The organism is Treponema brennaborense DSM 12168, from assembly GCF_000212415.1.
GTDB classification, from domain to species: Bacteria; Spirochaetota; Spirochaetia; order Treponematales; family Treponemataceae; genus Treponema_F; species Treponema_F brennaborense.
In genome coordinates, this window is record NC_015500.1 from 2,018,506 (window position 1) to 2,076,176 (window position 57,671).

Consider the following 57,671-nt stretch of genomic DNA (forward strand, 5'->3'; position numbering starts at 1 on the left):
AAAAAACCGTAAGATCCTGCAAGGGAGCTTACGGTTTTCTTTATATATGAGACAACTTAGTAGCGATAATCGTTGTAACCGCCGCCGTGGTTGCTGTTACGATCGCCGTAACCGCCGCCGTTGCTGCGTCCGCCGAAATCTCCGCGGGGACGTGACGTACGGGGTTTGTCTTCTGCAATGTTTACACGAACGCGGCGTCCGTCTACTTCTTTACCGTTCATGTCAGCGATCGCCGCATCAGCCGCTGCGTCGTCAGCCATTTCGATAAATCCGAAACCTTTTGACTGTTCTGTAAATTTGTCTTTGATTACGACGGCAGAAACGATTTCGCCATACTGTGAAAAAGCACTGCTCAGAGTGTCTTCCGTTGTCCTGTAGTTCAGATTTCCTACATAAATTTTCTTGGACATTTTAATTCCTTTCGCCGCTTACCGCGGCAGCATAATATACCTCCCGACCGCCGTAAAAGACGGGCGGGTTTAACTCCGTTTTCATACTGAATCTGAACAGGAAACACACAAACCGGCAGGAAATCGCAAGAACAATATTCGACAGGATGGGTTCATTCAGGAACCATGTAAGATAACGTAATTAAATTCAGAATACAATGAAAACAGATTGATGTCAAGCAAAAAAAGCAGTATATTTTACATATGATACAAAATTCTATTGCGGACGCGGATCTCATCCGGCATCTGGACACGCTGGAACACGACGGTATGTCCGTATTCGTCATGGCGGACGGTAAATTCCGCGGGGCGTTTTTTAACGGCACCCGATTCATCAACCAAATGCGGGCAAATCATAAACTGGGTATACTGGAAACCATGATTCTGGGCCAAGCCTACCTTTGCACGGCGCTGATGATTCCGACGATGAAAGGCAGGGGCCGGCTGACGTTCCGCTACGATACGAACGGTCCTGCGGCCGGATTCAGCGTTGAGGCAGACAGCCGGGGCGCGGTTCGCGGTTACTTGCTTCAAAATACGATTCCGGTAGACAAACCGCTTGAAAGCTGGGATCTTTCACCGTTTTTCGGTCCGGGAACACTGAGCGTTACCAGATACAATGAAAACGACCGTGCGCCGCAGACGGGCAGCGTTGAAATCAAATACCGCAACATAGCGAAAGATCTGACGTGGTATTTCGCCCAATCCGAACAAATACGCACAGCGTTCAACACCGGCATCCAATTCGACAAACAGGGACGCGTCGTGGGAGCCGGCGGCATGTTTCTGCAGGCGATGCCGCCGCAAGGCGGATTTATGCAAAAAGAGGCGGAATCGGATGCACAAGCTTACGACGATCTGCTCGGCGCCGTTGAACACGCGTTTCAGGCCGCCCCTTCTTACGGCCAGTGGTTTGCGGAAAAAGGCACCAGAGACGACATTATTTACGGTTTATTCCGCGATTTCAGCCCGACGACCGTACTTGAACGCGATATCGTTTTCGACTGCACTTGTTCGCAGGAAAAATACCGGAACGCAATTCTTTCACTCGGGGCGGAAGAGCTTGCCGATATACAGGCGAATGATCCGGATCCGCTTGAAGTTATCTGTCATAACTGCGGAAGCATATACCGGATTCCCAAAAGTTCACTCGTCAAAGCGTGACACTGCCGTCAAAGCAGTAATACTGCCGGCGATTGCTCAGCCGCCGTGCGGTACAGTCTCCGCAAACCTACTAATTCTTGCTTATCATAATATATCCGAGCGGAAGCACCTGGCTGTATACGGGCGACAGTTCCGTATTCATACCGGTAGAAACGGCGTACGCCGCCACGTACCACGTATCCGCGCTTGTCGGACTCGCGGAATACGATACGTCGGAATCTCCCTGTGCCGGAACCGGAGCTGCATCGTTTTCAGGATAAAAGGAAAAGCCTTTCATCAGCGGCGTTCGCAGCGGAATACCGTAATCGGTGCCCCCTATCGTAACGGTGGCCGAATAGTCGTTTTCCGAAAACAAACGGATCCGGACGGACGTACTGCCGAACGATTTTAAGATCAGTACTTCATCCCCGATTTGCCCGGAAGCGAGCGGCGAATATTTCAAAGACCGCAGCCGGTTCATCGCCGCATCCGAGTACTGAAGGTTCACGCTGCTGACGGACGCCATGTCGCTTTTTACGAGCGATTCGTTGTTGTAGATTTTGTAATAGACCGCCGTTCCCAAAAAAACGTCGGCGTTGCCGGTATTCTGAACCGTATAAAAAGAAAAAATTCTGTTTTCCGGATCGACAGGTTTTTCGACATACGAACCGATGATCGGCGGTTCAAGATAATAATACGTATCAAGACCGCACGACCACAAGAAAAAACAAACCGGAAGCATTATTACAAAACAAAAAACATAATATACAGTCCGGTTTGTTTGAACAAACATTATAAAATCCGTCGTATTATTGGATTTTGCCTTCCGCACGCAGTTCTATCAGGCGGCTTTCGGCCAGAGACGTCCACAAATCGGAAGGATACGTATCATGCAGTTTTTCGTACTGCACCGCCGCGCCGGCAAAATCGTTCAAGGATTCTTTAATCCGGCCGATGCTGAAAAGCGTATGCGTCGTAAAATAAAAATCGTTTCCGGTCAGCGCCTTTTCGTAATACGAAACCGCATCGGAAAGATTTCCCAATTCTTCTTCACAAACCGCGGCGTTATAATACGCAAGCGGAGCGGTATACGATTTTTCACCGGCGCGGGCTGCGGCAAGCCAAGCTTCGGAAGCAGCTTCCCATTCGGAATCGTTGTAATACAATTCGGCAATAACCATATACGCACGCACGCCGGCAACGTTGCGTTTGTTTTTTTCGGCAAGCGACTGCAGCGCAGCCAGAGAATCCGCACGAACGGAATCTCCGCTGTCGGCGGAAGCTTGAGTTAATTTATACACGATGGCGTCGACTTCCGTCAAAGCCTTTTTATGAAAGGACTGCGTTACTGAAACGGAAATTCCGGCAGCAATCGCAATGACGATCAGCCCCACAATAATGCCAAGCAGCAGAACCCGGTATTTCGTAACGACGGCGCTGAACGTATCGGCAAAACTCTTTTTCTCTTCCTTATTTTTTTCAGCCATACATAACTCCTCTTAAAAAGCGGTTCCGCAATATACGCCGGTTTTCTTACCGAATATGCAATTCGTTCAATAACCGCGACACGTACGTCCGCTGGATTCCCAAAATTCTACCGGCTTCCGTCTGATTCCACGATGTCTCAGTCAAAATCCGGGTAACATACGCTTTCTTAAAACGGTTGACCGCCGCTTTCAGCGTCCGGTCGCCGTCTTCGCATTCCGGCATCATATCAGGCGTTACGGACGGATTCCCGCAGCCCGAAGGCGAAACGTTCAGACGCAAATCCGAAACCTGCACGAACGGCGGGTTACCCAGCACGCACGCACGTTCTATCGTATTTTCCAATTCACGGATATTTCCGGGCCAATAGTACGCGTACAGCGCCTTGAGTGCTTCACCGGAAAATCCCACAAAATTTTTCTTCGTTTCTCCGCCGAATTTTCTGCAAAAAAACAGAGCGAGCGGTTCTATGTCTTCTTTTCTGTCCCGCAGCGCGGGTACGTACAACGGCAGTACGTTCAGCCGGTAATACAAGTCGCTTCTGAACGTACCGTTTTTTACCATTGCTTCAAGATCCCGATTCGTCGCGGCCACAATCCGTACGTCGACGGAAATGGTTGCGCTCGAACCGACTTTTTCAAACGTTTTGGACTGAATAACACGCAGGAGCTTCGCCTGTAAATCAAGCGGAAGCTCCCCGATTTCATCCAAAAACAGCGTACCGCCGTCGGCCATCTCAAATCGGCCGACGCGGTCGGATACGGCGTCCGTAAAAGCGCCTTTTACGTGACCGAACAATTCGCTTTCCAGCAGAGACGGAGAAAGAGCCGCACAATTCACACGCACAAACGGGTTCATGGATCTTGCGCTTTTCAAATGCAGCTGTTCGGCAAACAATTCTTTACCGACTCCGCTTTCTCCTAAAATCAATACCGACGAATTCGTTTTAGCCACTTCATCGATCACTTTCAGCAAATCAAGCATGACCGGACTTTTCGCTATAAACGTATGATAATCCGATCCGGACGTTATCGTATTCTGTAAAACGTGAATTTCGTCCTGAGCGGTTCTGAACCAATCGGCATTCTGGTAGGCGACGCTCGCCTGAATGCTCAGCAGTTCAAGAATTTCAAGATCGCTCTGCGTGAACTTCTGTCCGTTCGTTCGGTTCAGCAACTCGATAACGCCGATGCACGTATTACGCACACGCATCGGAATCGCTATCATCGTTTTATTCGCGTAACCGGTTTTTTCCTGCACTGCGGAATAAAACCGCGAATCGTTCTGAACGTCGTTTACGACGAGACTTTGGTTATTCCGAAACACCCAGCCGGCGATACTTGCGTTCATATCGACCGGAATATTCTGTATTTCGGCACCGACCGGTCCCAACGCAACGACAAACCGAAGCGTGGAACCGCTCTTGTCCGCAAGCAGCAGCGACGATGATTCACACTCGACGAGACGCATTGCCGATTCCAAAATATACACCAGCAACGCATTCACGTCCGAATAGCTCGAATTTATCAGCGTATTAATTTCGATGAGCGTTTTCAGTCTATCTATTTCTAACGCGCTAGACGGCATGTATCACTCACCGAAATCATTTCAGCTGTTCTTGTTCTTCAGCAAATCACCGAGCGTGAACGCTCCGTCATCGTCGTCGTTGGAAGACGACATATACTGAGAAATTTCTTCACGCTGCTGCTTTTTCTTGAATTCCTTCACGGAAAACGCAACCTTCTGTTTCTCAGGATTAACATCGACAACGTATACGTTCACTTTATCGCCGACCGCATATTTTTTAACGGCTTCTTCATACGGTTCGTCGCGGTTGTCGCTCAGATTGGCTTTATTGACCAACCCTTCGATTCCGCCGGGAGCACGCACGAAAAGACCGAAATCGGTAATGGAAACGATTTCACCTTCAAGCGTTGAACCGGGTTTATACGCCAGACAGAACTGCTGCCACGGATCGTCCGAAAGCTGCTTTACGCCCAGCCGGATGCGGTGAGATTCGGGGTCGCTTTCGATAACGACCGTTTCAATCTCCTGTCCGACGGACAGTTCGCTTCCCGGATGCTTGACTTTTTTAGTCCACGACAGATCGTCCGCATGAAGGAAACCGTCGATACCTTCTTCCAATTCGATAAAAGCGCCGACGTTGGTAACTTTTACCACTTTCCGAGTCAAACGCGTACCGACCGGATATTTCTCCGCAACGGCGTCCCACGGATTGTTGGTAACCTGCTTCAAACCGAGCGAAACGCGACCGGCCTGAATATCGTATCCGAGCACCATGCATTCGACTTCGTCGCCGATTTTGACCATATCGGAAGCTTTATTGATCTTCTTGACCCAAGAAAACTCGCTGATATGCGCAAGACCTTCGATTCCCTCTTCCAATTCGATAAACGCGCCGAAATCGGTAAGTTTGGTTACGCGGCCTTTTACGACGTCGTTGACGTGATATTTGTCTTCAAAGTGCAGCCAAGGATCTTCACTGAAATGTTTTAACGACAAATTAATGCGTTTTTCAGCAGGATCCAGACGAATGACTTTGAGTTCGATTTCCTGACCTTTTTTGACGAAATCTTTCGGACGGGTAACGTGTCCCCAGCTCATATCGTTGATATGAAGCAATCCGTCGAATCCGCCCAAATCGATGAACGCACCGAAACTGGTAAAACTCTTTACGGCACCCTTAACGGTGTCGCCGATAGATATCGTTTCAAAGAATTTTTCACGATTCGTTTCCATCGATTCTTCCAAATACTTGCGGCGGTTGACGACGACGTTCGCTTTGTTGTCCGAATAGAGACGTTCGATATAAAATTGACTCTTAACGCCCAGAAGTTTTTCCGATTTTTCAACTTTCTGACTGTCGGATTGGCTGATGGGGAGGAACGCATGTATTCCGCTGCCCAAATTGACGTCAAAACCACCCTTCACAACCTTTTCGATTGTTCCTTCGATAGGAGTTTTATCGGTAAAAGCCTGGCGAAGATTTTTCCACAACTGTTTTACGTCTGCTTTTTGCTTAGAGACGATTACTTCTCCGTGCTTGTTCTCTTTGGTTACGAGAACAACAGAAACGACATCGCCTACGCTCGGCAGTTCAACAAATTCCGAAACCGGAATTTTACCTTCTGATTTATAACCGACATCGATAAAAACCTGTTCAGGAGTTACCTGAATAACAGTTCCGTCTACAAGCTGACCTTCTTCAAGTGATTCAAGACTTTTAAGATACTCTTCCTGTAATTGTGTCTGAATGTTTCCCTTAGTATTGAGAGATTCATCCTTTTCCACTTCCATCTGATCCATATTAAACCCTTATATGTGAATTTTACTAATTATTATCTCACAAACCTGTTCAATGGTCAAGTCCGAAGTATCAATATACACGGCGTCGGCGGCGATTTTTAACGAACCTTCCGCCTTGTTTTTATCAATTTCATCCCTTTTTTTTATGCTTTCCCTGATTTCTTCCAATGAAAGGCTGCTTACCCCTTGTTTAAATCGACGTTCCGCCTGTACGTCGATAGACGCATCCAGATAAAACTTATAGTCGGCGTCCGGAAACACGACGGTAGTCATGTCGCGACCTTCGCACACGACGCTCAGCGACCGCGTTATCTGCCGGATCTTATCGTTTACGATATGCCTGAGCGCGACGATCGCCGATATCTGCGCGGCGTGCGCGTCGACCGCGTCGCTGTGCAGCAGATCTTCCACGTCCTCGCCGTTTATCACCAGCCGGGAGCGGACGTAATCGATGTCGAGCGAACGGGCGAGCGCCAAAATCCGTTCATTATCGGATAAATCCGTTCCGGCGCGCAGCAGCGACAGCGTAATGCCGCGATAAAAACTGCCGGAATTCAAAAACGTAATACCGAGTTTATCGGCGATAAGGCGCGCGATCGTACTTTTACCGGATCCGGCGGGACCGTCTATGGCAACTACCATTCTATACTCCTATCCTCTGCATAATGCCAAAATATCAGCGACTTCCGCCGCCGTCAGATCCCTGAACTCACCGGGCCCGAGACCCTGTATGTTCAGGTTGCCGATTCTGATACGGACGAGCTGCTTTACGCCTATGTTAAACGCTTCAAACACACGGCGTATTTCACGGTTTTTTCCTTCTATCAAGACGATCCGCATTCTGCGGGAATTCAGCCGCTCAGCCGACTTGCATCGGTAAAAAACGTTGTCAACGCGGATACCTTTTACGAATTTCTCCGCAAGAGCCGGCGGTACCGGCAAACTGGTGTCGACGACGTATTCTTTTTCCATTTCAGAAGACGGATGTGATACCCGCGCGGCGAATTCGCCGTCGTTCGTAAACAGAACCAATCCGGCAGAAAACATATCCAGCCGTCCCACGTTGTACAGACGCTCCGAATAATGCGGTTCCAGCAGACTCGCGGCGGTTTGTCTTCCTTTTTCATCGGAAAGAGAACACACGAAACCGGCCGGTTTATTCAGCAGGACGTACCGCTTCGTTTCTTCGAGTGTAACGCGTTTTCCGTCGACGCAAACGGTATCGTCGGGCAGCACCTTCGTACCGGGAACCGTCACGACCGTTCCGTTGACCGAAACGCGGCCGTCGGCTATGTACGTTTCGCACGAACGGCGGCTGGCAACGCCGCAATGCGCCAAATATACCTGCAATCGCAGCGATTCAGGCTGCGATTGATCCGCAGAAGAATTAACGGGCAAGTTCAAACCTCTCGCTTTCAGTTTCATCGAGCCGCGGCAAATCGGCGATGCTGTTCAATCTGAAGAATTTCAGAAACTCTTTCGTCGTTCCGAATTGTACGGGTTTTCCCGGAATATCTTTTTTGCCGACTTCCTTTATCAGGTTCCGTTCTGTCAAAATACGTATCATGTTGTCGGCCGAAACGCCGCGGATCGCTTCGATTTCGGCACGCGTAATAGGTTGGGAATACGCGATGATGGAAAGCGTTTCCATCGCCGCACGGGACAGCCGACTTTCGTTCTTTTTGCCGTACCGTTCTTTCAAAAATCCCCACATTTCTTTTTTAGGCGACAACACCCAGCCGCCGGAAATACGCGAAAGTTCTATCCCCGAATCCTCGGCCGCATAGCGCGCTTTCAGCCGTTCCAAAACCTCGTCCACGACGTCTTTCGACATTTCGGAAATACGGGCGAGCGAATTTTCATCCTGAGGTTCCGACTCGAGAAACAATATCGCCTCTATCAATGCCGTTTCTTTTTCCAATTGAATCTCCATGTGATCGTTACTACCTCCCGCACCGCACGCAGTCTCGGCAGAAGGCGGAATTTGCGCAATCACCGCCTGAGCGCCGCCGCAGACTACGCCGCTTTGTACGGACAAATTTTTATATCTCCGAACATTCTGTTCTGATAAATACACGCCATTTTAAATTTCACCGCTTCAAGTACGGCCATAAAAGCGCATACGACGTCCATGATATTTCCCTTACGGACGATCAGATCCGTAAAAAAACATTCGCCTTTATTTTCAAATATTTCATTCATCAGCGTAATCTTTTCATTTACGGAAATTTCTTCATACATATCGAGAATCTTTTCCGACGAATACGCTGAAACCATATTTTTAAAGATTTTCTGCATATCCTGAAGCAGATCCCAGGTGTCGACACGTTCCCACAAACTGTCTTCTTCAAACGGCAGCACCCGCTGGATTTTTTTGCGTTCAAAACTCCATTCGGACTCGTCTTCCTTTTCTTCCATAAGCGCGGACAGTTTTTTGAACTTCTGGTATTCAATCAGCTTGTCAACGAGTTCCTGCCGCGGATCTTCCATTTCATCTTCTCCGAACGTTACTTCAACCGGCAGCAGCATACGCGATTTGATATACAGCAAATCAGCCGCCATAGAATAAAAGTCCGTCAGATTATCAAGATCGGGAGTTACCGCATAATCCAGATACTCCAGGAACTGCTCCGTTATCTGGGCAACGGGAATATCGTAAATATTCACTTCGTTTTTCTTTATCAGAAAAAGAAGCAAATCGAGCGGACCTTCAAAATCGCCCAATACGAAATTCCTGACTTCACGCGCCTGTTCGTCTATCGTCATTCCGTTTGCTGCCGTTACGTTCATATCTGCCTCCAAATCTGCGGAATTGATTTCCGGCCGGCGGCAGAACGAAGTGATAACGCGTATCGCTCGGAACTATATGCCGCCGCTCAGCCGGACTCCCTGATCGGGAAGTTTCCGCAGACACGCCGCGTAAAACTCCGTATCTATACTTTCGGCAGATTCCGCCAAAATCTCAAGCATCGGAATTAAAACAAACGCGCGTTCGGTAAGGCGCGGATGCGGCAGCTGCAAGTCGGGTTCGTTGAGGCGAACGCTGCCGAACAGTTCGATATCCACGTCGAGCGGCCGCGGGCCGTTTCTGAATTCAGCGGTGCGGTTGCGGCCGAAACGGGCTTCCACTTGATGAATGAAATCGAGCAGTTCGTACGGCGTGCCGTCGAAAAACCCCGCGACCGCCATATTGTAAAAATCGTCCTGTGCCGTATAATACATGGCCCGCGTCCGGTATACGGACGACCGCCGCAAAGACGATATTCGCCCGGAAAGCTGCGCACACGCGTCGCGAAGAATTTCGGCTGAAGATAACAGCCCGAAGCTCCGGTTTGAGCCGAGACCGAGCACGACGAACGTCGGTGCCGCGCGATTCGGCGAAAAACCGCTCGGCGAATCGGCGGCGACGACGCCGGAGAAACCGTCGCCGCCGGGACGATCACCGTTAAAGCCGGCGCGACAGCCGTCATCGGAAACGCCGCCGCCGGAGCTGCCGCTGCCGGAAGCGTTTCCGATCCGCGTGAAATCAAAACAGTTCATCGGGAATTACCGGCGAGGAATCGGACTTAGCCGCTTCCGCTTTTTTCAAAGCGGTTTCGCTCGGCGTTACGTCGGTTCCGGCAGATATTCCCGCAGGTTTCGCCGCGCTTTTTTTACCGCTTTCCTTGTCCTTATTTTTCAGCATCTGGCCGGGGAACATTTTTTCCCGCAGTTTCTGCTCAATGTCGCGCGTAAAATCGGTATTCTGTTCCAAAAACGCAATCGCATTTTCACGGCCCTGACCGACTTTTTCCGTTTCGGTCGTAAACCACGCGCCTTTTTTATCGATAAAGCCGTATTTTACCGCCGCGTCGAGCAAGCTGGCCGTAGCCGAAACACCCTTTCCGAAATAAATGTCAAGTTCGACTTTACGGAACGGCGGCGCAACCTTGTTCTTTACGATTTTCACGCGGACGCGGTTACCGACCGCGTCTTCGGCACCTTTGGCGTCAATCGACTCGATACGGCGGATCTCCAGCCGTATCGACGAATAAAATTTGAGCGCGTTGCCGCCGGTGGTCGTCTCGGGATTTCCGAACATAACGCCGATCTTCATACGGATCTGGTTGATGAACACCAGAATGCATTTCGATTTACCGATCGTCGCGGTCAGTTTACGGAGCGCCTGGCTCATCAGCCGGGCCTGTAGTCCCATATGGGAATCGCCCATATCGCCTTCGATTTCGGCCTGCGGCGTGAGCGCGGCAACGGAGTCCACGACGATAATATCGACGGCGCCTGAACGCACGAGACTTTCCGCAATTTCCAAAGCCTGTTCACCGGTATCGGGCTGAGACACCCACAGTTCGTCAATGTTTACGCCCAGATTTTTGGCATAGATAGGATCGAGCGCGTGTTCGGCATCGATAAAGGCCGCGATACCGCCGAGTTTCTGCGCTTCGGCAATCGCATGGAGCGCGAGCGTCGTTTTACCGGAAGATTCGGGACCGTACATTTCGATTATACGGCCGCGCGGATATCCGCCGATGCCCAGCGCCTCGTCCAGCAAAATGGAACCGGACGGAATTACGTCGAGCCCCGAAACGTCGGCGCTCGTTCCCAGTTTCATCAATGAACCGGTGCCGAATTGTTTTTCAATTTGAAGTCTCGCAGCTTCCAGTGCTTTGAGCTTTTCCGACATGTCCGCCGGCGGATTCGTATCAGTCGTCATTTTAGCCACCCTTTTCCTCCCACATACTTATTATAGGTGCAGACAAAACGTTTTTTACATTTTTATCCGATAAAATAAAAAATTATTTAAACGCGCGTTACCGAACAGCCGCACGCCTCAAAACCGGTACGCACTACCGGGAAAACGAGCGTCTTCAAACGGCCGCGCGTTACCTTACAATTTGTTTCCGTCCACCGGCTGATAGACCGATTTTCCGTCCATCGTCAGCTTGCCGTCGCGCAGGCGGATCCGCCCTAAAACCCTGAGCGGTCTCGCGGCGTCTATATCCATCGGCTCCGCAAAGACGAGCGGAACGATGCCGTCCACCCGTTTCTGGTTTTCATACCCGACGAGCAGATCGCACTGATAGGACGTATCGGTTGCATACACGTTCGTCACGCGGCCCGACCATACCACCCAGCAATCGGCGTACAGATACGGATCGGAAGCGACCTGCCCGTACGGATAATTATCCGAAACGGTGTCGAAGCCCGGTTCGCGCAGATACGACTTGAGCATCTGCGCGTTCTGCCGAACGAGCGCCGACGCGTTCGAGTTCAGGATACGATTGATTTCAACCTGCGCGGCGTTGTCGCGGTAATCCTGAAAATAAAGCCGCACCGAGTCGTATGATTCGGCAATCTGCTTCGGTGTCAGAATGTACCGATAGACGCCGCCGGATAAATCGTCTTCCAGTATATGAGCGCGGTCTTCGACGGTCAGCGCGAACGCGGATAAATCCGCGCGCGCCGGCGGTTTTAAAGCTTCCCGCCGAACGTATACGGCGACGGCGGCGGCCGCACACAATACGCACACGGCGCAGACGGTCAACCAAGCTGAAACGGCGGGCGGCACGCCCAGCGGCGGATAAAACCGCTTTATTTTCCCGGAAGAAACCCATTCCGAAATGGTGTCGGGATCTCCGTGCTTTCTGATAAAATCAAGCGCTTTCGGCGCGATTTTATTCGCCGGCTCGTTATCAAGCACTTCAAGATAATATTCAACCGCCCGCCCCGTATCGCCGCGGCGCAAAAACAGCGCGGCCTGAGCAACCAGCAGACGGGTGTCGAGCAGCTTTATTTTACGGGCAGCCTGCAGATACGTTCCGGCACCGCCGGTATCGCCGACATACATGCACGCGATCGCGAGTATGTAATAATATTCAAAAGAATCCCGATATTCAAGCTCGCACCCTTTCAGCAATTTGATGACATCCGAAAACTGACGTCTTTTCAGTAACGTGCGGGCGCGATGCAGAACGCCGTGCGATGCCATTTACTGCAGCCGCCTTATTTTTTCCAAAATGGCGTCGAGTTCCGCGTTCAGCCGGAGAATTTCGATCTGCTCGGCGCTTTCGGGATCCGATTCAAGCCGGCGGATACGCAGCAGCAAATCTTCAATATAAGCGGGATCGAGCTGTTCGTCGGTCAGCGCGCCGACGGTATACGTCGTGCCGTGCTCGTCCCGGTAGACGACTTCATCGTTTTCATTCAAATGCGAATCGGTCGATTCGGCCTCGCCCAGAAAACGGGAATCGGCGGGAACCTCTCCGGCGGCCGCCAATGAAATATAAAACCGTACCGAACTGCGCGTCATCGGCGTCAGCGATATGGGATTCCAGAAAATACCGGCAGCCGAATTATTGTATGAAAAAACGGAATTGAAACTTCTGCCGGTTTTAATAACCGGCTTCCACACCGTATCGCTCAGCACGTCCTTATTTGCAACCGAAACCGACAGCGGCACCGTAATTTCCGTGCCGTACACCAAAAACTGAACGGCATACTTTTCGTTCGCCGAGCGGAGCCATTTATCGGAAGCGAGCGTTTCCATATCGAGCTCCGCGTTCACCGCAGAGCGGCGTGCGGTTGAAAAATGGGTTCCCGTACTTTCTCCCAAAACGGTATCGAAGATACCTTTTACGGACACGAACTGCGCTTTTGAAGAAATATTGCCGACCGTAACGTCGACTTTTACGACGCTCCGCGAAATACCGTCGAATTCAGGACAGAACGAAAAATCGATCGCGATTTCGGCCTTTCCTTTCACTGTATACGTAAAACGCACGCCTCCTTCGGTTTCTTCGGCAATGCACGGCACCGAGGAATCGCGGTTCAATTTGTAAACGGTATTGTCGATTTTGACGGCAAAAAAGGAGGAAAGGCCGTTTTCATTAGCCGATAAAAACGACACCGGCTTTCCCGTACCGCTGTCGTAGCGCAGCGCGAAACTTCCTGCCGACTCTATCAATCGGACGACGAAATTTCCCTGCCGCTTTTCAACGTCGGCAAAAACCGCCGCAGCGAGTGTCAGCGCGCACACGGCGCCTAAAATCATCCGTTTATATAAAAATCGTACTTCCATACCTATTCTCCGTTTGAATTCTTATCCAAAAGCCGCTGCAGTTCGGCGGCTTTCCGCTTCAGCGCATCAATTTCCGGATACTGTTTTTGCACAGCAGCCGGAACCGTACCGAGCGCCGGATCTGCAGCGGAACCGACAGCCTGAGTCGCCGCCGCGTAACCGTCCGCATAACCGGCGGCGTAACCGTCCGTAAAGCCGCCCGCAGAAACCGCCGGCGAAACGACCGTTCCGGCTTCGGTCCGGGAACGGGCGGCCGCTTCCTGCACAGCGGTTACCGTTTCAACCGCGAGTTTTTTCGCTTCATCAGTGGAAGCCTGCAGGATTTCATTGATACGCTCGAGTTCCGCAACGCGCAGCTGCCCGTCGGCCGTTTTGCGCTGTTCTTCGGCAAGAGCGTCTTTGAGCTGCTCGTTTTCCGCCATAACGGTGCGCAGTTGCTCGCGCAATCCGATTTTATCTTCCGTCCGATACTGTTTCAGTTCTTTTTCATACGATTCTTTTGCAGCCAGATATTCTTCACCGACCACTTTCAGCAAATACAGCAATTTTTCTTCACGTTCGTACTGACTGATCGAGCGCAGCCGATTCTGCGATTCGACGGCTTTCGCATCCCGCGGAAAATCCGAAACGAGCCGCTCGTACAGCACTTTTGCCGCCGAATAATTATATTCAAAGAAAAACGACTCGGCAATCCAAAACAGCGCGGACGGATACATTTCGTGTGCGGGATACAAATGACAGAACTCGGTAAGCTGCGCGACCGCTTCGTCGTACGAGCCCTGATAATACAGCGCCCTACCGCGCTGATACAGCACGAGCGGATAGTAGGTTCCGCCGGGAAACAGCGTGACGAACCAGTCGCAGTCGCCGAGCGCGCCGCCGTAATCTTCCGCGAACATTTCCGATAAAATCAGCATGTACAGCGATTCTTCCTGCGGAGCGGCGACGTTTACCGCTTTCCGAAAAAAGAACAGGGCGGACACCCAGTCTTCAGCGCGGAACGCTTCGTATCCCTGCAGCAGCAGCGCGCTGCCGGCCGATTTGTCCTCCGGCACGCACAATCCCGCGGCGGATACGCACAAAACAAGCGCGCATACGAAAGTTTTTACCGTTCGTTTCATTTTATAACTCCCATCCGAGCGTACCGCTGAAAAACGCGGAACCGGACACGACGACGTCCGTTCCGGCATCCAGCACGGCTGCAAGCGTCTGCCCGTTTATTCCGCCGTCCGCGGAAATCAGAAACCCGTATCCCCGTTCGGCTTTGATACGCCGCAGTTCCGTTATTTTACGCGCACAGCCGGGTATGAACGCCTGTCCGCCGAATCCGGGATTGACCGTCATGACCAAAACCAAGTCGAGATACGGAAGGATTTCTTCCAAAACGGCGATCGGAGTAGACGGCACGACGGCAATGCCGGCTTTTTTTCCCGCGTCGTGGATGCGGCCGATAATCCGGTGATGATGCACCGTATTTTCCCAATGAAAGGTCAGGTAATCGGCTCCCGCCCGTATGAACGAATCTATATGATTTTCCGGCTGTTCGATCATCAAATGCACGTCGAACGGCAGTTCGGTATGCGGACGCAGCGCCGAAACGACCGGCTGTCCGTACGAAATTTGCGGCACGAACCGGCCGTCCATAACGTCGATGTGCACAAAAGAAGCGCCGCCTTGTTCGATACGTTTCAGCGCGGAATCAAGGTGCAAAAAATCAGCGGATAATAATGACGGAGCAAGCAACGGTGTTTTCATTAATATCTATAGTAACAAATGATACCGAAGTTGTAAATATCATTTTATTGAAAACACTTGCACGAAAAGCGCGCGCACGTTTTTTTTGATGAAAAAAAGATAAAAAAACGATAAAAAAAGACGGAAGTATCTTGACTAAACAACGTGAAACATACTATAAAATTACCCCGCTTTTCAAAAAAAATAAGACAGAACAATTGACTAAAGCCCGTTTATCAGTATAATAATTACAGGTAGTTATGAGTATCCAATCAGACCGCGGACTGCTGCAGGCATATGAATTTTTAAAAACCGGCGATCCTGCGCGCGCGAAACCGTTGCTGGAAGACGCGCTCGCCGACGATCTCGAGAACGGAGAAATTTTATTCACCGTCCGCTGCGTCAATTACTGGACGGACCGGATTGCTGATCTTGCAACGATGGATACGCCGTTTGAACGGGGTGAAAGTCTGATTCTGCATTGGAAACAGTTTATTACTATCGTGGGAAAAGACAGCCCCGCGTACGAACGCAGCATGTACGCCGTCCGTAAAGGGATTTTCTCACTGGCACTGGAAAATTATCAGGCACTGTGCAACGAACACAATCCGTCGCAAAAAGCCGAAATATTCAGAAAAACGGGGCTCTGTTATAAAAAATTGGGAGAATATGAAACGGCGCTTTCATATTTAGGCGAAGCGAATACGCTCGTATCCGGTTCGCCGCTCGTTCTGGCGGAAATGGCCGACTGCTACGCGTTATGCGGTCAGGACCGTAACGCGAAAGTATTGTTCAGGGAAGCTTTTTTTATCGATGCGCAGAAGATCGATATACAGTTTCTCGATTCGGAACTCATCAACTGCCTTATCGAATCGGTAAGTCAGAAAGGTTTTTCCGGAGCGGTAATGCAGGAATGGATACCCGTCTACGGCGTTCTGTACGGAGTGTTCAATATCAAACGCGAGCTTCGCGCTCAGGAAGTGGGACGCTTAAAACAGGCGATTTACGCGCTGGAAAACGAACTCAAGGACGCATCGAGCGAACCGGATATCGTTATTCCGCGGTTGATAAATCATTATTTCTGGCTTATCGACCATTACGTTACGGTAAACGCCGAGCGGGCCGGAATAAATGAAACATTGCTGAAAATCAAGCTGCTGGATATTGACGTGTACGATAAATATACCATGTAGCGACCGTACCGAATCTTATCGTTTACAGAACGGGGACATCGTGTTCGTTCCGTAAATCGGGGATATTTAAACGTAATCAATTTGCGGAACACCCCGCCCTTTGCAGGGATTTTTATAGGAGTATATATGTCTGAAGAACTTGTAAAATCTGTTCAGGATATGCTGAATGAAGAAAAATGGACGCGCGCCGCTATCAGTAATTATTCAAAGAACAATTTTATTGAACTTGCAGCCGTCGTAGAAAACGCACGCAATGAGAACTGCATCGACGACGTAAAAGCCGTGTGCGATGAACATCTTTCCCATACCAAAAACAGTATCATCGCATTGTATATCTCCGGTATGCTGGCTTTGAAAAAGGGTACGCTCGACAACTCCGCACTGGTTACGCTGATCACCATTTTCCAGGACAATCATAAATCGAACATCGTCACCTATTTGTGTGAAACGATTCTTGCCGACGATGAAAGCAATAAATTTGCCCTGCGGACGCTCGCCGACTGTTACCGTGAAGAAAGCAACGAAAAGATGTGGGACATCTACGAAACGATCGTCCGCATCGATTACGAAGAAGCGGATATCGCCAAAATGCTTGCCGAACGGTATGAAAAAGACGGCGACTCAGAAACGGCGATCGATTACTATAAAAAAGCGATTCTCCGATACATCAACAACGGCAGCAACTTCATGAATCAGATAAAGGAAATCTGGACGAAACTCGTCACCGTGATTCCCGAAGAAATCGATTTTTTCTATCTGCTGCAGCGCAAAATCGCCAAATCGATCAGTGAAGAAAAAAGCGCCGTTCTCATGCAGGAACTGTATGTATACTATAAAGATACGCAAGACTGGAATACCGCCATCGATATTCTGAAACTGATTCTGCAGATCGACGAAAAAGACGCCTGGGCGCGCCGTGAAATCGTGGACTGCTTCCGCGGAAAATACGCCGGACACAGCCAGCTCGACGACTATATCCGCGTTTCGAATTTGAGCCAGAACTGGCGCAATATTTTTGAGGCCATCTCCGACTTTGAAAAGCACATCGCGTTTGACGCGAAAAACTTCGTATTCCACCGGTCCTGGGGCGTCGGTCTTATCCGCAAGGTAACCGGCGACCAGCTGACGATCAACTTCGGCAAAAAATACGGAATGCACGAAATGTCGCTTAAAATGGCCATCAGCGCGCTGCAGCCGCTGACGGCGGATCATATCTGGGTGCTGAAAGCGACCAAACCGCGCGAAACGCTGGCAAAAATGGTCAAGGACGACAAAGCCTGGGCATTGAAAACAATCATCAAGAGTTTCGGCAACAATTGCGATTTCAAACGTATCAAAGCGGAACTGTCTCCGGCGATTCTGACGCCGGGAGAATGGACCAGTTGGAGTACGAGCGCCCGCAAAGTGCTCGATACGGATCCGACGTTCGGCGTCAACCCCAACGACATCAACATGTACACGGTTCGCGACCGCGCCATTTCCCAAGAAGAAAAACTGTCCAACGAATTCAAGGCGCAGAAACAGTTCTTTGCGCGCATCGATGTTCTGATGAAATTCGCGGCGGAAGCGGATACCGAATCCGAACTGTTCGCCGATATGTTCTCGTATTTCACCGGATATCTGAAATCGTTCAGCAACGTTACCGAACAGGTCATGGCGGCGTTCCTCGTCGTGCGCCGCATTTCGAGTCAGTTTCCGCACTTGAATCCGGGCATCAAATACACGTTCGAACAGCTTTTCAATGAAATTGAAAATCCCCGGGAAACGTATGCGGCGCTCAAAGATACCAAAAACACATCGCTGCGGAAAGATTTCCTGAGCTGCATCAAAACGCTGCTGCCGAACTGGGTGGACGTGTATATCGAACTGTTCCCGACCGTCCTGCAGGACGAAATGCTGGTAACGCTCATCAACACCGGGCACTTGGAACAGGTAAAACAGCTCGCCGCCGTCAGCTTTGAAGAATACCGGCTGTACCGTGAAGCGGCCATTTATTTCTTCCGCGAATGCAGTGAAGAAGATTGGTTCAAATCGGTCGACATTCCGTATGAAAAACAGCTTATCACGCTGATCCACATCATGGATCTGACGTACCGTGAAATTGCGAATCACGTCGATACGACTGAAAACCGCAAAATCAACCGTCAGATTCAGCTGCTGCTGTTCAAAAACGATCAGCTGCTTAAATACATTTTGGAAAACGACAAAGACACGATTACCCGCATGTACACGCTGGTCGACGACGTCAAAGATCTTGATCCGGCGATCAAAATGAACATCCGCAACAAGATTCTTGAAAAATATCCCGATTTCAAATTCTACGGAACGGAAGAAAAGACGGTTGCCCAGCAGGGACTCATCGTTACGGCGAAAATGTTCGAGCAGAAAAAACAGCAGCTTGAACACATCACATCCGTCGATATTCCCGCCAACTCGAAGGAAATCGGTGAAGCGCTCGCACAGGGCGACCTCCGTGAAAACGCGGAATACAAAGCGGCCAAGGAACGCCAGACGCTGCTCGCTTCCACTGCGACGAAACTGCAGGACGAGATCAACCGTGCGCGAATCTTCGACCCGACGACGGGCACTACGGCCCGCGTGTCGTTCGGTACCGTCGTAACGCTTAAAAACGACGTTTCAGGCGAATCGGAAGAATACACGATCCTCGGCCCGTGGGAATCCGATCCCGATAACAAGGTCATTTCCTACATGTCGCCGTTCGGAAACGCAATTCTCAACGCGAAAGAAAAGCAGGCGCTCTCGTTCGTAATCAACGAACACGATTACAAATATACGGTTGAAAAAATCGAAATGGCAAAATTCTAAGCCGATCCGGCTAGAACGGATCCGGATAAAATCATCCGGCTGAAACCGGAGCGCAGACAAAAAAAGCTGCCTTGAGTCGACTGCTGCGACTTTCGGCAGCTTTTTTCATGTCCGCGGCACGGAACGCAGTCAGCCGCACCCGCCGCCGATGCGCGCGGCGTTACACGTACACGTCGTCGTCCCTGCCCGAAATAACGAGCGTACCGTTTTCCCAGGCACGGCGCAGTATACCGAAAAACCGATTCGTCGCTTCGTCGCAATCGGTACGCCGCATGGGCTTTTTGATCTGTTCTTCTTCAAGTACGATATCGCCGCGCGTCTTCGATATATTGGAAAGGATTTTCTGTCTGAACGGTTCGGGTTTTCCGGCAATCAGATACGCGATGTCGCTTTCCGCCATAAGCTGGAGCTGCTTCTGAATATAGCGATCGTCTGCACGCACGACGTCGTCTATCGTAAACAGCCGTTCGCGCAAATCCTGTCCCAAATCCGGGTCTTCTTCAGCAAGAGACGAAAGGATGTCTTTTTCGGCATCGGGGCTCATACGTTTCAAAATCTCGGCGAGCGCACCGCGGCCGTCCAAAGAATCGGCGGCGGCAGTGTTTACGGCAAGCACTTTTTCATGCATGGCCTGATCGATGCGGCGCAGAATGTCGGGCGCCACGGGAGCGAGTTTTGCAAGCCGGCACACGGTATCTTTTTTATCGGCCGCACTCATGCGGTTTATCACGTCCGCGGCTACCGGCGGTTTCAGGCGGGACAAAACGAGCGCGCGCACCGGAGCGGATTCGTCTTTCAGCAGAAAGAACACGCGCTCACCGTCCATATCCTGCATATAATCGAAGGGAACGCCGTCCGCGAACGGCACCGTTTTTTTGAGCATCTGCTCGGCGCGGTCGGCTCCGAACGCTTTTTTCAGAATCGTGCGGGCCGTCGTAACGCCGCCCTTTTCACGCGAAGAATCGAGCAGCGTTTGAAATTCGGCAAGAATAACGGACGATTCGTCGGGATCGACACGGCGGATGGAAGCGATTTCGGGAATGATTTTTTCCGTTTGCTCCGGCGTTAAATGGGAAATGACTTTCGCCGCTTCGTCCACGCCGATGAGCAGCAGAAATTTGGCGACGCGCCGGTACATGTTTTCCTTACCGTCGGCGTTTTGCGGCGACACCGGCACTTTGACCAGTCCGTGGCGCGTGAAATCGCGAACAGGCTCGCCCGATCGGTGCGCTTTTGCCCGCGCATCACCGGGAGCCGACGCGGATGCGGGAGACGCCGCAGACGAAGTGGGAGACGCCGCACGGGGCGCAGATGACGCCGCAGACGAAGTGGGAGACGCTGCACGGGGCGCAGATGACGCCGCAGACGAACGTTTTTCCGATTCATCGAATATCTGCCCGATCTGTCGGTTCACATTTTGAAAAAGCGGCGCACGCGGGACGCCGTCCGGCACGTTTTCATCCGCAGATCCTGCAGGAGCGGCCGCGGCCTTTTTATACGCTTTTATACGGTAATCATGCTCGTTCATGTGATAAGTGTATCATTTTTACCGGCAGAGAGTAAACTATGAAAACTCGTAGTCGTTATGACGTAAGCCGCTATGACTTGACAAAATCCCGCCCGTTTCATATCCTATTAAAATGGGAAAAATAAAAAAACGGACGTACGTGTTTGTTTTCGGAACTTTACTGTGCTCTTTGATTTTCGGAACCGTTCTGGGGATTACCCTTGCAATTACTGTTAATACAATAAATACGGAAAATTTTACGGAATTTACGACTGCGCTTCCGACGAAACTGCTCGATATAAACGGCGAACTGATTACCGAATTCGCCTCGGATGAAAAGCGTGAAATCATCAGCCTGACCGCGCTTCCGCAGCACATGGTCGACGCGCTGGTAACACGCGAGGATCGTGTTTTTTACGAACACAACGGATTCAGCCTCAAGGCGATTATCCGTGCGTTTGCAGGCGTTTTGACCGGCCGTTCGCTCGGCGGCGGAAGCACACTCACTCAGCAGATCGCGGGAACCATATACTGCGACCGCACAGAAAAATCGATCACGCGCAAAATAAAGGAATTATGGTGGGCAATCCAAATGGAGCGCCGGTATTCGAAAGATGAAATCATGGAACTGTATCTGAACAAGATATATTTCGGCGGCGGAACGTACGGAGTAAACGCCGCGTCGAAGTACTATTTCGGACACGACGCGACGCGGATTACGCCGGCAGAATCGGCCATTTTGGTCATTCAGCTGTCAAATCCGGCCTATTACAATCCGTTCGATTATCCGAACCGCGCCATGGACCGGCAGCAGAACGTTTTGAGCGAAATGGTCAACGCCGGATATCTGACAAAAGCGGAAGCCGACGCTTCTTTTGAAGATTTTTGGCTCAATTTCGACTATACGCGCATCAATTCGGCGGCATATTTCATGCGAACGGATAAAGCACCCTGGTTCAGTGAATACGTGCGCCGCGAACTCGGCAGCATGATTTACGGTACGCAGGATATCTATACGAGCGGGTTTACCGTCAACACCACGCTCAACTTGAAAAATCAGGCCGCCGCGCAAAAAACGATGGATAAATACATCGCATACGCGAACGAATCTTATCAGAACTCAAGCGGGGCCCGAAAGAGCGACGCAGCGTCTACGTACATACCGATGACGGAACTGCTGTCTTTGGTGTTCAACCTTCCGCAGCTGAAAATTTCCGAACAGCGGGTGGAATCGCGCGCCTTATCGACGTACAATACGGAAATCAATCCGATTCTGGACGTCATGTCGCTCATGTTCGGTATTGAAGATCTGAAAATCGGCGTCATCAATAAAGCGAACGCGCAAATCAAAAAAGACAGCGGCAAAACGGTTATAGAAGGTACGCTCATTTCACTTGAAAACAGTACCGGGTATATTACGGCACTGATAGGCGGCAGTAAATTTGAAGAAGAAAATCAGCTGATCCGCGCGGTTCAGGCCAAAATTCAGCCGGGAAGCTCGTTCAAGCCGCTGTATTATTCGGCCGCGATCGATTCAAAAAAGTTCACTCCGGCCACTATCGTCTACGACACGCCGACCATTTTTTATAAAGAAGACGGCACTCCGTATATTCCCGAAAATTTCCGCGGTACGTGGGAAGGTTCCGTTCAAGTATGGTATGCACTTGCAACTTCGATGAACGTTCCATCCGTAAAAATCCTTGATGAAATCGGATTCGACGCGGCCATAGAGCGTTCGGTCGCATTGCTCGGCATTTCGGAAGCGGAATTACCCTCTCGCGGATTCAACCGCGTGTATCCGCTCGGGCTCGGCGTCTGTTCCGTGCGTCCCATTGAAATGGCTCGCGCGTTCGCCATTTTTGCAAATCAGGGAAAAGAGGTAACGCCCATCGCCATCCGCTCGGTTGAAGACAGAAACGGAAAAGTCATTCTGAACCCCGAACGGGAACTGCGTATCGAGCAGCAGCAAAAAGGCGACGCGATACAGGTTATCACACCGCAGAACGCGTTTATCATGACCAATATGCTTGAAAATACGGTCCGAATCGGAACATTGGCGCGCGGCGCGGGTTGGGGAACCCGATTTCGCTATACCGATAAAAACGGCAGAACGTACACGATGCCCGCGGCCGGTAAAACGGGTACGACGCAAAACTGGGCGGATGCCTGGGCGGTCGGCTACACGCCGTATATCACTACCGCAGTCTGGTTCGGCTTCGACATGCCCGGCCAGTCACTCGGACTCGAACTCACCGGTTCCACCCTTTCCGGTGTTGTCTGGGGCGAATACATGCGCATTGCGAACGAGGATTATCCCTACAAGGGATTTCCCGTACCGCAGACCGGACTGGTCAAAGCGGAGGTTTGCTCCGTTTCCGGCCAGATTTTGACGGCAGCGTGCGGCTCGCATAAAACGACGCAGTATTTTCTTGAAGGCACACAGCCGACAGCGCTGTGCCAGCTGCATATCAACAGGGAATCGGCAAGAACGGTAGGCGTAGAGCGGCTTGAACGGGAAAAATACATATCGGGAGAACGCAGAACTTTTTCGGTTGACGACTCGCCGCTTACCGTTGATTTATCGTTTTTGGAAGAAGACGTCGTTCCGGAAGGCTCCGGGCTGACAGAAGACCAAACGGCGACGGGTTTCCCCGGTTCGGAACAGGAGACTGCAAATAATACCGGTAATACCGCACCGTTGTATAACTATTTACTTGACTAGGTGTTATTCATAGCGTAAGCTATGTTCAGAGGGAAATATGCAAGTAAATATCGAGAATATTATAGTACATAAACGGGTGCGTAAAGATTTGGGCAATCTTGAACCGCTTAAAGACAGCTTAAAGCGGTACGGATTGCTCAACCCGATTACGATAACGACAAAAAACGAACTGATTGCCGGACAGCGCCGCTTGGAAGCGGCAAAGCAGCTGGGATGGACAAGTATCAACGCAATCATTATTGATGACATTGACGACGTTATGAAACTGGAAATGGAACTTGAAGAAAATACGCAGCGCTCAGATTTTTCCGATATGGAACTGCTGGAAGGGTACGAGCAACTTGAAAAGCTGCGGAATCCGGGTTTTTTCAGGCGCATCTGGAACGCGCTCAAAGCTTTTTTTGCCCGCATTTTTGAGAAAATAGCAGGTATAAAAAAACAGTAAACGTTATTTCAAAACGAAACGAGCCGAACACATCCCGTTTTGAATATTTTCATTTAAAGGTGTCTGAAAATATTCAAAACGGGAACTATAAATTTGTCTTTTCGGAACCGGATTTAAATTGATAATCATTGCGGTTACCATACTGAGGGGCGAAGGGCGCGAGTGCAACAAAAAAACGATTGCTTTTATGGTAATTCAGCGAAAAGCCGAAAAAACGGTAAAGAAAACCGTAAAATCATTTGACCCTAAAGTTGTCATCAATTCAACAGCCTCAAACGGCCTGCTCGGCGGCGTGATGAGCGGCCGCAGATAAACGTGTTTATCCGTTTTCCGCAGAATGAGTTGAAAAACTCCCAGCTTTTGATAGAACTTTTCAACAGCGGGCTTCATCGGTTCGGCTCTCGCCGTTATCGTTTCTCGCCGTTATCGTTTAAAGCCCGTGTGATCTGCACTTTACAAACTCGCTATAACCTTACGAGTTTGGAGAATGCCTACCAGACTGAGGAATCCCGCTACAACCTTACGAGTTTGGAGCCTACTCTGTCAGACTTTGAAAATCTTCTGCAAACTCGTTAGGTTTCTTTAGGTCTCTCATTTATTAAAAACCCCACACAAAAAGTGTGGGGTTTTTAATAAAAAAAGCCTGGCAGCAACCTACTTTCCCGCAATAGCAGTATCATCGGCGTAAGAGAGCTTGACTTCCGTGTTCGGGATGGGAACGGGTATTACCTCTCCACTATGGCCACCAGGCAATTAAACAGATTAAAGGAAACGATACAATATCAAGAGCCGCTGCGGTTCAGGCTATTGCGCTTCAAAGGTTTCATAAGATTATCAAGAAACGATAATATGGTCAAGCCTCACGACTTATTAGTACTGCTCGGCTGAATACATTACTATACTTATACCTGCAGCCTATCAACCAGATAGTCTGTCTGGAGTCTTCAGGAGGGTTAAACCCTCAGGGATGGTTTATCTTGAGGTGGGCTTCCCACTTAGATGCTTTCAGCGGTTATCCCTTCCGAACTTAGATACCCAGCACTTACCCTTGGCAGGATAACTGGTAAACCAGAGGTTCGTCCACTTCGGTCCTCTCGTACTAAAAGCAGCTCCTCTCAACCATCCAACGCCCACAGCAGATAGGGACCGAACTGTCTCGCGACGTTCTGAACCCAGCTCACGTACCGCTTTAATTGGCGAACAGCCAAACCCTTGGGACCTGCTCCAGCCCCAGGATGCGATGAGCCGACATCGAGGTGCCAAACCTTCCCGTCGATGTGAACTCTTGGGGAAGATCAGCCTGTTATCCCCGGAGTACCTTTTGTCCGTTAAGTGACGGCGCTTCCACTCGCTACCGCCAGATCACTAAGACCTACTTTCGTACCTGCTCGACATGTCTGTCTCGCAGTCAAGCCTCCTTGTGCCTTTACACTCGTGCGCTGATTTCCAACCAGCGTGAGGAGACCTTCGCGCACCTCCGTTACTCTTTTGGAGGCGACCGCCCCAGTCAAACCGCCTGCCTACCATTGTCCCGGCACCAGCTTCATGGCTCCGGTTAGAAATTCCATTCATAAAGGGCGGTATTTCACTTTTCGACTCTGCACAAGCTGACGCCCATGCTTCTCTGTCTCCCGCCTATTCTACACATCATAAATAGAATCCCAATAGTAAGTTACGGTGAAGGTTCACGGGGTCTTTCCGTCTAACTGTGGGTAACCGGCTTCTTTACCGGTATATAAATTTCACCGAGTCTCGCGTTGAGACAGTGCCCAGAATCGTTACACCATTCGTGCGGGTCGGAACTTACCCGACAAGGAATTTCGCTACCTTAGGACCGTTATAGTTACGGCCGCCGTTTACTGGGGCTTCGATTCACAGCTTCTACTCTCGTATTACCGCTCCTCTTAACCTTCCAGCACCGGGCAGGTGTCACCACCTATACGTCTCATTACTGATTCGCAGATGGCTGTGTTTTTGATAAACAGTCGCCTGGGCCTGCTCTGTGCCACCCCCATTCTTTTACCAATCAGGGGCCACACTTCTTCCGAAGTTACGTGTGCATTTTGCCGAGTTCCTTAACGCGAGGTCGCTCGTGCGCCTTAGATTTCTCATCCTTCCTACCTGTGTCGGTTTCCGGTACGGTCTTCAATAGCCTAGCCTTAGACAGTATTTCTCGGCACCTTGATTACACCCGCTTCACTTCGACTTTCTCTCCGCTCGCTGTCACAACTCACCTCAAAATACGGATTTACCTGTATCTCTCTTCAGCTCGTCGCTTCGACCGGAACTACCATTCTCCGGCCGGGTTTCACCTCATGCGTCCTGCCCTCGAAACTATTGAAGGTTCTGGATTTTGAACCAGATTCCCATCGACTACGACTTTCGTCCTCGCCTTAGGGGCCGACTTACCCTGGGCAGATTGCCTTTACCCAGGAATCCTTAGGTTTTCGGCGGACGGGGATCTCACCCGTCTTTGCGTTACTTATACCTGCATTCTCTCTTCCATTTCCTCCAGAACCCCTCACAGGTCTTCCTTCTTCAGTTAATGGAATGCTCCCCTACCACCAGTATCTTATGATACTGATCCAAAACTTCGGTATACCGCTTAGCCCCGTTACATTATCTGCGCACACATGCTCGACCAGTGAGCTATTACGCACTCTTTTAAGGAATGGCTGCTTCTAAGCCAACCTCCTGGCTGTCTTTGCATTTGCACTTCATTTTACACTTAGCGGTATTTCGGGACCTTAGTTGTTGGTCTGGGCTGTTTCCCTCTTGACTACGAACCTTGTCGCACGCAGTCTCACTCCCATACGTTGATTACAGGCATTCAGAGTTTGATTGGGGTTGGTAGGCAGTGACGCCCCCTAGCCCATCCAGTGCTTTACCTCCTGCAATTTTGTATGAGGCTGTCCCTAAAGGCATTTCGGGGAGAGCCAGCTATTTCCAGGTTTGTTTAGCCTTTCACTCCGAGTCACAAGTCATCCATACCTTTTTTAACAGATTATAGTTCGGTCCTCCACAAGGTTTTACCCTTGCTTCAACCTGCTCATGACTAGATCACCTTGGCTTCGGGTCTACGCCATGCAACTGTTCGCCCTTTTCAGACTCGGTTTCCCTCCGGCTCCAGCACTACTATGCCTTAACCTCGCTGCATAACGTAACTCGCAGGTTCATTCTACAAAAGGCACGCCACAACACTTTCGTGCCGTGACATCTTGTCAGTTTATGGTTTCAGGTTCTTTTTCACTCCCCTTACTGGGGTTCTTTTCGCCTTTCCCTCTCGGTACTGGTTCACTATCGGTAGCTGAGGAGTATTTAGCCTTGGATCGTGGTCGACCCAGATTCCAACAGGGTTTCTCGTGCCCCGCCGTACTCAGGTACCGCATCAAAGAGTCCTATTCATTTCGCTTACGGGGCTTTCACCCTCTTCGGCAGGCATTCCCATACCTTTCTGCTATAAATAAGTTTTATCTCAACTCTTCGGGTCATCCCCATGCGGCCCTACAACCCGTTGTACCTTGCGGTACTTACGTTTGGGCTCTTCCGATTTCGCTCGCCGCTACTTTCGGAATCTCCGGAGGATCGCTCCTCTTCTTGATTTCTTTTCCCGTGTTACTTAGATGGTTCACTTCACACAGTCTGGCTCTACTGACCTATTTTATTCAGTCACTGTAGTACAGGAATCGCTCCCTGTGGGTTACCCCATTCGGCTATCCGCGGTTTAACAGATATTTGCTCCTACCCGCGGCTTTTCGCAGCTTATCACGGCCTTCTTCGCCTCTCAGCTCCTAGGCATCCACCATAAACCTATTTTCGCTTGACCATATTATCTTTTCTTCCCTTCAATACACTCTCTCGGATACTTCCGCTCTTTTCTCGTCAAGCTTCGCTTCCGCATCCTCGCATATCAAAGGTATCTTCTTTTACCTTCATTCCGAAATTGAACTTTCATTCAATTCCTTCTTCGTTTCCCTTCCCTGTTCTTTTCAAAGATCTCTTCATTATTCTCTAGCTTCGACACCAGATTTCACTGAAAAACTTCCTGCGCTTCTTCTTGTACCGCAAAAATTACATAGCAATTTCTTCGATATAAAACCGCAAATCAGTTTTATTGGAGATAAGGGGATTCGAACCCCTGACCCTCGGCTTGCAAAGCCGATGCTCTAGCCAGCTGAGCTATATCCCCAGATCATCCTTTCATCTCCAGTTTCATTTCTGAAACTTTCGCATTATATAACAAAAAGGGAAAAGGAAAGAAAGAGTGATAAGAATCAGTGAACGGGCGGTATATACACAATACCTTTTGCAGCTTTTATACTGCTGTTACCTTTCTCTTAGAAAGGAGGTGATCCAGCCGCACCTTCCGGTACGGCTACCTTGTTACGACTTCACCCTCCTTACAAAACGTACCTTCGACAGCGTCCTCCCTTTCGGGTTAGACTACCGGCTTCGGGTACCCTCTACTCGGATGGTGTGACGGGCGGTGTGTACAAGGCCCGGGAACGTATTCACCGCGCCGTGCTGATGCGCGATTACTAGCGATTCCAACTTCATGGAGTCGAGTTTCAGACTCCAATCCGAACTACGATTGCTTTTTTGCGTTTTGCTCTACCTTGCGGATTCGCTTCGCTCTGTTTCAACCATTGTAGCACGTGTGTAGCCCTGGACATAAGGGCCATGATGACTTGACGTCATCCCCACCTTCCTCCGGTTTGTCACCGGCAGTTCCGCCAGAGTCCCCAACATTACTTGCTGGTAACTGGCAGTAGGGGTTGCGCTCGTTGCGGGACTTAACCCAACACCTCACGGCACGAGCTGACGACAGCCATGCAGCACCTGTATACCGGCGTATTGCTACGCTCTGTTGTCTCCAACACATTCCAGTATATGTCAAACCCAGGTAAGGTTCCTCGCGTACCATCGAATTAAACCACATGCTCCACCGCTTGTGCGGGCCCCCGTCAATTCCTTTGAGTTTCACCCTTGCGGGCATACTTCCCAGGCGGTACACTTATCACGTTTGCTTTGGCACCCAGTCTCTTGACCAGACACCTAGTGTACATCGTTTACTGTGCGGACTACCAGGGTATCTAATCCTGTTCGCTCCCCGCACCTTCGCACCTCAGCGTCAGTTATCTGCCTGAAACTTGCCTTCGCCATTGGTGTTCTTCCAGATATCTACAGATTTCACCCCTACACCTGGAATTCCAGTTTCACTTCAGTAACTCTAGTCTTATAGTTCTCAATGCGGTTCCGGGGTTGAGCCCCGGGATTTCACACCAAGCTTGCAAAACTGCCTACATGCCCTTTACGCCCAATAATTCCGAACAACGCTCGCAACTTACGTGTTACCGCGGCTGCTGGCACGTAATTAGCCGTTGCTTATTCAAAACCTACTGTCACCACGCTGTCATTCCCTACAACGCTTATTCTTCAGTTTCAAAAGGATTTTACAACCTTCCGGCCTTCTTCATCCACGCGGCGTCGCTCCGTCAGACTTTCGTCCATTGCGGAATATTCTTAGCTGCTGCCTCCCGTAGGAGTCTGGGCCGTATCTCAGTCCCAATGTGTCCGTTCACCCTCTAAGGCCGGATACCCATCATCGCCTTGGTGGGCTTTTACCTCACCAACTAGCTAATGGGCCGCAGGCCATTCCTTCAGCGGAGCCTTAGCTCCTTTCCTCACAGCTCTCTAACCTCTGTGCTCGTATTCGGTATTATCTACTATTTCTAATAGCTATCCCCATCTGAAGGGTATGTCACCCACGTGTTACTCACCAGTCCGCCACTCTAGGAGATATTGCTATCTCTTGCCGTTCGACTTGCATGCTTAAGACGCGCCGCCAGCGTTCGTTCTGAGCCAGGATCAAACTCTCCATGATTTATTCATTAGCTCCGAAGAGCCGATGATTTCATTTCAGTTCGATTCCTTCTTATTTTCAAGGAATCTGCCGAATATTTTCATACTCGGCGGGTTTACAGATGTTACTCTGTCTTCCGTTCTTTCTCTTTCAATACGGTTTCCCGTACCGAACGTACTGACCTTACCGGTTTTCTGCTTTTGCATTAAACCTTTGTCTTTCTTTCCCTTCCCTTTACTGTCAAATATCACCGCTTACTCCCCTTTTTTTTCAGGCTTTCAGCTTTATTCCTGCTTTCGCAAGTGCATTGAGTTTATCACAATCTACGATTGCTTGTCAATTGTTTTTAAAGTTTTTTTTTATTTTTTTCCTTTTTGCATTGCGGTGGTCGCCGTACTGCTTTCCGAAAAAGCTTCGGAATCGGAATCGGACCGGGTTCCGGCTAAAGAATCTTCCCTTTTTTCCATCTCTGCACGGAGTCGTTTTATTTCGGCAAGAATACCTGAAATTTCCGAATCATCAGCCGAAAGCGATTCAGCGGCGTTCGTCTCGAAAAATCCGTACACGTGCTCGCCGAGTGATTCATATTCGCGGTTCAATTTACCTTCGAGCTGCTTGATTTCGATACGGAGTACGCTTTTATCTCCGAAATCCTGCACCGCCTCGCCTGCTTTTGAAAACGCGTCCTTTGAAACTTCAACGCCCTTATCCAAATAATCTTTCATTTTATTAAGAAACGCCATGCTGTCACCTCCCGTTCAGAAAATTGGAAAACTGTCTGCTTTCAATATAATACAAACTGCGCCGGACGTCAGTTTTTTATTTCTTTTTCACCGCAACGAGCGTCAAATCGTCGTATTGCTCGTCTTCTTTCATGTATGTGTAATACAAATACTCGGGAGCACCGGGAAAATCGGCTTTATTAAGACAATACTGTCCGTATTGTACAAAATGTTCGTTAAGGAACGCGTCGATTTTGCGATCAACCGGCACTCGATCGAATTCCGTAACGTTCGGCGTCTTATACATGCGGAAAACTTTTTCAATCGATACGAGCGCCATGATCGCATCCTCGGCCGTTCCCTCACAGGTAGTAAAATCGAATTGCAGGATTTCACCGGGCACGGGATTGTGATATTTTACCAGATTGAAAGTCGAACGGGAAAACACCGCCTCTATTATCGCGTTTACCCGCTCCGGCGACAGTTCTTCGCCGTCCTGCCCCACGAGGTGATTTTCATGCGGCTCGTTCGGTTCCAGCCCGGCTTCGGCACACACACACGGTTTGAAATCGGGCGTACGGAACAGCCGCTTGGCCTCCTCTATACCGTCGGTGTAGAGAAAGAGCACGTCGCCGCTTTTCAGTTTCATGCTCGACACGCGGAAACCGCCTTTCATATCAACCATAAAAGTCGGGAACACCCCCGCAGCGGCGGATTCCGGCAGCGTGACGGTTTTCTTTAGGCGTTCAGTGCCGTCGTAAATATGAATCAGATTGTCGCCGGCGTTGCAGAAATGCACGTCGCCGGAAACGGAATCGAACAGACACAGCGTAAACGCCGCGAAACGCCCTTTAAATCCGCGCGATTCGATGAGATCGTTTATCTGGGATACGATCGGCGTCAAATTGGTTCCGTGCGTTTTAAACGTCCAGTCTTCAAAATAGTTGAGAAACAGCGTCGCCACTTCAACCATGATAAGCGCGGCGGGAACGCCTTTCCCGGACACGTCGCACTTGATGATCGCATAACGGCGGTCGTCCAATTTTTTATAATCGAAATAATCGCCGGAAACGCCTTTCGCACCTTCGTAATAACCGAAAAACTGCGCACCGGCGTCTTCCATTGCTCCGGTAGTCAATTTTTTTCCGGCGGAATCCGTTTCAAGCGGAATGAACATCTTTTGCACTTCTTTTCCGACCGTCAAATCTTTTGCCGCAGCGGCGGCTTTGACCAATCCGTGCGTCATATCGTTAACCGTTTCTCCGAGCAAACCGATTTCGTCTTTGGATTTGATAACGATATCTTTGCCGTTAAGCGATTCCTTATCGTCCGTATCGCGGATCATCGAAACGTGGGCAACCAGCCGCCGGATCGGTCTGATGATGACGGAGGCCAAAATAAGCGAACCGACCGCACCGATCGCAATCGCAATCAGAGAAATCAGGATTACGGTGTACATGATTGAATTTTGAGCGTTTCGGACGGACTCGACGAGCGATTCGGTTGAAATCGAAAGCAGGACAATACCGCGCACATAGTTTTGATCGGTTCCCTGCCGGTACAATACCGGTTTATAAAACACATATTCGGTGTTCGCTCGATCGATCCGCGCACTGTCGTACTGCGGCCACGATCCGCTGCCTTTCTTGGAAAAATCGTTCAGCGTCTGCGTGAGCCGTTCACCCAGCTGCGTCGTTATGGTACTGATTTCCTGCCGGCGCTCGACCGACGTCCGGTCGGTTTTTGCCGCGAGCGAGATACCTTCCGCGTTCAATTCCGCAATTCCGGCTGCCATTTCACCCACCTCGCGCTGTGCCTGCTCGTTGAGCCGGCTGCACAAGAGCGAGATTTCCGTTATGACGTCGCCCGTCAGCCGGGACGAGCCGAACGAAAGCGACTGCGTATCCAGTTTTGAAAGAATCTCCGGATCGTTGGTCGCCCACACGTAATCGAGATTCGTGTTAGCGGCGTTCGCCGGAAAACCGGTAATGGTCGCGTACCGTGCTTCAGCCATCGCCTGAGACTGACTCGGCAGGAAACTCAATTCCAAAATATTCGACTGAGGCAGATACGCCCGGACTCCGGAAGAAAGACTTTCAAGCAGCACGGAGGCCCGCTCCTCAAGTCCGGCAGCGAGCGTCTGCTCCTGATTCCGGATCATCATCACTCCCAGCGGAACGGATATGAGCAGGATGATCATCAGTACGAGAAATATGGTGAAAAATACCAGTTTTACTTTAAGACTGATCCCTTTCTGTTTAAGACGCGCGGCGGCGTGTTTTTTCTCCAGCGGCATACTATCTCCTGTTAAAAGCGCCTGAATTTCGCGGCGGATGACGAACGCATCCTGTGCTGATCGAACGATACCGCGGACGGCGGCAAAAAAGCCGATCAGGGCGAGCGCGAATACGGCCCAAATCAGAATCGAGCCGATTTGGACGGAATATCGGGCAGCAGGACCGGCCGGCTGCCACGGCGGAATGAAATCATACGTATAGTTTCCGAACTTAACGGTTCCGGTCTGCGTAACGGTAACCAGCGGTGCCGAAAAATACAAACCGCGGTCCGTATGCATCAGTCCGATCCGGTAGGTTCCGGCGTCAAGATCCGGAAGCGTGATACCGCCGATGCGGCTGTCCGAATAGACCGTAAAATCTCCGGCCGCCGCGGAAAGGACGGCGTCGTACGGAGCAGAACCGTCGCGGTCAATATATATATCCGAAACGGTTCCGTCGTACGTATAGCCGCGGCCGAGTATCGTAAGAGTTATCGTACCGAATTCGTCGGTTTTGCTGTTAGCCGCGGTAATCGTCGTATACGGAATATATTTGTTGAGCGCGAATACGGTCGATGAAGGAAGGCCGACGTTGCCGGCCGTATCGATCGCCGCGACGGAAAACGCGTACCATCCGTTTGAACGGTTGGAATACGAAGTCCGCGGGTCTTTGCCCATCAGCTGCAGCGGCGGTTTCGACGGAGCCGGCAGGGTCTCTGCCGAGGCCGACAGCGGAGCAAGATATTCGAGCGACCAGGCGTATCCGGCAATATAATCTTCCGCGGCCGGCTGCCAGTTCATCGTAAACGTGTTGGACAGCGCGAAGCCGTTTTCGTCGGCGGCAAGCGGCGTAACGACCGGCGGCTCGGGCGGAGTCGTATCCCGGACGTACCGGAGGCTTGACGGTTCGGACCAGTTGCCGGCGTAATCGAGCACGCGCGCTTTGAAAAACCAGTCGCCGTCAACGTCCGCGGTAGCGGCAAGTTCAAGCTGATCGGACAGCCGCATAAATTGCCGGGGCGGCTGCTCGTACGGACTCTGCGTCCATATCCAGGAATAACCGGCGATCCCGGACGAATCGGCGGGCAGCACGACCCGGGCGGAAACTTTTTCGGAAGCGGACCGCTGCCCTTCGGAAAAAGAGCGCGCGATGAATTTGGCCGGAGCGACTGTTCTGTCGGGCGAAAGACGCACTATTACCGGCCGTTCGCTCTTTCCGCCGGATTGCTGCCAGAATACGTGAATGCTTTGACCGTCTGCCGGAATAACGAAATTGGCGAACGAAGCGGCGGTGCCGGACGGAGACAGCGCGCTTTCTTCCCACAAAAACCCGTTTTTTTGGGCAAGATACACCGTTTCCGTACCGCGGCGGGAATCGAACCATAAAAGCGAAAGCGCTCCGCCGTAATCGAACAGGATCGGACGGTTCGCAGTCCCGCCCGTCGTCAGTTCCTCCGCCGATCCGGCGACGCAGGTACCGGCGGAATCGAGACGGCACACGAATATATGCGATTCTTCGGAAGCGTAATACGTCCGTTCCCAGGCAAGATACACGTCGCCTTCATATGCGAACACGTAGGGCCGCTGATTGTGATACGAAGTGAACGCCGAACTCCGCGCCGCAGCCGGTATCGACGCATCGCCGGTAATCAGAACCGGCGCTCCCCAAGTACGCCCGCCGTCGGCGGAAAGCGCCGAATACAGCTGATACGAAAGGCGGCTTCCGCTGTTGTATGAAACCTGAAAAACGGCGATATCTCCGGCAGGCACGGAGGCGATCATCGGCACGAACGCATTCGTAAGCTCCGCAGCCGGCGGGAAACGGGAAAATTCGCTCCAATTCTCACCGTCGGCGGAATACGCGTACAACAGTGAAAACGACTCGTTTTCACCCAGCGACGCGAATAATATGAATCCGCCGTCCGAAAGCGCGTACAGCCGGGGAGCCACGAGCGGATACGGATAGCGCGGAACGGCCGTCTGAACGAACGTGGCCCCGTAATCGCGCGAAAGATATACCCGTATCGCGTCCGAATCGGCGGACGCTGCAACCGCGATCGTTCCCGTCCGGCTGACCGCCGCGGAATATATATCCGGTATTTCCCCCGCGTACGCGAATGGACCTGCAAATCGGGACACCGTATTCCAGGAACTGCCGTCCCGCGTCGTCTGTGCGGAAAGATATATACTCCCCCGCTGCGAATCTTCGGCAACGATTTCCTGATAGAACACGGCGCAGATTGCAGGCGACGAAACGGTCTGCGGAAAACGGGTATCGGATTCCGTTATCGGAAGCGGATTTTCCCAATAAAAATCAGTCGCAGCGGCAAAAGACGCCGCCGACAGACAGAGCTGCAGCACGCAGAGAAAACGGAAAATGTACGGGCGTCCGGTTCGGGCATTCATCACAGCAGCGATTCTATCCTTTTTTGCAGCTCAAGAATTTTAAAAGAACGCTTGTTTACGGGATTTTTCAACAATTGTTCGATCAAAGCCATAGCTTCTATAGTATTACCTTTTTGCAGTTCTTGTACAGACTGCTGATACAACGCCTCGTCGGCCGCGGACAAAACGTACACGCTCTGACCTCCGATAGTCGTCTGAATACGGTCTTTCAAAAGCATCGCGTCCGTATTTTCGGGATTGAGGCCGATCGCTTCGTCAATTTTGACCAGCGCCTGCCGGAGCTTCAGTTCATCCCGTCCGGCAGCGTCAACGAGCGCGGAGACTTCTTTCGTCAGCGACGCGGAACGGCTGAGCGCCGTCGTGTCGACCGGCTTGCGCCTGATACCGATTTCAATTTCGACATCGTACAGCAATTGCTTTAATCCCGGATACGACGGATTGATTTCATACAAGTCGACCAGATCGGTATACGCGCTCTGCCGCTTATCCGGATCTTTATAATCGTTTTTGGCAGCGGCAATTTTATTCTCGAATAATGAAGCAAAATCGGACGGATTTACAAGCTGATCGATACGCAGCGTCAAGAGGCTCGCTTCCTGATTCAGCGGGTAAACCAACTGCAATTCCCGCAGTTTCGTTTTAGCCTGATTGAGAATCAGTTCCGCATCCGAACGTTTTCCGTCTGCAATCAATTGTTTTCCCTGTACATAATATTGGTTCGCAATATTGAGAATTTGGCTCATTTCCGGATACAACGGAGCCGTCGGCGGAATGACGCGTCCGGTTTTCATGGATAAAGCGGTTCCGACGAGCGACAGCAGATTGGTAATTTCAAGGTCTTCTTCGACATTCGTCGTACTCCAGCGCGTCCGGGCCCGTATGAGCAGCGACTCCGCCGTTTCAAAATTACCGTTATAATACGCCGTTTTAGCCTGTGTCTTGAGGGAACGGACTTCACGAACGACGACTTCGTTTTCAGCCCGGTTGATGGAAGCGTCGAGTTCCGAAAGGATCCGGTCGCTGCGTTCGCGCAGGAAACTCGATTCCTGATAGGAAAGCGATTCGCTGTATTTCGCGCGCGCACGCTGCAGGTTCGTACGGGCGGTGTCGAAATTCGCCGCGTTCATCGCCTGTACGGCCTGATTATAACGCAGATCGGCTTCGTTCTGCGCTCGGGCGGCGAGCACGGCGCGCTCCTGTGCCGCAGTAATCAGCGCCGCCGTGTCTGCCGCGATACGGTCGAGCGCGGCAAGAGACGAATCGATACGGGAAAGACTTTCTTCCGCAGCCGCCGCCGGCGCCGCCACCAGTTCCGGCGCCACTGCCGCGACGCGCGCGCGGTCCTGCGGAAGCTGCGCCAGCAGCTGCCGGCCCGCCTCAGCGGATTCCGCCGGGTACACGTATCCGTTTGCATCCGACGTTCCCTGCAGCAGTGCTTCCGCACCGGCGTACTGCGATTCATAGTCGGCGGCGATTCCGTCCGCGCCGGCCGCATAAAAACGGGCGAGCTTCAGCCACATGGACGATTTCAGCGAATCGGCGTACAAAGCGGATTCGCTCACCAGCCGCTGCAAAAGCGCGACGGTCGTTTCTTCCGCTTCGGCGTACTGCGCGGCGCGCCGGGCGATTTCGGCAACCCGTTCCCCGGCGGTTCCGGCCGCATCGATAAAAGCGAGCAGCGCATTCTGAAACAAGCGGGAATCGGAACGGAGCGCGGCAGCCGGATCGATCGTTTCGGCCGTTTCATCGACCGAACGCGCCGTCTGAACGAGCTGCCGCACCGTATCGAGGCACTCGGTTCCGTCCGACGCAACTTCCGCCGTACGCCGCATCCGATCGGGAAAAACCGCGTCCATAGCCGGAGAAGACAATCCGTCTGCCGTCTCAAAAAGTCCGTATAAACCGTGCAGCGCGACTCCCAACTCCGCAAAACCGGACGCCGAATCGAACGAACTGCGTGCGTCGCCGTGCTGTGCCGGATACGCAAACAGCGAATCCGACGCAAGCTGCGTATCCGCGGAAACGGAAAAAGACCGCACCTGCGCTGCAGCCGCATTTTCCAGCTCGGCCATGAGCCGGGAACAGTGCGTATCGAGCACGCCCACGAGCCCGGAACGGGTATCGCCGCTTCGCCCGAGCGTAAAACGGTACGCGAACGCCGGAAACGACGCTTCGGTCAAATCGGGATATTCGGAACTCATGCGGGCGAACGTATTTTTAAACAGCTGGCCCGACTGAAAAAGCACGTTCCGGACGGAAGCGAATTCGGCCATCACGGAACTGAAAAGCGCAAAACGTTCCCGTGCGTACGCAAGATTGCCCGCCGAAAGTGCGTCCGCAAACGCCTGATACGCTTCGTTCAGCCGCGTCTGCATATTTTCATACTCAAGAACCGCGCCGTCGATATCCGCGAGCGCCTGTACGATGGGCTGCGTGATCGAATCGGGATAATCCTGCTCGAAAAAATCTTCCCGGTACAGTTCGAGTCCCGCGTAAAACTCGTTTACCGCCGGAACGAATCGGTTTTCATCGACGAAGCGGGCGCCGTTTTCCATGCGTTCGGCATATTTTGCACGGAAAAACGTAAATTGGGCGGCAACTTTCGTCTCTTTTATGAAGTTCGTATTCGCCGTCGTAGGATTTTTTTCCATCGATTCGAGTTCCGCAATCATTTGCAGTTTTTTTTCATCGTTCGCCGGTTCGTCGAGGAGAACGTCTATCAGCCGGTCGGCCAATTCGGAATACAGAGAACGCGCGTCCATGATCCGGCTGATCCGTTTCTGAGCACCGTCGAAATTTTCGGGATGCTGCCGGATATATTCGTTGAGCCGGATAAGCGCTTCGTTATAATTGCGCTGCTCGATAAGCGTATCGATCTGCCGGAAATCGGCGTCTTGTTTTCCGGCGGCGGCCAACGGCAAAAGAGAAACAATACAACTGAATAAAAGGATCAACGTTTTTTTTATGGTAAACCACCCGAAAAGTTCTTTCAATATAACACAAATATCCTATATTGAAATCTCTTTTCTCTCATATTTTCGGAGTTTCTGCGCATAAATATAGAGAAAATATATTAAAAATACGATATACTATAAAGGGTATATACGGAAAATGAAAAAACGATTACGTCCGTTACATCATATGTTCCTCTTCGTACTGCTGCACGTATGCGGTTCCGTGCTTCCCGCGCTCGAGTACACCAATATTCAGGCGGCGCTGGCAGACGCGTTCGGGTCGCTCGTCGATCCGAACGAAGGTCTTACCGGCTTCCGGTCGCTGAACGTTCCTTCCGGCGGCCGCGCAGAATCGCTGGGAACGGCGTTCACCGGCATAGCCGACGATATCGGCTTTTTTGAATACAATCCCGCCGCCAGCTCCGTACTGGAAAACACCGAAGTCGCCGTTTTTCACAACGCTTGGATCGCCGATTCGGCGCTCGAAACGATTTCCTGGACGACGCGGAAAAACAATTTCGGCGGCGGCGCGTCGCTGCGCTGCTTTTATCTGCCGTTCACCGAATACAATATCTTCGGCGAACGCGTGGCAGGCGGCTATTACAGCGAGACGGCGCTCACGCTGAACATGTCGTATAATTTTCTCGCCGGTTACTATTTCAAAGGGCTTTCTCTGGGATATAATCTGAAAACCGCTTTCAGGAGTATGCCCGATTACGCCGATAACGACACGAACGAAATCATCGCCGGATCGGGGCTTGCCCAATCGGCGGTTGCGGTTATGGCGGACGCGGGATTGCTGCTCAGATTCAACGCCGCCAAACGGTACGCGTCGCGGGAACCGAACCTTAAAATCGGCCTGACGGTCTCGAACCTCGGAGCGGCGTTCACCGGCTTCGGGTCTGACGGCGGCGTAACGCTCGACGACCCGCTTCCGACGCGGATCGCGCTCGGCGTTTCCTATCGGATAATACGGCCGGTGCTCGTTTCGCTCGAATTCAGGCAGCCGGTCAATCTCCAAAACGTTTCCGAATCGGGCAGTTGGTCGGCCGCCGCCGGAACCGAAATACGGATAACGGATTTCTTTGCGTTCCAGGCGGGTTTTCTGCTGCAAGGCGGAAATCCCCGGTTCAGTATCGGAAGCGAATTCGCCGTAAGCTCCTGCATTCTCAATGTAAATTACACGCTCGACCTGACTTCTTCGCTGAATCCGCTGAACAGGATCAGTCTTTCGGCAAAAATGAAATTGGGAGACGGCGGGAGAGCCGAAAAACAGGCGCGCATAGACGAATTTTACAACGAAGGGCTGCGTTCTTACGCGCAGGGCGAACTTGAAGAAGCAATCGCGGCGTGGCGGGAATGTCTCGCGCTCGACCCGCGCTTCGATCCGGCAAAAAACGCGATTTCCGCCGCACAGGAGTCGCTGCGGCTCATTTTGCGAATCAGGGAAATTCAGACGCTCGACTAGAAAACGAACGCCGCGGTAATACGGAATACGGACAGCGGATTGTCGCCGATATACCGCCCCGCCTCGAACGTCTGCCAGGAGCAGCCCAGCGAACAGCCGAACGCGCGGACTTCCGCGCTCCAGCACGGATAGCCGCCGGTAAGTCCGCCGCGCAGAAAAACCGTTCCGTTTACGTCGATTTCCGCTCCGAGCCGTACGCTTTTCCAGATAGAAGCGTTTCCCGCGGCGACGTCGTTAAAACCGTTCAATTCCGCGCTCACCGTCGCCGTCCACCGCCACAAAAGTGTGAACGGAAAAACGAACGCCGCGCCGGTCTGCACCGAAAGCGCGTTCCGAAGCGGAGCGATATCGTTATTCGGAATGAAAAAGTCACCGCATATATTTTTGAACGCGGCGGAAAAACGCAGTTCGGCCTGCCGGTACGGAACGTCGAACACCGTCGCGATCAGCCCCGCATCCACCGGCATACCGATATACGGATACGCGAACGACCGGTTCAGCAGATCCCGAAACGAAACGGTTCCGGCAATCATCGCGTCCACGTCGCTTCCGTTCAGCGCGCGGTAAAAAACGACGCCGGGCTGGACGGCAAGTCCCGCGTCGATTTTAATCGAATGGGCGTCGTACAGCGTACGGGCGTATCCGGCAGGAACACCGGCATACAGTTGAAAATATCCTTCCGTTCCGAGCGGAAACGGACTTCCGGCAAAAAAAGCGGAAAACGACGAAACCAATCCCGCACCCCAATTTGCGCCGGTACGCGCGGCGGCAAAAACGGCGCTCAGCCCCGCACCGGAGGATGAAATCAAATCCTTCGCGTTCAAAAGGATCGTGCCCGTTTTATTTGCGGAGTCCGCAATATCATTTAAAATCGGAAACAGGTACTCCGGACGGAAATACGTATCGCCTGAGACGCGGATTTCCCACATCGGCTTCGCGGCGGAACCGGCCGCCAAACCGGCGGGGTTATACAGCAGTGATTCCAAACCGTGCGGAACCGACGTTACGGCGCCGGCCATACCCGCAGCCCTGATCGTGTGAACGGCGCTGCTTCTGCTTACGGACAGCTGCTGGGCGACAGCAAGCGCACTGCATAAAAAAAGAATCGATACCGCGGCAGTCGTTTTCATCGGTCTATTCCGTTTTAAAGGATTTCAGCACGGCGGCAATCGACTTGCCGATCGTTTCGTATCCCGCGTTTTCCGCGATATCGCCCAGCACTTTCGCTTTCAGTTTCAATTGTTCGCCGTACGTTTTGAAAATATCGTTCGCGCTGCTGCCGGCAGCGGCACGGGCGGACGGATTGCCTCCGGCAGCTTCCTGCGTTTTGATCCAGTTTTCAAGCTGCGTCAGCACGGTTTCAAGCGACTGCAGATCGGTCACGTTTTCACAGATATATTCGATGGCGGCGGGAACGACTGCTTCGACGTCGTCCCGCACTCCGTCAAGCAATTTCCACGTACTCGCGACGATACCGCCGACGACGGAGGCCACCAGATATTTTTGCAGATCACTGCCGCCGTAGCTGCCCGCCCGGGCGGCGGATACCAGAACCGGATCGTAATACACGGTGATCTGATACAGCCGAAGAAAAAAACGGGACAAAGAGTCCCCCATCGGGCGGCCGCTCGCAAATTCGGCCTGCAGCGGTTTCATGAAAAATGAAAAGACGGACGTTACCGTCGCGGAACCGCCGCTGATCGATTCCAAAAACGGATCCGCCAGATTATAGACGACCGTATACACCAGCCGGTCGGTATAAATGAGCAAGTCAACCGCGGCGGCCGCGGCGCGTAATTTTACCGAAACCGATTCGGACGGCGATCGAATCAGATCGTCAAGCGATCGCCGGATCCGGCCCGTCTGAGCGTCAGACAAGGTTTCATAAAACACCGTCGATCCGCTGTTTTTTTCAAGCGCGCGCAGCAGTTTTTCTCCGGTATACCCGGCGATCCGTTCCGTATCGGGCGTATCCCAACCGGTGAACACGCTGTAATTTGCACACGCGGAAACGAGAAGACAATAGGTGAAAATGCAGCTATAAATCGGTAACGCTTTTTTCGTCATACACAGGCTCCGCCGACGCTTCACATTCGTCTCCGTTCCGTATATGCTCCGGCAGCGCGTCCGTAATCCGCACGGCGATACGCGAACCGGGCGCAAAACTGCCGGGAAGTTCCACGTGAATAAAATTGGAAGTAACCGCGTGAGTAACGGGAGACCGAACGGTACGGGCACCCCCCGCATCATCGGCCGCAGTCGTTTCAAAAGCGGCTTTCCGATCCTTGCGGTTCTGCTCCGTTATTGCGGAAACGACCGTCCCTTTATAAGATGAAATATACGCACATTTTGAAGCGATTGCAAATTCGGTCAGTCGCCGCACGCGGTGCGCGGCAGTCGATTGAGGTACGACGGGTTTCATCGCGTACGCCGGAGTTCCCGGCCGCGGAGAAAACGGAAACGCGTGAATCCACGCAAACCGGCACGAACGGCACAATTCCATCGTCTGCCCGAAATCGTCGTCGCTTTCTCCCGGAAATCCCGCGATGATATCGCAGGCTATAAACGGATTCCGCTTTACGGCGCGAAGCCGCTCGACTGCGGCGGCAACGTCAGCCGACGTATACGGACGGCGCATCAAAGTCAGAATACGGTCGCTGCCGGACTGCACGGACAAATGGAAATGCGGCATAATCCGTTCGTGTGCAATCACTTCGCACAGCGCGTCGTCGACCCGTTCGGGATACAAACTGGAAAGCCGGAAGCGGATACGTTCCGTGTTGTCGAGCAAAAAGCGCAGCAGTCCGGCTATATCCAAAAAAAACGAGCCGAACGAACCGCGGTACTGCGACAAGTTGACGCCGGTGAGCACCACTTCGTGCTGATTCCGCGCTTCTATCGAACGAACCCGTTCCAAAACCGACGCGGCGTCAAGTGAAACCGCTTTTCCGCGCGCAAGATGGATACGGCAATACGTACAGGCGTTGTTGCAGCCGTCCTGAATTTTTATAGACGCGCGCGAGTGCGTAAAAAAAGTGTCGGTAGCGAGCCTGAACGTCGGCGTATACACCGCGCCGCCGGCCGATTTTTCCGCAGCCACCGCCCGCCGCAGAAATGCAGCGCATTCAGAAGCCGTTACGTCGGCAGCTATAAAAGAACGGAATCGGGCGGGAATATCCGCAAGCGTGTCTTTCAGCGATCCCGGCAGCACGCACACGCGCCCGTCGATCGCGGCAAGCTGCGGCGCGTCGAGTTCCGCGTAGCAGCCGGTAACGAGCACCGCGGCGTTTTCGTATTTCCTGAGCAACAATCTGATGACGCGCCGCGCTTTCTGTTCAGCCTTGCCCGTCACGGTGCAGGTGTTCACCACGCACAGTACGGCGGCCCCCGGCGCGTCGGCGGCGGTCGCCGGTTCCATATCCACGGTAAAACCCGCGTCGGAAAAATACCGTGCGGCGGATTCCGATTCTATCTGATTCAGTTTACAGCCGAGCGTCTCAAAATGCACGGCGGGCGGTACTTCGGTAAAACGCAAAGCGGCTCCGCTACAGGGACGCCTGCACGCGGTCGCGGCCGCGCCGGGCATCGGCTTGAGACGGATTCAGTAAAAGCGCCTTATCGTACGCGGTAATCGACGCGCGGTAATTGCCCGCCATTTCGCGGGCGTAGCCCAAACGGGTCCACCAATAATCGAGCAGCGGTTCCGAGCGGACGGCCGCAGTCAAGGCGATATCCGCGTGCTGATATTTGGCCTGCCGGATATAGATTTCACCCATAAAATAATAGGCGGTACCGATGCGGCTGCCGTTCGCGGGAACGTACGAAATGTATTCTTCAAAAAGCGACAACGCTTCGTTATTTTTACCCAGATAAAATTTTGCTTCACCGAGAACTTCTATGAGACGGTGATCGTACTGATTCACTTTCAGCCCGTCTCCGGCACGCTGTTCGGCTTCCGCATACTGCCGGTTTTTTACCAAACTCCAGCACAGCACCGTATACGAATCGAGATTGTTCGGGTTTTCCGCCAGTTCCGATTCACACACCTGAATCGCTTCCGCATATTTGCCGCTCGTATACAATTGGAGCGCGTCGGCCTTTTGCTGGGCGAACGCGGGCGGAAGCGTTCCCGCGATCAGAATCACACATACACTGTAAAAAACGGCGCGTAATTTTCCGGACATATTATTTCACCATAGTACATTTGCCGGAAAAAGAACTTCCCGGCTCGAGCACGACCTGAGCGGAACAAATGTCACCGGTTACGGAACCGGTGGAAGCGACGAAAACCAACTGTTTGCCGTCGATGTTGCCTTCCACACTGCCCCGCACCAACACGCGCTCGGCGGTAATGTCCGCAACGACTTTCGCATTCGTATCCACGACCAAATCGCTGGTAGCTGTTATTAAACCGCTTACGGACCCCTTAATCATAAAAGGTTTTGCAAACCGGATCTCTCCGGTAAACACTATATCGGTTGCCAAAACCGTGTCGAAATCTTCTTCTTCAAGCTCGAATAAATCCGTATTTTTCAGTTCAAACATACATTTACTGTAACGGGAAACGGGATTCCCGTCAAGTATTTACCGATTCTCCTGCCTGAGGCCGAACCCGAACGCCGCACCGCACGGACCGCTCCGCAGTCCGCTAGAAAAATGCAAATAGCAGACGGAAAAATCAAAACCCCGGCGGAAAAAACGGCTTGCGTAAATTCGGATAAGGGATTATGCTCTATAATATAACACATTGGAAAGGACATATCTCATGAACTTTGTCGAAGAAATGAAGAAAAAAGCATCCGCGCTTCAGAACCGCTTGGTGCTTCCCGAAGGAACGGAAGAACGCACTATCGCCGCCGCCGCAAAAATCGTCGCCGAAAAATTGGCGAAAGAAGTAATCCTTTTGGGTAAACCGGAAGAAATCAAAAAAGCTGCACTCTCTTTGGGCGTTTCTCTGGACGGTATTACGCTGATCGATCCTGAAACGTCGGAATGGAATGCAGATTTTGCCGCTGAATATTACGAGCTGCGCAAAAAGAAAGGCATGACGAGTGAACAGGCAGCCGCCGACATCAAACATTTTCTGCGGTTCGGCGCGATGATGGTACGGAAAGGAAAGGCCGACTCGATGGTTGCCGGCGCGCTTTCGGCAACGGCCGACGTACTGCGTGCCGGATTGACTATTATCGGAACCGCCCCCGGCATGAAAACCGCGTCTTCCTGCTTCGTTATGGATACGCACAACGGTAAATGGGGCGCAGACGGACTGATGATTTTTTCCGACTGCGCGGTCATTCCGGTTCCCACGGCGGAACAGCTGGCCGATATCGCGATTTCCGCGGCGGATTCCTGCCGGAAAATGATCGGCGCAGAACCGGCCGTCGCGATGCTCTCGTTTTCAACGAAGGGTTCCGGCGGAAATCATGAAAACGTGCTGCGCGTACAGGAAGGCGTCCGCCTCGCCCGTGAAAAAGCGCCCGATTTGCTGCTCGACGGTGAACTGCAGGCCGACGCCGCGCTGGTTCCGGCCGTAACGGTTAAAAAAGCGCCGGGAAGCCCGGTTGCCGGAAAAGTCAACACGATCATATTCCCCGACCTGGGAGCCGGAAACATCGGCTATAAACTGGTACAGCGGCTTGCCGGCGCCGACGCGTACGGCCCGTTTCTGCAGGGATTCGCGAAACCGATCAGCGACCTGTCGCGCGGCTGTTCCGCCGACGACATCGTAGCCACGGCCGCCGTTACGCTGGTACAGGCCGGCTCGAAGTAACGCGGCTGTTCCGCCGGCGGATTGCATTCGTCCGTCGGCGACCTCGCGGCCACGTCCGCCGGCCGCTTACAGGCGGCGGACGGATGCAGGCGGCGGACGGGACGCTGCTCTGGCGCAAACCCGGCAGATCGGCTATACTCACGGTATGAAAAGACCTGTTTTATATCTTTACCGCGTTTTATGCGCTGCGGCAGCCGTTCTGAGCATATGCTCGTTTTCCGCCTGCACTAAAAAAACGGGAGAAGCAGCTTCAAGCGAACCGGCGACAGTCGTGACGGCGACGTTTTATCCGCTGTACGTCATGCTGCTCAATATCACGGAAAACGTTCCCGACACCCGAATCACGCTGCTCGCACCGGCAGACACCGGCTGTCTGCACGACTACCAGCTTACCGCCAAAGACATGAGCGCGCTCACGCAGTGCGACATTCTGGTGCTGAACGGCGCGGGAATGGAAAGCTTCCTTGATAAAGCCGTTCAGGCGCGCAGCGGCAGAAACGTTATCGCAGCCGACGGCTACGAACTTATCGACGACAACCCGCATATCTGGGTTTCACCCGAGGGCGCGGCGTACGAAACGCAGCGAATAGCGGCGGCGCTTGCCGAAGCGGATCCCGCCAACGCCGACGCGTACCGGCGCAACGCGGGCGTTTATATCGAAAAACTGCGCACACTGTCTAAGGAAATGCACCAAAAACTCGCCCCCTACGCAGGCCGCCCGGTCATTACGTTTCACGAAGCGTTTCCGTACTTCGCCACGGAATTCGGATTCGACACGGCGGCGATCATAGAACGAGAACCGGGAACGGAGCCGACGGCAAAAGAACTGCTGGAGTTGATCGCCTTGGTCAAAACGTACGCGGCGGCGGCGCGGAAACCGGTGCTTTTTGCCGAACCGCAGTATTCGTCTTCCGCAGCCGAAGTGATCGCTTCGGAAACGGGACTCACCGTATACGAACTGGATCCCGCCGTAACCGGTCCGTTGGACAAAGACGCGTATCTCGACGCGATGCGCCGGAATTTGGCCGTACTGCTGACTGCGTTCGGCGGCTGAGCGGAATATTTTACGGAAAATCCGTATAAATATCTTGTTTTTTTATACTATTACATGTTATTTTAATACTAGATTATATATACTAAGAGGTATACCTATGGCTTACAAAATTACGGATGCTTGTGTAAACTGCGGTTCCTGCGAAGGCGAATGCCCGGTCGGCGCGATCAGCGAAGACGGCGACAAACGCGTTATCGACGCGGCGTCATGCGTCAGCTGCGGAACGTGCGCCGCCGCGTGCCCCACGGAAGCTATCGTAGAAGAATAAACCGTTTTCAGTTTACGGTAAATTTGCACGGGCTGGCGGGGAAGGCAGACTTCCGCGGCAGCCCCTTTTTATCCGCAGAAAGGAAGCCGCAATGATCAAGAGAATTCTTTCAGGATACGGAAAATTATGCGTTTCCGCCGGAAAAATACTGGCACTCGCCGCGTTATGCGCGGCGTTCGGCTGCATCGTCGTCCTGCCCTTGTGGATGTTCGCCGTTTCAGCGCCGAACGTGTACAGCGCGACCGTACTGATCATACTAACCGGCTCCGTCATTTTTTTCATCGCACGGAAAATCCGTACGTATCTCACGATAGGCGTAACGGACCGGGCGGAAAAATCAAAACGGCTGCACCGATTGGCAATACTGCTGCTCCGGATCGCCGTGGGAGCTTCAGGCGTTATCGGCAGCATCGTCTGCGTCCTGCATGAAATGAAAGGCGCCGCAGCTCTGACTCTTTTTGCCGCCGTCGTTATATATGGCATACTTGCGTTCGGATTACGCAAAGACGCACACAAACGGTAACGCGGCGCGCCTCTTTGCCGTTCTGCTGTATGCGGCTATGTGCGGCGTATCGGCGGTGCACGCGCAGCCGTACTCTCCGCGCATAACCGAATTGAGCGCTGCGAATCCGGTATTCGCCCAGTACGCGCAGGACGTGGAAATTGCGTACCGGCAGATTGCCGCGGGAAAACCGGTTACCGTGCTGTTCTATTCATACACGGCCAAACGGACCGACACGCTGTTTTCCCTGGCGGCGCGGTGTTCGATCCCCTATGAAGCGATCGCGCTGCTGAACGACATACCGGCGGCGGATACCGTGTTGGAGCAAAAAGAATTGTTTTTGCCGAACGCGCCCGGCTTGTTCATTCCTGCGGAACCGGTGACGAATCTGGGGATCATCTTACGGAAAAGATACTATACTTTAAATGAAGGTTTATGTTATACTGTGAACGGTAGGATATTCCAATATATACCATCAGAACGGTTAAACCCTACGGAACGGGCTTATTTTCTTGATACCTCGCTTAAAATGCCGCTGCCCGGCAGTATTCTTACATCAAAATTCGGTATGAGAGCAAGCCCAATCACCGGAGCGGCTTCGTTTCACCGGGGGATCGATCTTGCGGCTCCGCAAGGTACGGACGTATTTGCGTGCAAATCGGGTGTCATTGCAAATACCGGATTCGACGACGTATACGGGAATTTTATTATCATCGATCATGATAATAATACGCAGAGCGTGTACGCGCATCTGTCCCGGATACTGGTGGAAAAAGGGAATTCAGTAACCGGAGGCAGTATAATCGGAAACGTCGGATCGACGGGACTTTCAACGGGACCGCATTTGCATTTTGAAATACGCATAAACGGTTCGGCTCAGGATCCGCGGAAATTCCTTCCGGCTTTTTGACGAGGAAAAATTGGTGAGAAGATTTTTTTATTTTCTGATAACGTTTTTTTTCATTGCGGGGCTGCAGTCCGTATCGGCGGAAGTATTCAGAGTGCACCGGACGGAAACCGTCAAAATGCCCGACGACGGAGAAACCGTCAGCTGCAAAGCGGGCATCAACGACGCCGTCGCCGTAACGCTGCCAGAAGACACAACGTTTTTACAGGCGATCGAAATCGAAGTCAAAATTCCGCAAATTATCGCAGCGTACCGGGACTCGGTCGCATATTCTTTTTACACTGATATCGCTCCCGAACCGGAACCGAACGTTATAGACTATTCGGGAAAAAAAGAATATTTGAAAACGCTGCCGCCCAGACTCAGCATGAACGTAACGCTGCCGCTCCGATCCGATTATACGGTAAAAACGAATCCGTACACGACCGTACTGCCGTATTTTTACGGAAACGCTGCAAAAACGGTTTTTATCAGATTCCAACTCGTCATGAAAGGAATTCCCGAATCGTTCGACGCCGAATCTTTTACGGTTACCATAAAACCCGTCTACATCGACAAAGGCCGGCTCTCACTCAACGTACAATATCCCAAAGATGCCGGAAATAAACCGATAGTCAAACCGTTCAGTATTTTTATCGATGAAAAACAGACCGTGCTGAAAGACAACGCGGTCATCCTCGATACGGGCGTGCATTATCTTTCAATCGTTTCTGACTTTTACCGAAACGAAACCCGGACGTTTACGATAGAACAGGCGCAAACCAATACGATCGGCATCCAGTTCAGAGACATCGCGCCGACGCTCCAAATTTCCGCGCCGGAAGGTACCGTAATATTTCTGAACGAAAACCCGATTACGGAAACGGGCGCGCCGTTTATCATCAGTCAGGGCGAACACCGAATCCGTTTTTTGGTAGGCGATTACGAAGCAGTTAAAACGATTCAGGCGATAAACGGCAGATCTTATACCGTAAATTTGACGGTAAACGTCGACGTAACGGAAAATCAATAAAAAAAGTAAAGTTTTCGGCACTTATACCCGATAATAAAATATCGGGTACGCAGATCCCCTCCCACCCATTGCGTACCCGGTTGCCTGATGGCATGACCGGCTTTACTGCCGGTCTTTTTTTTATTCCGGCAGGCGGTTTACGTCAACTGTTCCATTGAATAGCCGAGCATACTCAAAAAACGTTTTTTCAATATGCGGCAGGAATCAACGGGAAACGATTCGCGTTCACAGATATCGTCGAAACATTGCGCGGCGGCTTCAAGCATATCTTCGATTTTCCGCTCAGTAAGCGGCAGGCGCGAACCGATGAGCCGGTTTTCCAGTTCCCGGCTCCGCAGCTGGAGCTTTCCGCAAAACGCGATGCGCAAATCGAACAGGATTCCTTTCTGCGTGTTCGCCAAAAACGTAAACGAAGCACTCGATTCCGTTATATTATACGACGAACCGATCCGGCGGAATACGGCGATATCCCATTCGTCGATCGGAACCCTGATTTTAGACAGCAACCAGCCGGAGGGAACCGCCGTAAACTGCGTAATGGGAATTATCTCGGTATCGGACGAATTTCTGCATTCGAGCCGGGCGTCGACGGCAAGCAGCGGAGCAAACAGCGAATGTTTTATACCCGGAATGCAGATATTCCCGCCGACAGTTGCCAGATTTCTGACCAGCGGAGTCGCCGCAGCGTGCAAAGAGTCGAACAGTACGGCCGGCAGCCGTTTTTTGCCGAGATCCAGCAATTGGGAAAGCGTTACCGCGGCACCGAAATCGATATACCGCTCCCGCCGGTCGATTTCTTTCAGCTCGGGAACGTTCCGAATGATAAGAGACGTGTCGGCGAGCGTCCGACTGTACGTACATCCGCCGAAAATATGCAGATCCGATACCGTTTTCAGCTGATACAAAACGTCCGCCATATTACGGGCGAAATACACAGTCTTAGTTTTTGCCATCGGACTTTCTCCTGCCGTGTTCCTGCTGCACGGAAGCGGCGAACAGAATCCCCTGCACCAGCGTGTCGGTTTCCGTACACGGGCAGTTGAAGTGCCGGACCGCCTCGTAAATGCGGCCGCGCGACGGCCTCGTACCGGTTCTTATCAAATCATAAGCGACGAAAATCTTGCCGGCGTTGCAGTACCCGCACAACCGGACGCCCGCTTTGGAAAAGCCGCCGATAATATCGGCGTATGCGTCCGACTGGGAAAAGTGTTCCAGCGTTTCAATTACGGAATCGCGCGCAGCCGCCGCGGGAATAATGCACGAAGGAACCGGCCTGTCGTCAAGCAAAACCGTGCAGGCTCCGCAGATTCCTTTTTCACAACCGGACTTTGCCGAAAACAGTTTTTCACGGCGAAGCACGGTCAAAAGTTTTTCGGCGGGATCGACTTCAAGAATTTTCTGTTCGCCGTTTAATATCAAAGGAAGTTTCACGTTTCGGACTCCTCTTCCGCAGATTCGTTTTCATCGGATACGGCAGGTTCAGCGGCCGAATCCGTCCGGTACAACTGTTCCGTCGTCAGCGGCAGCGTATAAACCGGTCTTCCCAGCGCCTGAGCGACGGCCGCCGCGTACGCCGCGGGAATGAGCGAATACACCAAGGAACCTATCTGTTTCGATTCCGCCGAATCTTCGATAAACGATACCGAAATTTTGGGAGAATCGAGTATGTCGTTCGAGACCAGTCCCGACAGCACTTGCCGGACGGCGGCTTTAATCGTAGATTCCGCCTGTTTTTTTGCCAGAATTTCACCGCTGTCGATCGCAATCCATATGCCGCGGATATTCGGACGCAGCGTGCACGGACTGAGTTCGACTTCAACGGCGGCGGCGCCGAGCGCAGTGTTCAGAAACGGCGTACCGCAAAAGTTTTTGGCGTCCCACAACTTTTTCTGCGTGCGCGTAATACCGCGCGCAACGCTTATCGGAAGCGGCTGTCTGAAACGCTGCTTCTGAATCGCGTTGCAGCATTTGCGCAGCAGCTGCGTCATAACGCTGATATTACTGAACATACCTTCGGGAAGCGACGGTTCGTTGTCGAAGCTGAAATCGCTGTCGATCTTGACCACTGCCGGCGGCACGTCGAGCAGTTTCGACGCGATTTGCACCCAAATCGATCTGATGGAAGCCGACGGCGGAAAACAATGAATGGTAACCGTTCCGTCGATTTCCATCGAAACTTTCATGAGCTGATTGGAGGAATCGAGCGCGCCGCCCAAAAAGCCGCTGCCCTCAAAGGCCGAAACGAAACCGATTCCGCGGCCGGGAACCGTCCCGCTGCCGAGCAAGTCGGGATCGCCTGCGGACAACGAATACGCGGCATATTTTCGGGCAAAATCGCTTTCCCGCGCAGCAGCCGCAAAGACGGCGTCCGTCTGCTCGGCGTTGAACCGGAACGGCAGCACCGGCGGCCGTTTGATGTTGAGCAGGCGCAGTTCGTTCGGATGCATACCGATTTTGCGCGCAATTTGCTGCAGGTGAGTTTCAATGGCAAAAAAAACCTGACTGTCGGCGCGCGGCAAATAAATCGACGCGGGAGAAGTCCGGGAACGCACGGCGTACGCTTCTATTTTAAAGGAAGCCGGATTATACAGTCCCGCGGCCGAAATGACCAGCCGGTCGAGGATTTCTGAAATGAACGGATTATACGCGCCGGCGTCGATTGCAACGGATACTATAAGCGATTCTATTACTCCGTCCGGCGAAACCGCCGTCCGGTGATTGACGGCTATGGGAACGACCCGTTCTATAAATTCACTTTGTTCCGAACGCGAAAACACCAATTTTACCGGTTTTCCCGTCAAAACGGAGGCCACCGCAATCTGCGCCATAAGAATCGCGTTGTACCAGATGCTGTTCGTTCCGCTGCCGGAAGTAAGCGTTTTTTTTATCACGATACGTTCCCGGCCGAGCCCCAGCGCGTCCGACACGGTCTGCCGTAAATGGCTGAACCACAGCGCCGGAGTATAGACGGTCAGCATTCCGCCGTCGTAGCTGGCGATACCGCCAATGGGTTCCGTACACACGAACGGCTGGATGCCGGCACTGTAACAGCCTTCGATTCGGGTATCCGATTCGGCGAACACGAGTTCCGCATCTTCCGCGCCGCCGGTTACGATGCGCTGGGCGAGTATCGCGTTTCCGCCGAACGGATCCGGTACGGGGTTCTCCGCATCGGATTGCCCGCCGATACCCGAACTTCCGTCCGCGGGGCTGTCCGCAGGAACGTCCGCATCGCCGGCAAGTTCGGCTGCAACCGCGGGTTCCGGTACGGGCGCGGCCAGCGTTTCCGAAGGCGCAGCCAGCGTTTCCGAAGGCGCAGCCAGCGTTTCCGAAGGTGCGGCGGACTGTCCGAACCGGATTTCAAGCTGCTCGAGTATGAGCGGAAGCCGCGATGCGTCGGGACCCGCGAGAATCCCGATCGGCTCGCCTTTATACGAAATTTCGGAATCGGCAAACACCGGCGAATCGGTGTCCAATGTGCGCACGATATTGCTGCCGGGAACGTCTTTTGCGGTAAATAAAAAATACCCGTCCGGCATCGCCGGATGCGTGATCGATTTTATGGAACCGGTGGAAATCGGGCTGCGAACCAAAACGGCGTGCAGCATTCCGTCGATCTCCAAATCAGTGTAAAAAGACCGGGCAAAGTCCAGCAGACTGCGGCCGGTATTTTTTTTCTTAGCGCACATACTGTTCCTTCCCGATGCGGACGACGGTTTCAATCACTTTTTCCTGCATGGCGGACGTCATTCCCGGCCACAGCGGCAGGGAAACGGTCGTTTCAAATTGCCGCAGCGCGTGCGGAAAATCCGCCGGATCCAAGCCGAACGTTTTTTTCAGATAGGACAGCCTAAAATGCGGAATGAAATGCATGGAAACACCGATACCTTCCCGCTGGAGCAGCGCCGAAAATTCGTTACGGCCGACACGCAGTTTTTCGGGTACGATGCGCAGCATATATAAATGCCACGCGTTTCCTTCACCGTCCGGCGGCAACTGCAAAAAATCATACGGAGCGAACGCGGCGTTATAGCGTGCCGAAAGCGCCGCACGTTCGGCAAGCAGCGCGTCGGCTTTTGCCAGCTGCACCCTTCCGATCGCGGAAAGGATATCCGGCAGATTGCATTTATAACCGGGTGCCACGACGTCGTATTCCCACGACGCTTTTTCGGACGTATATCGGTTCCAGACGGGCCGGTCGATACCGTGCATACGCATAACGTTCATGCGCCGCTCGTATTCGGGATTGCGCGTGCAGATCATGCCGCCTTCTCCGGTGGTAATCGGTTTCGTCGCGTAAAACGAATAGACGCCGATATCGCCGAGCGTTCCGGCGTAGCCGCGCGCCGTGCGCAGCGGAAACGCGTGAGCGGCGTCTTCTATAACGGGAACGCCGTACTCACGTGCAATAGCGAGAATGGCGTCCATATCGCACGGATTACCCGCGATATGCACCGGCACGATCGCCCGGATATCCGTATTTTCCGCAAGTTTTTTTGCTATTTGCGCGGGATCGATATTGTACGAATCCCGTTCGATATCGGCGTATACGACGCCGCCGCCCAAATGACACGCGCCGGTCGCCGTGGAAACGAACGTGTACGGCGTAGTGAGGATTTTGCCGGGTGTATTGCCCCGCCCCACGCCGCACGCATCCATTGCGAGCATGAGACCGCTCGACGCGCTGTTCACCGCAAGCGCCCGCAGCGGAGCGTCGCCGCTTTGCCCCGGACTGCCGGCAGAAACGAAAGACGCGAATTCGGATTCAAACGCGAGCGTTTCCTTTCCGGTCGTGAGCCAGCCGGAGCGCATCACGCGAAGCACCGCTTCTTCTTCTTCGGCTCCCAAAGCCGGAAATGAAAACGGAATGAAATTATTCGTTTCCTGCATCGTAAAATTCCTTTAAAGACGGCGATATGCCGCACAATAATTCAGTCAGATACGCGCTGTTGCGGTATACGCCGGCGCACTCGGGATCGAACGCGCACACCGGACGCAGTTTTTCAAGCAAGTCGTCCAAATCGTATTCGGGCAGAGCCGTTTCAAGCTGCAGTATTTTCGGGTATGCGGTCGGAGACGGACGCTCGCTTTCAAGCCACAGCGGTTCGTCGAGCCGTTCGCCTTTACGCAGTCCGATATATTTTATGTCGATATCCTTATACGGTTCATAGCCCGAAAACCGGATCACCTGCTCGGCCAGTTCCCAGATGCGCACCGGATCGCCCATGTCGAGCAAATACGACACGCCGTTCTGCCCGACGCCGCCCGTTTCAAGTACGAGCGAACACGCTTCGGGAATGGTCATGAAAAAACGTTTTACGTCGGGATGCGTTACCGAAAGCGGCACGCCTGCTTTGATTTGTTCCATAAAAAGCGGCAGCACCGAACCGCGGGAGCCGAGCACGTTTCCGAACCGAACGAACATATACGAGGCGCCGCCGGAAACGCGCGAAGCCGCCTGCAGAACGAGTTTTTCACACAGCATTTTGGAAACGCCGTATACGGAAACGGGACTAACCGCCTTGTCGGTAGAAATAAGCACGAATCGGCGCGTTCCGTTCGCGAGCGCGGCGTCAAGCAGGTTTTTGGTACCGAACACGTTGTTCTCGATTACGGCGACCGGATTTTCCTGCATGAGCGGAACGTGTTTATACGCGGCGCAATGAAAAATGACGTCGCAGCGCAGTTTCGACACGATGTAATTGACGTACGTACGGTCTTTCAATTCGCCTATCACGGGAACGATCGTCGCCTTTTCGCCGACGCCTTCGCGCTGCAGCATACGCAATTCCTTATCGATCAGATAAATGGAATTTTCTCCGTGGCCGAACAGATAGAGCCGCTCCGCTCCGCCTGAAAGCAGCTGCCGGGCCAGTTCCGAACCAATCGAGCCGCCCGCGCCGGTAATGAGAACCCGTTTTCCGCGCAGATACGAAAGACTTTCTTTCAGGGAAATAGTTACCGGCGTACGCCCCAAAATGTCGAGCGGATCTATTTCACGCGCCTGAACGAAATGCGCGCTTCCGTCCACAATCTGCGAAATAGCCGGTAATATTTTTATACGGTTGAATCCGCATTCGGTAAGCACGTCGTACACTTCCCGGATGCGCGCGGTCGCCGCAGTCGGCATGGCGATGATCGCTTCATCGCCGTCGTTATGGCTCAGCAGGGACGCAATCCTATCGATCGGCCCCAAAACGGGAATTCCGTCAATTTCCTTGCCGATCAGTTCCGCGTCGTCGTCGAGAAAGGCGGCGACCCGTCCGAATATTTTTTTACGTGAAAGTTCGTCCGCAATCATCTGCCCGGCGAACCCGGCACCGATTATGTACAGTTTACATTCATTCCGTGCTGTCATGACAGCCTCCGTCGGAGACAGTGTTCTTTCCTATAATATCAAACGCCAAATCAAGCAAAAAACATTCGTTCGCAAAATCCAGTTTTACTTTTGCCCGATGTTTGCGCCGGTCAACTTTTACAATCGAGCCTTCAAGTCCGTGAAGCGGTCCCGACGTAACGACGATCCGATCGTTTTCGTCAAAATACACTTTGGAACTTTCCGCAACCGCACCGAAGCCGATAAAATGTTTCAGCACGGCCAAATCCTTACCGGAAAGGGAACAGATATTCTGATTATTCGGCAGAAATCGGGAAAAATATTTGGCGGAACGGGCAACGTTGTACAGTTCGGTAGATAATTTTTCCGTTTCAATGAACACGTAGCCGGGAAAAAGCGGCATCAATTCGTTAACCTGCTCCCCTTGACGGCGGATAATTAGTCTCCGCTTGGGAAATAAAAACTGGATTTTTATTTCCGTATCCTCAAGTTGTCTTGAAATGCTCGCAATATACGCTTCTTCTTTAAGCGTGCGCACCTGAACCGCATAATAATTCATATCGATATAATAATAACACAATACGGGGCTTTCTTCAACGCAGATATATGCCGATTTATCGGGATAAATCGCTAATCCCCCGGAAAGAAAAAGACGATACATAAATGTACGGTTGCGCGCTCATGCACTTCCGTAAAACGCGCGGGAGGAAATGATGAACCGTAAATATGGCATCGGTATTGTTTTGTATTGTCTGCTGCACGTCGGCATAACCGCCGCAGTATATGCGAGCACCCTTTCAATTCAGCTGATACAGCTTGATCCGCTGCATACGGACGTTTCGGATACTTCGCTGCTTATGGAAGAAGCGGTTATGGATTACCTGTTCGATCAGGGATTTATCGTTTCCAACTCTCCGGTTATCAGCGGAGAAAAAAATATCGAACCGGGAAGCCGAATCGCACTGTACGACGCACAGAGCGGATCGTTCGATTACATCGCATTCATTACGATTACGTACGATGCGTCGCAGTCAGCGAATCCCAACGCGAATCTGCTTTCGCACATACAGACCGCTCAATGGCAGCTCGTCCGCGTTTCCGACAACTCGGCCGTTGCGGCAGGAAAACGGAATCCGAAAATAATAAAACCGGAAGACGATTCGGCAGACGGAATAGAAAATTTTGCAAAACAGATAGCCGCCGCAATCGCTGCGGGTTTCAATAAACGTTAAAAACATTTGACAGATAGAAGGATTTACTATGAAACGGGTCGTAACAATATTAATGATTCTGATGTCGCTCGTACCTGCATTCGCAACATCAAAACCGTCCGTCGACGGACGCGCCGTTGTTGCCGATGAAGGTGTACTGCCGCACGGATTATTTGCAAAAACGGTAGGATATTTGCCGGGAGACAGCGTCAGCGTTACCAACCCGGCCACGGGAGTAACGATCAGCGTACTCGTACTGGGATCGGTCGATCCTTCTACCGGTATAGCGATCCTGTTGTCACCGGAAGCAGCCGATAAATTGTTCATAACGAAGAATACGAACGTACAAGTAAAAATTACCAAACGGACCGGACTGCTCGACGAATCGGCGACAGGGAACGCGATTCTGAACGCTGACCCGGATAAAGACAGCGCCGCCGCCATTCCGGAAGAAATCAAAAACACGCTCGACGCTGCGCAAGCCGAAGCGGCCGAAACCGCGCCGGCGGCAGCCGAAATTGCAGCCGAAGAATCACCTGCGGCGGAAGCCGAACTCGCACCCGCTGAAAATACAACCGCAATCGCGGAAACCGAAACACCGGAAGTACCGGCCGAAATCGCGCCCGCCGCTATTGAACCGGCACCCGTCGCGATTGCCGAAACCGCGCCGGCGGCAGCCGAAACGATTGCACCTGAAACGGCACTCGCCGCTTCGAGTGAAACCTCTTCAAGTGAAACCGCTCCGAGCGAGACAGAACCGGCCGACGACGATCTGTTTGATCCGTTCGCACCGATCATTCTGGTTCCGGCAAATGAAAATCCGCCCGAACCGCACGAAGTACCGGCGGCGGGCGATCACGCGATCGTAATCTGCCCCGAACCGGTTGAACCGGCGGAAGCAGGCTCGATTGAATCGGAAAAACTTCCGCCGGCAGCGGATGTACCCTCGGCCTCGGGAAAATCCGAAAAAGCAAAAATTTCCGCCGGCGGAACCATCATCCCCTCGCTGAAAGAGT

The 57,671-nt window shown here is 52.2% G+C and carries 45 protein-coding genes, 1 tRNA gene and 3 rRNA genes (1 of these 49 running past the window's edge); 15 read left to right on the plus strand and 34 right to left on the minus strand.

Annotation, left to right across the window (positions count from 1 at the left end; translation table 11 throughout):
- Positions 1–56: 56 nt before the first annotated feature.
- Positions 57–410, minus strand: a complete 354-nt coding sequence (locus tag TREBR_RS08825) for an RNA recognition motif domain-containing protein (RefSeq protein ID WP_013758842.1) — start codon at positions 408–410, stop codon at positions 57–59.
- A 243-nt stretch (positions 411–653) separates the two neighbouring features.
- Here TREBR_RS08825 and TREBR_RS08830 point away from each other — a divergent pair, with 243 nt between their 5' ends.
- A complete protein-coding gene (locus TREBR_RS08830; RefSeq protein WP_013758843.1) occupies positions 654–1,613 on the plus strand; it encodes an Hsp33 family molecular chaperone HslO in 960 nt (319 codons plus the stop codon).
- A 70-nt stretch (positions 1,614–1,683) separates the two neighbouring features.
- Here the strand turns inward: TREBR_RS08830 and TREBR_RS08835 are convergent, their stop codons facing one another.
- The 14 genes from TREBR_RS08835 to rpe all read right to left on the minus strand — a co-directional run bounded on the left by TREBR_RS08835 (position 1,684) and on the right by rpe (position 15,234).
- The gene (locus TREBR_RS08835; RefSeq protein WP_156786644.1) at positions 1,684–2,334 is read right to left on the minus strand and encodes a hypothetical protein; all 651 of its coding nucleotides are present in this window, start codon (positions 2,332–2,334) and stop codon (positions 1,684–1,686) included.
- 67 nt (positions 2,335–2,401) lie between these two features.
- Positions 2,402–3,079, minus strand: a complete 678-nt coding sequence (locus tag TREBR_RS13740; RefSeq protein WP_013758845.1) for a tetratricopeptide repeat protein — start codon at positions 3,077–3,079, stop codon at positions 2,402–2,404.
- 46 nt (positions 3,080–3,125) lie between these two features.
- Positions 3,126–4,664, minus strand: coding sequence for a sigma-54-dependent Fis family transcriptional regulator (locus TREBR_RS08845; protein ID WP_013758846.1), 1,539 nt, complete (start codon positions 4,662–4,664; stop codon positions 3,126–3,128).
- A 21-nt stretch (positions 4,665–4,685) separates the two neighbouring features.
- Entirely contained in the window at positions 4,686–6,404 is a 1,719-nt protein-coding gene (gene rpsA / locus TREBR_RS08850) for a 30S ribosomal protein S1 (RefSeq protein WP_013758847.1), read from the minus strand.
- 9 nt (positions 6,405–6,413) lie between these two features.
- Positions 6,414–7,046 (minus strand): (d)CMP kinase, encoded by a 633-nt coding sequence (gene cmk / locus TREBR_RS14750; protein ID WP_013758848.1) that lies wholly within the window; start codon positions 7,044–7,046, stop codon positions 6,414–6,416.
- 9 nt (positions 7,047–7,055) lie between these two features.
- Entirely contained in the window at positions 7,056–7,829 is a 774-nt protein-coding gene (locus TREBR_RS08860; RefSeq protein ID WP_013758849.1) for a pseudouridine synthase, read from the minus strand.
- Complete coding sequence (gene scpB, locus TREBR_RS08865) at positions 7,792–8,337, minus strand: SMC-Scp complex subunit ScpB (protein WP_174261987.1); 546 nt, start codon at positions 8,335–8,337, stop codon at positions 7,792–7,794. The genes TREBR_RS08860 and scpB overlap by 38 nt, the downstream gene beginning before the upstream one ends.
- Before the next feature lie 83 nt (positions 8,338–8,420).
- Positions 8,421–9,170 (minus strand): segregation and condensation protein A, encoded by a 750-nt coding sequence (locus TREBR_RS08870; RefSeq protein WP_156786732.1) that lies wholly within the window; start codon positions 9,168–9,170, stop codon positions 8,421–8,423.
- Between the two features lie 96 nt (positions 9,171–9,266).
- Positions 9,267–9,944, minus strand: a complete 678-nt coding sequence (gene folK, locus TREBR_RS08875; RefSeq protein WP_013758852.1) for a 2-amino-4-hydroxy-6-hydroxymethyldihydropteridine diphosphokinase — start codon at positions 9,942–9,944, stop codon at positions 9,267–9,269.
- Entirely contained in the window at positions 9,931–11,115 is a 1,185-nt protein-coding gene (gene recA, locus TREBR_RS08880) for a recombinase RecA (protein ID WP_041610394.1), read from the minus strand. Before recA ends, folK begins: the two co-directional genes overlap by 14 nt.
- A 174-nt stretch (positions 11,116–11,289) precedes the next feature.
- Positions 11,290–12,390: a tetratricopeptide repeat protein gene (locus TREBR_RS08885; RefSeq protein WP_013758854.1), complete on the minus strand. Its 1,101-nt coding sequence runs from the start codon at positions 12,388–12,390 to the stop codon at positions 11,290–11,292.
- Positions 12,391–13,479: a hypothetical protein gene (locus TREBR_RS08890; RefSeq protein WP_013758855.1), complete on the minus strand. Its 1,089-nt coding sequence runs from the start codon at positions 13,477–13,479 to the stop codon at positions 12,391–12,393.
- 2 nt (positions 13,480–13,481) lie between these two features.
- Positions 13,482–14,600 (minus strand): tetratricopeptide repeat protein, encoded by a 1,119-nt coding sequence (locus TREBR_RS08895; protein WP_013758856.1) that lies wholly within the window; start codon positions 14,598–14,600, stop codon positions 13,482–13,484.
- Between the two features lies 1 nt (position 14,601).
- Positions 14,602–15,234, minus strand: coding sequence for a ribulose-phosphate 3-epimerase (rpe, locus tag TREBR_RS08900; RefSeq protein ID WP_013758857.1), 633 nt, complete (start codon positions 15,232–15,234; stop codon positions 14,602–14,604).
- Positions 15,235–15,473: 239 nt separating this feature from the next.
- Here rpe and TREBR_RS08905 point away from each other — a divergent pair, with 239 nt between their 5' ends.
- Together TREBR_RS08905 and greA are read left to right on the plus strand one after the other, a co-directional pair.
- Positions 15,474–16,406 carry a hypothetical protein gene (locus TREBR_RS08905; RefSeq protein WP_013758858.1) on the plus strand — a complete coding sequence of 311 codons (933 nt, stop codon included), beginning with the start codon at positions 15,474–15,476 and terminating at the stop codon, positions 16,404–16,406.
- 126 nt (positions 16,407–16,532) lie between these two features.
- Positions 16,533–19,232, plus strand: a complete 2,700-nt coding sequence (gene greA, locus TREBR_RS08910; RefSeq protein ID WP_013758859.1) for a transcription elongation factor GreA — start codon at positions 16,533–16,535, stop codon at positions 19,230–19,232.
- Positions 19,233–19,392: 160 nt separating this feature from the next.
- Here greA and TREBR_RS08915 read toward each other — a convergent pair whose 3' ends face one another.
- Positions 19,393–20,760: a flagellar motor switch protein FliG gene (locus TREBR_RS08915; RefSeq protein ID WP_013758860.1), complete on the minus strand. Its 1,368-nt coding sequence runs from the start codon at positions 20,758–20,760 to the stop codon at positions 19,393–19,395.
- A 112-nt stretch (positions 20,761–20,872) separates the two neighbouring features.
- Here TREBR_RS08915 and TREBR_RS08920 point away from each other — a divergent pair, with 112 nt between their 5' ends.
- From TREBR_RS08920 to TREBR_RS08930, 3 genes are all read left to right on the plus strand, one after another.
- A complete protein-coding gene (locus TREBR_RS08920) occupies positions 20,873–23,461 on the plus strand; it encodes a penicillin-binding protein 1A (protein ID WP_013758861.1) in 2,589 nt (862 codons plus the stop codon).
- 37 nt (positions 23,462–23,498) lie between these two features.
- The gene (locus TREBR_RS08925; protein WP_013758862.1) at positions 23,499–23,906 is read left to right on the plus strand and encodes a ParB N-terminal domain-containing protein; all 408 of its coding nucleotides are present in this window, start codon (positions 23,499–23,501) and stop codon (positions 23,904–23,906) included.
- 118 nt (positions 23,907–24,024) lie between these two features.
- Complete coding sequence (locus tag TREBR_RS08930; RefSeq protein WP_041610395.1) at positions 24,025–24,219, plus strand: DUF2179 domain-containing protein; 195 nt, start codon at positions 24,025–24,027, stop codon at positions 24,217–24,219.
- 328 nt (positions 24,220–24,547) lie between these two features.
- Here TREBR_RS08930 and rrf read toward each other — a convergent pair.
- The 7 genes from rrf to TREBR_RS13745 all read right to left on the minus strand — a co-directional run bounded on the left by rrf (position 24,548) and on the right by TREBR_RS13745 (position 38,093).
- Positions 24,548–24,656, minus strand: a 5S ribosomal RNA gene (gene rrf / locus TREBR_RS08935).
- A 99-nt stretch (positions 24,657–24,755) separates the two neighbouring features.
- Positions 24,756–27,732, minus strand: a 23S ribosomal RNA gene (locus TREBR_RS08940).
- Between the two features lie 289 nt (positions 27,733–28,021).
- A tRNA-Ala gene (locus TREBR_RS08945) sits at positions 28,022–28,095 on the minus strand.
- Positions 28,096–28,247: 152 nt separating this feature from the next.
- Positions 28,248–29,790, minus strand: a 16S ribosomal RNA gene (locus TREBR_RS08950).
- The 16S, 23S and 5S rRNA genes sit together here with 1 tRNA gene alongside, the layout of an rRNA operon.
- 338 nt (positions 29,791–30,128) lie before the next feature.
- Entirely contained in the window at positions 30,129–30,512 is a 384-nt protein-coding gene (locus tag TREBR_RS08960; RefSeq protein ID WP_013758864.1) for a hypothetical protein, read from the minus strand.
- Between the two features lie 76 nt (positions 30,513–30,588).
- Entirely contained in the window at positions 30,589–35,172 is a 4,584-nt protein-coding gene (locus TREBR_RS08965; RefSeq protein ID WP_013758865.1) for a SpoIIE family protein phosphatase, read from the minus strand.
- On the minus strand, positions 35,172–38,093 hold the full coding sequence (locus tag TREBR_RS13745; RefSeq protein WP_156786646.1) for a hypothetical protein: 2,922 nt from the start codon (positions 38,091–38,093) through the stop codon (positions 35,172–35,174). Before TREBR_RS13745 ends, TREBR_RS08965 begins: the two co-directional genes overlap by 1 nt.
- A gap of 190 nt (positions 38,094–38,283) precedes the next feature.
- On the opposite strand from TREBR_RS13745, the gene TREBR_RS08975 reads away from it, so the two are divergent.
- Complete coding sequence (locus TREBR_RS08975; RefSeq protein ID WP_041610396.1) at positions 38,284–39,594, plus strand: UPF0164 family protein; 1,311 nt, start codon at positions 38,284–38,286, stop codon at positions 39,592–39,594.
- On the opposite strand, the gene TREBR_RS08980 is transcribed toward TREBR_RS08975, so the two are convergent.
- Genes TREBR_RS08980 through TREBR_RS09000 form a run of 5 tightly spaced genes read right to left on the minus strand, consistent with a single transcriptional unit; the run spans position 39,591 to position 44,139 of the window.
- The gene (locus tag TREBR_RS08980; protein WP_013758868.1) at positions 39,591–40,724 is read right to left on the minus strand and encodes a hypothetical protein; all 1,134 of its coding nucleotides are present in this window, start codon (positions 40,722–40,724) and stop codon (positions 39,591–39,593) included. The two genes, TREBR_RS08975 and TREBR_RS08980, sit on opposite strands and share 4 nt — an antisense overlap.
- Positions 40,725–40,728: 4 nt before the next feature.
- Positions 40,729–41,661: a hypothetical protein gene (locus TREBR_RS08985; protein WP_013758869.1), complete on the minus strand. Its 933-nt coding sequence runs from the start codon at positions 41,659–41,661 to the stop codon at positions 40,729–40,731.
- The gene (gene mtaB / locus TREBR_RS08990; protein ID WP_041610397.1) at positions 41,633–43,129 is read right to left on the minus strand and encodes a tRNA (N(6)-L-threonylcarbamoyladenosine(37)-C(2))-methylthiotransferase MtaB; all 1,497 of its coding nucleotides are present in this window, start codon (positions 43,127–43,129) and stop codon (positions 41,633–41,635) included. Before mtaB ends, TREBR_RS08985 begins: the two co-directional genes overlap by 29 nt.
- A gap of 10 nt (positions 43,130–43,139) precedes the next feature.
- Positions 43,140–43,778 (minus strand): tetratricopeptide repeat protein, encoded by a 639-nt coding sequence (locus tag TREBR_RS08995; protein WP_013758871.1) that lies wholly within the window; start codon positions 43,776–43,778, stop codon positions 43,140–43,142.
- A 1-nt stretch (position 43,779) separates the two neighbouring features.
- Entirely contained in the window at positions 43,780–44,139 is a 360-nt protein-coding gene (locus TREBR_RS09000; RefSeq protein ID WP_013758872.1) for a bactofilin family protein, read from the minus strand.
- A 220-nt stretch (positions 44,140–44,359) separates the two neighbouring features.
- Here TREBR_RS09000 and pta point away from each other — a divergent pair, with 220 nt between their 5' ends.
- From pta to TREBR_RS09030, 6 genes are all read left to right on the plus strand, one after another.
- The gene (gene pta, locus TREBR_RS09005; RefSeq protein WP_013758873.1) at positions 44,360–45,364 is read left to right on the plus strand and encodes a phosphate acetyltransferase; all 1,005 of its coding nucleotides are present in this window, start codon (positions 44,360–44,362) and stop codon (positions 45,362–45,364) included.
- Positions 45,365–45,509: 145 nt separating this feature from the next.
- The gene (locus TREBR_RS09010) at positions 45,510–46,418 is read left to right on the plus strand and encodes a metal ABC transporter substrate-binding protein (RefSeq protein ID WP_013758874.1); all 909 of its coding nucleotides are present in this window, start codon (positions 45,510–45,512) and stop codon (positions 46,416–46,418) included.
- A gap of 97 nt (positions 46,419–46,515) precedes the next feature.
- Entirely contained in the window at positions 46,516–46,686 is a 171-nt protein-coding gene (locus TREBR_RS09015; RefSeq protein WP_013758875.1) for a DUF362 domain-containing protein, read from the plus strand.
- Positions 46,687–46,777: 91 nt separating this feature from the next.
- Positions 46,778–47,209 carry a hypothetical protein gene (locus tag TREBR_RS09020; protein ID WP_013758876.1) on the plus strand — a complete coding sequence of 144 codons (432 nt, stop codon included), beginning with the start codon at positions 46,778–46,780 and terminating at the stop codon, positions 47,207–47,209.
- Positions 47,163–48,098, plus strand: coding sequence for a LysM peptidoglycan-binding domain-containing M23 family metallopeptidase (locus tag TREBR_RS09025; RefSeq protein WP_013758877.1), 936 nt, complete (start codon positions 47,163–47,165; stop codon positions 48,096–48,098). The genes TREBR_RS09020 and TREBR_RS09025 overlap by 47 nt, the downstream gene beginning before the upstream one ends.
- Positions 48,099–48,111: 13 nt before the next feature.
- A complete protein-coding gene (locus tag TREBR_RS09030) occupies positions 48,112–49,107 on the plus strand; it encodes a hypothetical protein (RefSeq protein WP_013758878.1) in 996 nt (331 codons plus the stop codon).
- A 137-nt stretch (positions 49,108–49,244) separates the two neighbouring features.
- Here the strand turns inward: TREBR_RS09030 and TREBR_RS09035 are convergent, their stop codons facing one another.
- Genes TREBR_RS09035 through loaP form a run of 6 tightly spaced genes read right to left on the minus strand, consistent with a single transcriptional unit; the run spans position 49,245 to position 56,003 of the window.
- Complete coding sequence (locus tag TREBR_RS09035) at positions 49,245–50,060, minus strand: FAD binding domain-containing protein (protein ID WP_013758879.1); 816 nt, start codon at positions 50,058–50,060, stop codon at positions 49,245–49,247.
- Positions 50,047–50,538 carry a (2Fe-2S)-binding protein gene (locus TREBR_RS09040; RefSeq protein ID WP_013758880.1) on the minus strand — a complete coding sequence of 164 codons (492 nt, stop codon included), beginning with the start codon at positions 50,536–50,538 and terminating at the stop codon, positions 50,047–50,049. The genes TREBR_RS09035 and TREBR_RS09040 overlap by 14 nt, the downstream gene beginning before the upstream one ends.
- The gene (locus TREBR_RS09045) at positions 50,535–52,796 is read right to left on the minus strand and encodes a xanthine dehydrogenase family protein molybdopterin-binding subunit (protein ID WP_013758881.1); all 2,262 of its coding nucleotides are present in this window, start codon (positions 52,794–52,796) and stop codon (positions 50,535–50,537) included. The genes TREBR_RS09040 and TREBR_RS09045 overlap by 4 nt, the downstream gene beginning before the upstream one ends.
- Positions 52,786–53,997, minus strand: a complete 1,212-nt coding sequence (locus tag TREBR_RS09050; RefSeq protein ID WP_013758882.1) for a DegT/DnrJ/EryC1/StrS family aminotransferase — start codon at positions 53,995–53,997, stop codon at positions 52,786–52,788. Before TREBR_RS09050 ends, TREBR_RS09045 begins: the two co-directional genes overlap by 11 nt.
- Positions 53,981–55,465 (minus strand): polysaccharide biosynthesis protein, encoded by a 1,485-nt coding sequence (locus TREBR_RS09055; RefSeq protein WP_013758883.1) that lies wholly within the window; start codon positions 55,463–55,465, stop codon positions 53,981–53,983. The genes TREBR_RS09050 and TREBR_RS09055 overlap by 17 nt, the downstream gene beginning before the upstream one ends.
- Positions 55,449–56,003 (minus strand): antiterminator LoaP, encoded by a 555-nt coding sequence (gene loaP, locus TREBR_RS09060; RefSeq protein WP_041610780.1) that lies wholly within the window; start codon positions 56,001–56,003, stop codon positions 55,449–55,451. Before loaP ends, TREBR_RS09055 begins: the two co-directional genes overlap by 17 nt.
- A 154-nt stretch (positions 56,004–56,157) precedes the next feature.
- On the opposite strand from loaP, the gene TREBR_RS09065 reads away from it, so the two are divergent.
- Entirely contained in the window at positions 56,158–56,676 is a 519-nt protein-coding gene (locus TREBR_RS09065) for a hypothetical protein (RefSeq protein ID WP_013758885.1), read from the plus strand.
- Between the two features lie 28 nt (positions 56,677–56,704).
- On the plus strand, positions 56,705–57,671 hold the 5' portion of the coding sequence (locus tag TREBR_RS09070; protein WP_013758886.1) for an SPOR domain-containing protein. Its footprint extends 230 nt past the window's final position; only the first 967 of its 1,197 coding nucleotides appear in the window; it begins with the start codon at positions 56,705–56,707; the stop codon falls past the right edge of the window.

What these genes read in the sequence shown, in the direction of transcription:
- TREBR_RS08925 (WP_013758862.1), top strand. Translation starts at nt 23,499, where the DNA reads ATGCAAGTAAATATCGAGAATATTATAGTACATAAACGGGTGCGTAAA.
- TREBR_RS08915 (WP_013758860.1), bottom strand. Translation starts at nt 20,760, where the DNA reads ATGAACGAGCATGATTACCGTATAAAAGCGTATAAAAAGGCCGCGGCC.
- TREBR_RS09050 (WP_013758882.1), bottom strand. Translation starts at nt 53,997, where the DNA reads ATGCAGGAAACGAATAATTTCATTCCGTTTTCATTTCCGGCTTTGGGA.
- TREBR_RS08980 (WP_013758868.1), bottom strand. Translation starts at nt 40,724, where the DNA reads ATGAAAACGACTGCCGCGGTATCGATTCTTTTTTTATGCAGTGCGCTT.
- TREBR_RS08890 (WP_013758855.1), bottom strand. Translation starts at nt 13,479, where the DNA reads ATGGAAGTACGATTTTTATATAAACGGATGATTTTAGGCGCCGTGTGC.
- TREBR_RS08920 (WP_013758861.1), top strand. Translation starts at nt 20,873, where the DNA reads ATGGGAAAAATAAAAAAACGGACGTACGTGTTTGTTTTCGGAACTTTA.
- TREBR_RS09045 (WP_013758881.1), bottom strand. Translation starts at nt 52,796, where the DNA reads ATGTGCGCTAAGAAAAAAAATACCGGCCGCAGTCTGCTGGACTTTGCC.
- TREBR_RS08830 (WP_013758843.1), top strand. Translation starts at nt 654, where the DNA reads ATGATACAAAATTCTATTGCGGACGCGGATCTCATCCGGCATCTGGAC.
- pta (WP_013758873.1), top strand. Translation starts at nt 44,360, where the DNA reads ATGAACTTTGTCGAAGAAATGAAGAAAAAAGCATCCGCGCTTCAGAAC.
- TREBR_RS13740 (WP_013758845.1), bottom strand. Translation starts at nt 3,079, where the DNA reads ATGGCTGAAAAAAATAAGGAAGAGAAAAAGAGTTTTGCCGATACGTTC.
- TREBR_RS08825 (WP_013758842.1), bottom strand. Translation starts at nt 410, where the DNA reads ATGTCCAAGAAAATTTATGTAGGAAATCTGAACTACAGGACAACGGAA.
- rpsA (WP_013758847.1), bottom strand. Translation starts at nt 6,404, where the DNA reads ATGGATCAGATGGAAGTGGAAAAGGATGAATCTCTCAATACTAAGGGA.
- scpB (WP_174261987.1), bottom strand. Translation starts at nt 8,337, where the DNA reads ATGGAGATTCAATTGGAAAAAGAAACGGCATTGATAGAGGCGATATTG.
- greA (WP_013758859.1), top strand. Translation starts at nt 16,533, where the DNA reads ATGTCTGAAGAACTTGTAAAATCTGTTCAGGATATGCTGAATGAAGAA.
- recA (WP_041610394.1), bottom strand. Translation starts at nt 11,115, where the DNA reads ATGACGACTGATACGAATCCGCCGGCGGACATGTCGGAAAAGCTCAAA.
- folK (WP_013758852.1), bottom strand. Translation starts at nt 9,944, where the DNA reads ATGAACTGTTTTGATTTCACGCGGATCGGAAACGCTTCCGGCAGCGGC.
- TREBR_RS08985 (WP_013758869.1), bottom strand. Translation starts at nt 41,661, where the DNA reads ATGACGAAAAAAGCGTTACCGATTTATAGCTGCATTTTCACCTATTGT.
- TREBR_RS08960 (WP_013758864.1), bottom strand. Translation starts at nt 30,512, where the DNA reads ATGGCGTTTCTTAATAAAATGAAAGATTATTTGGATAAGGGCGTTGAA.
- TREBR_RS08895 (WP_013758856.1), bottom strand. Translation starts at nt 14,600, where the DNA reads ATGAAACGAACGGTAAAAACTTTCGTATGCGCGCTTGTTTTGTGCGTA.
- TREBR_RS09000 (WP_013758872.1), bottom strand. Translation starts at nt 44,139, where the DNA reads ATGTTTGAACTGAAAAATACGGATTTATTCGAGCTTGAAGAAGAAGAT.
- TREBR_RS08885 (WP_013758854.1), bottom strand. Translation starts at nt 12,390, where the DNA reads ATGGCATCGCACGGCGTTCTGCATCGCGCCCGCACGTTACTGAAAAGA.
- TREBR_RS09020 (WP_013758876.1), top strand. Translation starts at nt 46,778, where the DNA reads ATGATCAAGAGAATTCTTTCAGGATACGGAAAATTATGCGTTTCCGCC.
- TREBR_RS08835 (WP_156786644.1), bottom strand. Translation starts at nt 2,334, where the DNA reads ATGCTTCCGGTTTGTTTTTTCTTGTGGTCGTGCGGTCTTGATACGTAT.
- TREBR_RS09055 (WP_013758883.1), bottom strand. Translation starts at nt 55,465, where the DNA reads ATGACAGCACGGAATGAATGTAAACTGTACATAATCGGTGCCGGGTTC.
- TREBR_RS08845 (WP_013758846.1), bottom strand. Translation starts at nt 4,664, where the DNA reads ATGCCGTCTAGCGCGTTAGAAATAGATAGACTGAAAACGCTCATCGAA.
- cmk (WP_013758848.1), bottom strand. Translation starts at nt 7,046, where the DNA reads ATGGTAGTTGCCATAGACGGTCCCGCCGGATCCGGTAAAAGTACGATC.
- TREBR_RS09010 (WP_013758874.1), top strand. Translation starts at nt 45,510, where the DNA reads ATGAAAAGACCTGTTTTATATCTTTACCGCGTTTTATGCGCTGCGGCA.
- TREBR_RS08860 (WP_013758849.1), bottom strand. Translation starts at nt 7,829, where the DNA reads ATGAAACTGAAAGCGAGAGGTTTGAACTTGCCCGTTAATTCTTCTGCG.
- TREBR_RS08870 (WP_156786732.1), bottom strand. Translation starts at nt 9,170, where the DNA reads ATGACGATAGACGAACAGGCGCGTGAAGTCAGGAATTTCGTATTGGGC.
- rpe (WP_013758857.1), bottom strand. Translation starts at nt 15,234, where the DNA reads ATGAAAACACCGTTGCTTGCTCCGTCATTATTATCCGCTGATTTTTTG.
- TREBR_RS09065 (WP_013758885.1), top strand. Translation starts at nt 56,158, where the DNA reads ATGAACCGTAAATATGGCATCGGTATTGTTTTGTATTGTCTGCTGCAC.
- TREBR_RS09025 (WP_013758877.1), top strand. Translation starts at nt 47,163, where the DNA reads ATGGCATACTTGCGTTCGGATTACGCAAAGACGCACACAAACGGTAAC.
- TREBR_RS09015 (WP_013758875.1), top strand. Translation starts at nt 46,516, where the DNA reads ATGGCTTACAAAATTACGGATGCTTGTGTAAACTGCGGTTCCTGCGAA.
- TREBR_RS08995 (WP_013758871.1), bottom strand. Translation starts at nt 43,778, where the DNA reads ATGTCCGGAAAATTACGCGCCGTTTTTTACAGTGTATGTGTGATTCTG.
- TREBR_RS08975 (WP_041610396.1), top strand. Translation starts at nt 38,284, where the DNA reads ATGAAAAAACGATTACGTCCGTTACATCATATGTTCCTCTTCGTACTG.
- loaP (WP_041610780.1), bottom strand. Translation starts at nt 56,003, where the DNA reads ATGAATTATTATGCGGTTCAGGTGCGCACGCTTAAAGAAGAAGCGTAT.
- TREBR_RS08905 (WP_013758858.1), top strand. Translation starts at nt 15,474, where the DNA reads ATGAGTATCCAATCAGACCGCGGACTGCTGCAGGCATATGAATTTTTA.
- TREBR_RS08965 (WP_013758865.1), bottom strand. Translation starts at nt 35,172, where the DNA reads ATGAATGCCCGAACCGGACGCCCGTACATTTTCCGTTTTCTCTGCGTG.
- TREBR_RS09035 (WP_013758879.1), bottom strand. Translation starts at nt 50,060, where the DNA reads ATGGCAAAAACTAAGACTGTGTATTTCGCCCGTAATATGGCGGACGTT.